Origin of the sequence: Baekduia sp., assembly GCF_035318805.1 — a bacterium.
Taxonomy (GTDB): Bacteria; Actinomycetota; Thermoleophilia; order Solirubrobacterales; family Solirubrobacteraceae; genus Baekduia.
In genome coordinates this window covers 1-56,341 of sequence record NZ_DATHDY010000097.1, presented here as the reverse complement: position 1 = coordinate 56,341, position 56,341 = coordinate 1, and the positions used below count along the sequence as shown (strand labels likewise).

The following is a 56,341-nucleotide window of genomic DNA, read 5'->3' as shown; positions in this document are numbered from 1 at the left end:
GTCGGCCGCGATGCCGTCCGCCCCCAGCGCGCGCCGGACGAAGCTGACGATCCTCGGCTCGTCGTCGATGACGAGGACACGACTCATGGACGCACCCTGCACCCCTCCCGGCACCGCGCGCATGGGTAGTTCACGCACACCTTCGTGCAGTCCTTCGCACAGGCCGGATGACAGCCGGATGACAGTTCGCTGACACATCTGCCATCGCCGGCCGCCGGCGGTCCGCGGCCCGCAATGAATAGCGGCGTTCGGCTGGCGCACTGAAGCGCGCTACGGAAAGACGGTCGAAGGGAACGTGATGACCGAGCTGGCGAGTGGATTCCGGGGAAGCGACGAGAAGGACGTCGCTCCGAGTGCCCGGAGGTCACGACCGCGTCGCCGCGCACTCCTCGCGGCGCTGGGGGTGACGGCGCTCGCGCTGCTCGTGCCGCCCGCCTATGCCGGCGCCGCGACCGTCACGGTCGCCGCCCGCGACGTGGCGTCCAACGCCGCCCTGCCCAACTTCACCTACATCGTCAACGCCGACAACGCTCGCGACCCGCGCGATCCCAACCCGCTGCTGCGGCCGAGCATGGCGCCGACGGAGAGCAACAGCCCGCTCGTCGCCCAGGGCGACCAGGACCGCCCGACGGTGGACCTGCCCGCCGGCCGGTACCTCGTCACCGTGCGCGCGCCCGACCACAAGATGTGGGGTCGACACATCACGCTCCCGCGCGACGCCGGAACGCTCACGGTCGCCCTCCGCGGCGGAGCGCTGCCCCTCGGCAAGTTGAAGGTGTTCGTCTACCAGGACGACCACTTCACCAACAGCCAGCCCGACGAGGGCGAGGAGGGCCTGGCCGGGTTCCACGTCACGCTGACCGAGAGCACCAACTCGCAGGTCAGCGTCGACTACAACAACGAACCGCTCTGCGGAGGCGACTGCGTGACCGACGCCGACGGCGCGGTGACGATCAGCAACCTGGCGCCCGCGACCTACACCGCGTACGTCACGCCGCCCGACGGCAGCGACTGGATCCAGACGTCCACGTTCTTCGGCGGCTTCGGCGTGACGGTCGGCGCCGAGGAGGGCGGTGCCGGCACCGGCGGTCCCGAGGGCCTGCCCGGGCTGCAGCTCTTCGTCCCGCCCAGCCAGCGGACGGGCAGCACGTTCGGCTTCGTCCATCCCAAGGAGTTCACCGGGAGCTCGACCGCGACGATCAGCGGCACGGCGCGCAACTGGGTCGGCTATCCGCCGTTCGACACGCTCGTCACGCGGGAACCGGTCGAGAACCCCTACGTCGCGCTGAGCGACACGGCCAGCGACGAGCAGGTCTACATGGCCCGCGGAGACTCCGACGGCAACTTCGCCATCCCCAACGTCCCGCCCGGCACCTACGTCGTGGCCATCTGGGACGAGCAGTTGACCTACATCATGCGGCTGCTGACCGTCACGGTCAGCGCCGGGCAGCAGGTCGACCTCGGCGACGTGGGCGTCGCCCGCTGGTTCGGCTGGCTGTCGGGCGACGTCTTCCGCGACGACAACGGCAACGGCGTGCGCGACGAAGGCGAGTCGGGCATCCCGAACACCGATCTCGACCAGCGCTGGCGCGACGGCTCGATCAAGGAGACCGTCTTCACCGACGCCTTCGGCCGCTACGAGTACCCGACCACCGAGGGCGGCAACGTCGGCAAGTTCTTCATCGGCGAGGTCGGCTTCGCGCGGTTCCAGACCAACGGCGCCTCGCTGCACGACGAGTACGACCCCAGTCACGTCGAACGGGTCCCGTCGGAGCTCGGCGGCGGGCTGCTGACCAACCAGTTCGTGGTCGAGGGCCATCGCTCGGAGGTCGACTGGGCCAAGGAGCCCTACCCGCAGGGCGTGCCGGGCCAGATCGTCGGCGTGACCTACTGGGGCACGACCCGCAACGAGTTCGACGCGCGCTTCCAGGCGCACGAGGACTACGAGCCGGGCGTCCCGGACGTGACCGTGCAGCTCGAGGGCCTCGGCGCGGACGGCAGGCCCAACACCGCAGACGACCCGATCCTCAACCGCTACTCGAGCGACAAGTGGACCGCGCCGACCGACTGCGACCTGCGCGACAGCCTCGGCGCACCCGTCACCGGCCTGAACCCGTTCATCGCGCCGCGCTGCCTGGAGATCCCCGCGCTGGCCAACGAGACCAAGGACGGTGGGTTCGACGGCGGCTACGCCTTCGCCGCCTACTGCCCCGAGTCGCGCGGCGGGTTCGACCACTTCGCCGCCAACGGCGACACCGTCTGCGGCGACGACGGCGACCCGCAGCCGCTGGTCCCCGGCCAGTACATCACCCACGTCCTGATGCCCGACGACGGCCACGGCCACGACCTGTACAAGATCGTCGCCGAGGAGGACGTCAACGTCGACCTCGGCGCACAGTACGAGCCGGCCATCCCGCCGCCCGCGTGCACCGGCGACGACCACGTGGTGCCCGCGGTGGACACCAACCCGCGCGGGCCCTACGGGGGGACGACCCGGCCCCTGTGCGACAAGCGCCTGGTGCAGCTCAACGCGCAGCAGAACGCCAACGCCGACTTCACCCTGATGACCAACCAGACGACCGGGACCGACGTCCAGATCCCCGGTCGCGTCATCGGCCTGGCCAGCAACAACCTCACCTTCGAGCGCGACGAGAAGGCGCTCTGGTACGGCGAGCCCGCGCCGGTCGGCCACGTCCCCGTCGGCATCCGCGACTACAAGCACCGGCTGCTGACGACGGTCGAGACCGACGAGAACGGCATCTACGAGGCGGTGCTGCCGTCGACCGAGACCCTCAACTGCCCGATCCCACAGGGGCCGTGCCCCGGCATGTACACGTTCGTGGTCAACGATCCGGGCGACCGGGACCATCCCAACCCGAGCTACGACCCCAACTTCCAGACCAACCGCATCGTCGACTCCATCTGGCCGGGACAGACGACGCAGCTCGACACCCCGGTGCTGCCGATCGCCGCCAACGGGTGCCAGCTGCCCACCGACACGCCCGAGCTGCTGGAGGTGTCCAAGCCGTACGTGCGGACCAGCGACTCGGGCACCGCCCGCCGGATCACCATCCAGGGCGACTTCCTCGGCGCCGCTGCCGGCGCGGTGCTGCTGGACAACACGACGCTGACGACCGGCAACGGCGGGATCGTCAGCTGGAGCAACCGGCAGATCGTGATCCAGGTCCCGGCCCTGCCGGCCGGCCCGCGGCAGCTGCTGATCCGCGGGGCCAACGGCATCGTGTCGCCCAACGGGATCACCTTCCACGTGCTCGGCAGCGGGTACAACCCGGCGGTCGTCACCGTCGCGCCGCCGAGCACGCCGCACGCGATCCAGCTCGCGATCGACGCGCCCTCGACGGCCGCCGGAAGCCTTCTGGTCCTCCAGCCCGGGGTCTACCGCGAGAACGTGATCCTGCACAAGCCGCTGAAGCTGCAGGGCCTCGGCCCCGGCGGCATCGTGGGTGACGCCGAGCCCGCCAACCGGCCGGCCGACGACCCTCGCTTCAACGTCAAGGGCACGGTCGTCGACGGCCGCTACTTCGAGGACGACCGCGCCTACTGGACCAGCCGCGTGGCGGCGCTGGCCCCGTTCGCCGGGGTCGACGCCGACCACCCGGTCCTCGAGGGCGCCGACATCACCGTCGTCGCGAAGACCAACACCTCCTACAGCGGCACCGGCAACAACGCGGCACGCATCGACGGCCTGGGCATCACGACCGGGCGCGGCCAGGGAGCCGGTGGCATCCAGCTGCAGGCCTTCGCCCGCAACGTGCAGATCACCAACGACGTCCTGGAGAGCGACGGTGGCGTGTTCGCCGGCGCGATCGCCGTCGGCCAGCCCTACTACGACGCCAACAACACCAACGTCACGATCGGTCGCGACCGGATCGTCGGCAGCGGCGGGCTCGCTCGCGCGGGCGGCATCGGGATCTTCACGGGCTCCAACAACTACGAGATCGCCAACAACGTCGTGTGCTCCAACTACGGCGTGGAGTACGGCGCCGGGATCTCGCACTGGGGCCTCAGCCCCAACGGGCGGATCCACGACAACCGCATCTACTACAACGAGGCGTTCGACTCCGGTGCGGGCATCACGATCTCCCAGGAGACGCCCCAGCCCGTCAACGGCCAGGACGTGCTCGGCGCCGGCACCGGCACGGTCGACGTCGACCGCAACCTCATCCAGGCCAACAACTCCGGTGACGACGGCGGCGGCCTCTTCGTCATGAACGCCCACGGCGCGCGGATCAACATCCGCAACAACATGATCACCGACAACCACGCCGCGGACTACGGCGGCGGCCTGGTGCTCGACGACTCGTCCAACGTGTCGATCGTCAACAACACGGTCGCCAACAACGTGACGTCGTCCTCGGTGCAGGGGACCGACGACGAGCCGCACGCGGCCGGGCTCGTGTCCCACAAGAACTCCGACCTCTGGCAGGCGACGCTGCCGGCCACCGCGAAGCGGTTCTCGGACCCGGTCGCCCTGTTCAACAACATCTTCTGGCAGAACGAGGCGTTCACGCTGAGCAGCCATGCGGTCGACGCGACGCTGGTCTCCCGTGGCTTCCTGGACTTCGGCGTCGCGGGCACCACGGGCAGCTTCTCGCCGCGGTACTCGCTGCTGACGGCCGGTGCCGCGGGGCAGGGCAACATCATCGGCCAGGACCCGCTGTTCATCACGCCGTTCGACCTGGTGCTGTCGGTCGTCAGCGCGCGCGCCGATCCGCAGATGGCCTCCGTGACGATCACCGGGTTCGAGCCGCCCGTCGGCCTCGGTGGCAACTACCACCTGCAGAACGGCTCGCCGGCGATCGACCGCGGGGCGGCGTACTCGAACTTCCCCGCGGTGCCCAACGGCAGCTCGGTGTTCGCGCCGACGATCGACTTCGACGGCCAGTCCCGGCCCCAATTCCGCAGCCTGCGGCTGCTCACACCGTTCGACATCGGCGCAGACGAGGTGCCGCGATGAGCCCGACGACCCGACGCGAGTTCCTGCAGGCCACCGGGCTGGGGGCGGCCGGTGTCGCCACGGGAGGGGCGCTGCTGGCCGCCACGCGCGGCGAGGCGCTGCCCAACCCGAAGGTCGACACCGCCCTGGGGGCGACCGACGGGCACATGATCCTGCCCAACCGCCCGGGCGACGCGCCGGTCTACATCTTCGGGTTCGTGCCGGTCCCGTTCAGCGCCTCGGTGAGCACGCTCACCAACACCTACAAGGGCAAGGCCCAGACGCCCGCGCCGATCCTGGCCTTCCGCCAGGACACCGACATCAGCCTGCGGCTCACCAACCTCGGGCTGGTCGGCCGGCCCGACCTGGCCGACTCCCACACCGTGCACTGGCATGGGTTCCGCACGCCGCCCGCGCTGACCGACGGCGTGCCGGAGGTGTCGGTGGCGGTGCCGCTGCAGCGGCAGTTCACCTACTTCTACCGCCCGCACGACGCCGGCACGTACATGTACCACTGCCACTTCGAGGACGTCGAGCACGTCCAGATGGGCATGCAGGGCATCGTCCTCGTGCGGCCGAGCATGGGCGACCGGTTCGCCTACAACCACGCCTCGACGGCGTTCGACCGCGAGTTCGCGATCCTCATCGACGAGATCTGGACCGCGCCGCACGACAACGGCGAGCAGATCCAGGAGACGATCTGGACCGACTACGACCCGGACTACTGGACCCTCAACGGGCGGGTCTATCCCCAGACGCTGCTGCCCAACGACGATCCGTCGCTCCCCAACCAGCCGATCTCGTCGCTGGTGCAGTGCAACGCCGGCGACAAGGTGCTGCTGCGGCTCGCAAACCTCGGCTACGAGCAGCACGCGCTGCAGCTGCCGGGGATCGGCATGAAGGTCATCGGCCAGGACGCCACGCTGCTGCGCAACGCCCTCAGCGGGGCAGACCTCTCCTACCGGACCAACACGCTGTACATCGGTCCCGGCGAGGCGCGCGACGTGCTGTTCACGGCGCCGGCCTACAGCTCCGACCGCCCGGGCGGCACCGGCTCGCGAGGCCCGTACAACACCTATCTCTTCAAGAATCGCGACGCCAAGAAGCTGACCAACGCCGGTGGCGCGGGCCTCGGTGGCATGGCGACCGAGGTGCGCGTCCACCAGAACGCGCTGCCCGCTCAGACGACGCCCAACGAGACCTATGCCTAGGACACAGACCATGTCGAGCAGACGGCCGCGAGCCCTGTTGCTGATCGCGTTGATCGCCGGCGCCTGCGCGCTGGGCGGCGCCGGCACCGCCGTCGCGGCACCGACCGGGATGGTCTGCCAGAACGGCACGAGCTTCGACCTGACCGCACGCAGCGGCTACGTCGAGACCCCCGACGGCAACAGCGTGTTCATGTGGGGCTACGCCCGGACGGGCGGGGCCTTCCAGATGCCCGGCCCCGTGCTGTGCGTCAACGAGGGCGACACCGTCACGGTCACGCTGCACAACGCGCTCGCCGAGCCGGTCTCGATCGTCTTCCCCGGGCAGCGGCCGGTGTCCACCGGTGGCGGCGATCCCGGCCTGCTCGCCCGCCAGGCGCCGCCCGGCGGCCAGGTGCAGTACTCGTTCACGGCCGACCGCCCCGGGACCTATCTGTACGAGAGCGGCACCGACCCGGCCAAGCAGGTCGAGATGGGCCTCGCCGGCGTGCTCGTCGTGCGGCCGTCCGGCCACCCCGACTGGGCCTACGGCAGCGCCGACACCGAGTTCAGCCCGCAGCGCGAGTACCTCATCATGATGTCGGAGATCGATCCCGACCTGCACAACGCGGTCGAAACCGGCGCCACGTACGACATCACCAAGCTGCACAACCGCTACTTCACGATCAACGGGCGGTCGTTCCCCGACACGATCCAGGACAACGGCGTGCCGTGGCTGCCTGCGCAGCCGTACGGCGCGCTCGTCCGGGTCAAGCCCTACGACGCGACCTCCAACCCGCGACCGGCGCTCATCCGCATGGTCAATGCCGGGCTGCTGAACCATCCGTTCCACCCCCACGGCAACCACCTGCGGATGATCGCCCAGGACGGCCGCCGCTTCCTCACCCCGAGCGGCGGCGACGCCTCCTCCGAGCACTTCGGGGAGACCGTGCCCGCGGGGTCCACGACCGACATGCTGTTCTCGTGGACCGACCAGGACAAGTACTCGCCGACCAACCCGCTGCCGGTCACGATCCCCGGCTACAACAACCTCGCGTTCAAGGACGGCGACACCTGGTACAGCGGGAGCCCGTACCTGGGGTACAAGGGCACGCTGCCGGCGACCGTGCGCTCCCAGAACGTCTGCGGCGAGCACTACTTCCCGTGGCACAGCCACGCGCTGAACGAGTTCACCAACTTCGACGCGGGCTTCGGCGGCCTCGCCACGCTGCTGCGGGTCGATCCGCCCGCGGGCTGCATGGCGGTGCCGGCGTCCACGAAGATCGTCACCGGAAGCCTGAAGGGCGGCACGTACGCCAGCCTGGCCACCGACGACAGCCCCGCGACGTACTACGAGGTCAACTCGACCACCGTGGCGCCACGCCGCACCGAGTGGTACGCGGGCTTCACCGGCGTGCCCGCGGGCTTCCAGAACCTGAAGGTGTCCTACAAGGGCAGGAGCTCGTCGAGCTGCACCCAGACCGTCGCCATCTGGCGGTGGGCGACCAGCGCCTGGGTCCAGCTCGACACGCGGGCGGTCGGCGCTTCGGACGTGTCGATCGCGAATCTCAGCCCGCCTGCCCCGCAATCGGACTTCCGCGGCACGGGAGCGAGTGCGGGGCAGGTCCGCGTCCGCATCGCCTGCTCGGGACCCGCCGTGAGCTTCAGCTCGAGCGGGACCTCCATGAACCTCGTCTACGACGCGCCATGAGCGGGTCGAAGGAGCCGACGATGCGAGCCTTGGCTGACCAGCGCACCCGCGGGATCGTCGTCCTCACGGCCGCGCTGACGATCGCGGCGATCGCCCTTCCGCGCTCAGCGCCGTCCGCGCCGACGGTCCAGTCGATCGACCTGTGCGCGAAGTCCGGCACGACGACCCTGCCCGGCGGGGCATCGGTCCCGATCTGGGGCTTCGCCCTCAAGCCCGACGGCGTCGCGTGCGGCGACGCGGCGGTGGTCGCCACGACGCCGGGGCCCCAGCTCACCGTCGGCGCGGGAGACACCGTGACGCTGCGCGTGACCAACGCGCTGCCCGGCGGACGGACGATCGCGCTCGAGGCCCCCGGCGTCGACTTCGACGCCGGTCCCACCGACGCGGCCCCCGGCGACACGGTGTCGCGCACGTTCACGGCGGTCCCCGGCACGTACCTGTACGCCAGCTCCGGCGGCGGCGGGCGCCAGCAGGCGATGGGCCTCGCCGGCGCGCTGGTCGTCCGCTCGGCGACGGCGGGGCAGGCCTACGACACCGCGGCCAGCGCCTTCGACGCCGAGCAGACGCTCGTGCTCAGCGAGATCGATCCGGCGCTCAACGGCAGCGCCAACCCCGACACCTACAACATGCTCCAGTGGCATCCGACCTACTGGCTCATCAACGGCAAGGCGCACCCGGACACTGACACGGTGGACGCGCGGGCCGGCCAGCGGCTGCTGCTGCGCTACGTCAACGCCGGCCTCGAGCACGTGACGATGACGATGCTCGGGCTCGACACGCGCCTGGTGGCGCGCGACGCCTACGCCTTGGACAGCCCGTTCTCGGTGGTCGCCGAGACCTTCGCGGCCGGCGCGACCGCGGACGGCATCGTCGCGATCCCGTCGGGGGCGTCGGCCGGCGACCGGTTCGCCGTCTACGACCGCCAGCTGCACCTCACCAACGGTGCGATCGGCGATCCCGCGCACGACCCGGGCGGCATGCTGACCTTCGTGCGGGTCGTGCCATGAGCGTCCCGGTGGCCCGGAACCGCCGTCGGCTGGCCGTCCGGGCCACCGGGGTCGCCGTCGGGGCGGCGGCCGCGGCCGGCGCGCTGCTGGCCTTCACGTCGGGAGACGGAGCCCACGGCGCGCAGGGCCATCCGCTGCCGATGGCCGTCACCGTGGAGGGGCTGGCGGACCGCAGCGGCGTCCGCGACGTGCGGGTCCACGTGACCGGCGGGGGAGGGCTGCTCGACGTGCGCTACGAGGTGGTCGACCCGGGCAAGGCGGCGCTCCTGCACGACGCAGGGACGCCCCCGGCCATCGTGTACGAGCCGACCGGCACGCCGATCGAGGGCCTGCTGATGGGCCACCTGCCGCACGGCTCGGCCAAGCCCGGCGTCAGCTCGTTCATGATCTTCGTCAACCCGGGCAACATCGTCCGTCCCGGTGACGAGGTCGGCGTCATCCTCGGTCCCGCGCGGCTGCCGCACGTCCGCGTGGAGTGACGGGCCTGCCCGATGGCACGGATGCCCCTCGCGCTCGCGGCGGCCCTGGTGGCGGTGCTTGCCGCGGCCACGTCACCCGCCGCCGCGCACCCGGTGCTCACGCACTCCGAGCCGGGCGACGGCACGTCGGTCGCCGACGCCCCCCGGCAGGTGCGCCTGGAGTTCAACGAGGCCATCTCGGAGCGCTTCCGCGTGGTGCATCTGCTCGACGGTCGCGGGCGCACCGTCCCCGGAACCGGGCTGCGCACGGGCGGCGACGCGCGGCGGCTCGTGCTCGACGTGCCTCGGCTGCGGCGCGGCACGTACGAAGTCACCTGGGAGGTCCTCGCCCAGGGCGACGGCCACATCACCGGCGGCGCGGCGGTCTTCGGGCTCGGACGGCCCGCGGGCGCCGCGCCGCGGCCCGCTCCGGGCGCCGGGCCGTCGACGGTGGAGGCTGTGCTGCGGTGGCTCGACTTCTCCTTGTACGCCCTCGTCATCGGCGCGATCGCCGTGGCGATGTCGCTGCAGGCGCAGCCGGCGGGCCGTGCCCTGGGCAAACCATCCCTTGCCACGGAGGGGCGCGTGCTCGCCGGCGCCGCGTGCAGCAGCGCATTGGCGCTCGGGCTCGGCGTGATCCTGCTCGTCCGCCAGGCCGACGGACTGACCTCGGCCCTGCCCGCCGGCGCCGGGCTGCACGACGCCGTCGCGCGTATGCTGCCGGCCCGCTGGGGCATCCTCTGGGGCGCGCGCGAGCTGCTGCTCGCCGCGCTCGTCGCGACGCTGGCCTGGCTCGTCGTCCGCGGCCGCGACTCACGGGCGCACGGGCGGCCGTGGGCGACGCTCGCGGTGGCCGGTGGGCTGGCCGTAGGGCTCGCCGTGGTCCGCGCGCTCGGCGGGCACGCGGCCGCGCTGCCGTCGCCGGCGCCGCACGTGGCCGCCGACGCGGTGCACGTCGTGGCGGCCGGGCTGTGGATCGGCGGGGTCCTGGTGCTTGGCGTCGCGCTCTGGCCCGCCGGCGGCCGATCGCGCGCGGACTCGCTCGCCCTGGCGCGCGCGACGATGCGCCGCTTCGGCTGGGTCGCCGGCGGCGCCGGCCTCGCGCTCGCGGTGACGGGCCTGTATGCCGCAGGCGCGCAGATCGCCTCGGTCGACGCGCTGCTGACCACCGGCTACGGGGAGACGCTGCTGGCCAAGGTGGGGCTCGTGCTCGCGACCGCCGCGCTCGGCGCCGCCAACGTGGTCCTGCTGCGCCGGAGCCGTGCCCGGCCGGTGCGTCTGCTGCTGGTCGAGGGCGCGGCCGGCCTCGGGGCGCTCATCGCCGCGGCCCAGCTCACCGCCTCGTCACCGCCGCGGGGCGCGGAGTTCGCGGCTCCGCGCCAGGTCGTGGCGCCCACGCTCGTCCGGCAGGTCGCCGACGTGCTCGTCACCGCCACGCCGCGGCCCAACCGTCCCGGGACCAACGTCGTGACCGTGGCGGCCGCCAGCTCGCGCCGCCCGCCGCGGGCGCCGATCGACGCGGTGGCGGTCGGCGTCCGCGGCGGGCGGGCGGTGGCCCTGCGCGAGATCGCTCCCGGGCGGTGGGCCGGCGGCGTTGATCTCCCGGCCGCCGGCCGCGCGCGGATGACCGTCCGGCTGCGCCGCGGTCCGGAGCGTCTACGGGCGGCGCTGCCGTGGACCGTCGAGCCGGCCGACCCGGCGCGGCCGGTGGTGGTCTCGGCCCGCCGGCTCGCGCCGCTGACCGAGCGGGCGGCGCTCCTGGTCGCGTCCACGGCCGTCCTCGCCGCCCTCACGCTCGCCGTCACCGGCGCGCGGCGACGCCCTCGTCCGCACCGGCGGTCCAGCCCGGTCTCCACCCTCGAAGAGAGAACGACATGATGCGCCGCACACGCCCCTGGACCCTCGCGCTCGCCGGGATCGCCACCGGCGTGGCCTTCGCCGCCGGCCAGCCCGCGGCCGCCTCCGCCGCACCGGGTGACGACGACGTCCTCGTGGTGCTCGAGCGACAGGCCGTGATGCCGGCCGCGCCCGGTGGCCGCCGCGGTCGCCGGGTGGCGGTCGAGCGCGCGCTGCGCGACCACGCCGACGCCGAGCAGCGGTCGATCCTCGCGCTGCTGGCCCGTCGCCGGGCGCAAGGGCTCGTGACGAGCGTCCGCCCGTTCTGGATCTTCAACGGCCTGCACGTGGTCGCGCGGCCCAGCGTCATCGCCGAGCTCGCGGCGCGGACCGACGTGGCGGCGATCCGTTCCAACGCCACCGTGCAGGCCCCGTACGCGGAGGCCGGCGGGCCGGTGCCGGAATGGAACGTCGCGCGCGTCAACGCCCCGGCGCTGTGGAGCATGGGCCAGCGCGGCCAGGGCGTGGTCGTGGCGGGCATGGACACCGGCGTCGATGCGACGCACCAGGATCTGTCTTCGCGCTGGCGCGGCGGCGCCAACAGCTGGTACGACCCCAGCGGCGAGCACCCGACGGTCCCGACCGACCGCAGCGGGCACGGCACGTGGACGATGGGCGCCATGGTCGGCGGCAGCGCGGGCGGCACGGCGATCGGCGTGGCGCCGGACGCGCGCTGGATCGCGGTCAAGCTCTTCAACGACCGCGGCACGACGACCACCGCGCGGATCCACGCGGGCTTTCAGTGGCTGCTGGACCCCGACGGCAACCCGGCGACCGCCGACGCTCCGGACGTCGTCAACAACTCCTGGACGCTCTCCAGCCCGGGCTGCAACCTCGAGTTCCAGCCCGATCTGCGCAGCCTGCGCGCGGCCGGCATCCTGCCGGTCTTCGCCGCCGGCAATGCTGGTCCGGCGAGCGCCACGAGCCTCAGCCCCGCCAACAACCCCGAGGCGCTCGCGGTCGGCGGCACCGACGCCGACGACGTCATCGATCCGGGGAGCAGTCGCGGCCCGTCGTCGTGCGGCCAGGGCACATATCCGAGCATCACGGCGCCCGGGGTGGGGGTGCGCACGACGGATCTCTTCGGGCTCTACGCCACCGAGAGCGGCACGTCGATGGCGGCCCCGCACGCGGCGGGCGCGCTCGCGCTGCTGCTCGGCGCCTTCCCCGACGCCGACGCCGACCGGCAGGAGGGCGCGCTGCGCAACGGTGCCGCCGACCTCGGCATCACCGGGCCCGACGACCTCTACGGCAGCGGCCGGCTCGACGTGCTCGCCGCCTACGGCTGGCTGTCGGCGGCGCCGGACTTCACGCTGACCGCCACGCCGGCCTCGGCGACGGTCCCCGCCGGCGGCACGGCGACCTACGCCGTCGACGTCGGGGCGATCAACGGCCTGAGCAGCGACGTCGCGCTGTCGGTCGGCGGCCTGCCGGCCGCCCAGGGCACCGCGTCGATCGCACCCGGCACGATCGCCGGCGGCTCGGGCTCGGCCACGCTGACCGTCACGACCGCCGCCTCGGCGGTGCCCGGCACGTATGCGCTGACCGTTCGCGCCGCGGCGGGCGCGACGGTGCACACGGCGTCCGTGGCGCTCGTGGTGCCGGCGCCGCCGGACTTCACGCTCTCGGCCACCCCGGCGACGGCCACCGTGCTCGCCGGCCAGGGTACGAGCTACACGGTGGCGGTCGGCAGCCAGGGCGGGTTCGCCGCCGACGTCGCGCTGAGCCTCAGCGGCCTGTCGGCCACGGAGGGCACGGCGACGTTCACGCCCGCCACGGTCGCGGGCGGCGCCGGGACGTCGCAGCTGACGGTGACCGCCGCCGGCTCGCTGGCGGCCGGCAGCCATCCGTTGACGATCACCGGCCAGAGCGGCTCGATCACGCACACGGCGACCGTGACGCTGGTCGTCGCGGCCGCGCCGGACTTCGCGCTGGCCGTCTCACCCTCGTCGCGCACCGTGGTGGCGGGGCAGAGCACGACCTACCAGGTCGGCGTGTCGTCGGCGGGCGGCTTCGCCGGGACGGTGGGCCTGTCGCTGAGCGGCCTGCCCGCCGCGGCGACGGCGAGCTTCTCGCCCGTGTCGCTCACCGCTCCCGGGACGGCGACGCTCACCGTCCGCACGCAGCGCCAGACGACCCGCGGCACGTTCACGCTGCGGGTCACCGGACGCAGCGGCACGCTCACGCGCCAGGCGACGGCGAGCCTGGTGGTGCGGCCCTAGTCGGATTTCCCGAGCAGGAAGTGGAAGGTGCTGCCCTCACCCGGCCGTGACTCCACCCAGATCCGTCCGCCGTGCTCCTCCACCACGCGCCGGCAGACGGCCAGCCCGATGCCGGTCCCGGGCGGCGACGCCCCGTTGGCCCGCTCGAAGAGCTCGAAGATCCGCTCGGTGTCCTGCGGAGCGATGCCCGATCCGCGGTCGGTGACGCGGAAGTGCCACGCCCAGTCCTCGGGCGCCGCGGAGACCGACACGTAGGGCTGCTCGCCGTCGCGGTGAAACCGGATGGCGTTGGACAGCAGGTTCTCGAAGAGCAGCGAGAGCCGTTCCGGGTCGCCGACGACGGTCGGCAGCGGGCGCACCGTCACGCGCGCGTGGTTGGCAGCGAGGCTGCTCTCGAGCTCGGCCAGGACCTCCCCGACGAGCTGGTCGCAATCGACCGGCTCATCCGGCGTCGGCCGCTCGTGCACCACCGCGTAGGAGAGCAGCCCGTGGATGCGGTCCTGCATCCGGTCCAGGGTCTCCCGCAGGAGGTCGAGCAGGCGGTGTGCGCGCGGGTCGAGCGCCTCGTGCTCGCGATGCTCGAGCGTCTCGGCGTACAGCGCCGCCGTGGCCAGCGGCTCGGACAGCTCGTGCGAGGCGACCTCGGCGAACTCCAGCAGCGCGGCGTTGGAGCGCTCCAGCTCGGCCTGCGCGCGCAGGAGGCGCTCCTCGGCGTGCTTGCGGTCGGTGATGTCGCGCAGCGCCGCCGCGAACCCGTCGCCGAGGTGCACCGCGCGGACGTCGAAGATGCGTGCGCCGCGACACTGCTCGGCGATCAGGGTCGTGCCCGTCTGCACGAGGCGCCGGTAGCGGTCGAGCGTGCCGTCGGCCTCGGCGTCGGGGAACGTCTCGCTCAGCGTCCGGCCCACGAGCCGCTCGCGCGAGGCGCCGACGAGTGTGCAGGCCGCATCGTTGACGTAGGTGCAGCGGAAGTCGACGATCGCACCGGCGTCGCCGCGCACGGCGATGTAGACGACGAAGGGATCCAGCATCGTGTTCAGCAGCGCGACGTTGCGTCGCGTCAGCGCAGCGAGATGGCGGGTGAGATGGCCGATGACGACCGCCAGCAGCGCGAACGTCGCGCCAAGCGAGAGGACCGCGTAGGGCAGCACCGGATCGTCAGGGTCGTCGGGCCAGAACCGGGCGATCAGCAAGGCGCCGAGCAGCCCGGCGGCCGCGGCGATGAACCACCTGCGGGCAGGCGGGCTGCGGACCCATTCGGCGTTCCGGCGTCGCGCGCGGGGCATGGTCGGTTGCCTTCCGAACCGAGCATCTCAATGCCCCGCAAGTCTTTGCAACACGACCTATACGGGAGTAGGCTGTCGCGCGAAAGGACGGCGTCGAATGCACATCCGCGTGCTGCTGGTGGACGACTTCCCACTGGTTCGCGAAGGAATTGCGGCGGCACTGGAAGCCGATCCGGCGATCGACGTCGTCGGGCAGGCCGACAGCGCCGCGGAGGGTCTCGAGCGGGCGCGCGAGCTGCGGCCCGACGTCATCGTGTTGGACATGCGGATGCCCGATGCGTGTGGACTCGTGCTGCTCGAGCAGCTCGCGAGCGAGCTCCCCGACATCAGGGTGCTCGTCATGACGGCCAGCGAGAAGGCCGACACCCTGCTGCAGGCGATCGCGGCCGGTGCGGCGGGGTACCTGACCAAGCGGGCGACCCGGCTGGAGCTCGTCGACGCCGTCATCACGATCCACGGCGGAGGCTCCGTCGTGGCTCCGCAGCTCGCCGCCGAGCTGCTGCGCGACTACCGGCGCGTCGCCCGGGGCGGCAGCACCACCGGACGCTCACTGCTCACCGCCCGCGAGCGGGAGATCGTCGGGCTCGTGAGCGAGGGGATGACCGACAAGGAGATCGCCGGCCGGCTGTTCATCTCGCCGCGGACCGTCCAGAACCAGCTCGGGCGGATCCGGGAGAAGACCGGCAGCGGGCGGCGCTCCGAGCTGGCGCGGTGGGCGGTCGAGCACCTCGCGACCTGACCGGCCGAGCCGCGCCGCGCCCGGGTTGCGGTCGCTTCAGCGGTAGCCGGTCGGGTCTGCCGGCCGCCCGGCGTCCTGGACGTCGACCAGGTAGCGCCAGCAGTCGGGTTGCGATCCGTCGAGATCGGTGAAGCCGTACTCGCGCGCGAGGCCGCCGGAGGAGAACGAGCCGCCGTTGCGCCGGTGGACGTGCGGGTCGGCGGCCAGGGCGGCGACCGCCCGTCCGACGAAGCGCGGCGTCTCGGAGATGGCGGCGAAGTGCGGGTTCTTGGCTCCGGCGTCGCGCCACGTCGCCTCGGTGACCCCGTAGTTGTCGAGCATCATCTCCGAGCGCATCCAGCCCGGCGTCAGCGCGACGGCGGTGCCGCCGTGCGGCGCCAGCTCCTTGCCCTGCGCGAACGCGAGCCGGAGGATCGAGGCCTTGGCCAGGTCGTAGAACGTCGAGAGCCGGTAGTTGATGGCGTTGTACTCCTGCGTGCCGTCGGTCATCTCGACCAGCAGGCCGCCCGGCCGGCGGATGAGCAGCGCCAGCGCGAAGTGGCTCGTGATCAGGTGCGTGTCGACGGCCAGGCGCAGCAGGCGCAGGCCGCGGTCGAGGTCGTGCTCCCACACGGGCGTGTTCCACTGGGCCAGCAGCTCGCCGCCCCAGATGTCGTTGACCAGCACGTCCACGCGGCCGCGCTCGGCGTCGATGCGCCGCACGAGCGCGTCGACCTCCGCCGGCTGCAGGTGGTCGACCGCGACCGCGATGCCCTCGCCGCCGGCGGCGACGACGAGCTCGGCGGTCTCCTCGATCGTCTCCGGCCGGTCGTACTCCGAACGGCGCGTCCGGGTCGAACGCCCGGTGCAGTAGACCGTCGCGCCAGCCTCGCCCAGCGCGACCGCCGTGCCCCGCCCGGCGCCGCGGGTCGCGCCCGCGACGAGCGCCACCTTCCCGGTCAGCGGACCCGCCATCGGAGGCATCCTATGCGGCGTCAGGCGGTCAGCTCCTCGGGCACGAGCGTGACGGTGCGCTCGTCGCCGGCGCGGAGCAGGGTCGCCTGCAGCGGCTTGCCGATGCGCTCGCCCACCATGAGGCGCTGGAGGTCGGTGGCGTCCTCGACGGCGACGCCGTCGACGGCGAGCAGCAGGTCACCGGGCTGCACGCCGGCGCGCGCCGCGGCGCCGTGCTCGATGACCTGGACGACCTCGATGCCGCGCCGGCGGCCCAGGCGGGCGGCGATCGGCGGGGCCAGAGGCCGCGGGGCGACGGCGACGCCGAGCTGCGCGCGGCGGACGCGGCCGTCGCGCATGAGCGCCGAGATGATGCTGCGCGTGGCCTGGTTGATGGGCACGGCCAGGCCCAGGCCGAACCCGGCGAGCGCGGTGTTGATGCCGACCACGCGGCGCGCGCTGTCGACCAGCGCGCCGCCCGAGTTGCCCGGGTTCAGCGCCGCGTCGGTCTGGATGACGTTCTCGACGAGCCGCTGCGGGCCGCCGCGCCGACCCACCGGCAGGGAGCGGCCGAGGCCGCTGACCACGCCGGCGGTGACCGAGCTCGAGAACCCCTGCGGGTTGCCGATGGCCACCACCAGCTGGCCGACGCGCAGCTCCTCGGCGTCGCCGAGCTGCGCGGGCTGCAGGTCGCCGGCGTCGGCGCGCAGCACCGCCAGGTCGGACAGGCTGTCGGAGCCGACCACGGAGATGCCGGTCTCGCGTCCGTCGCCGAAGCTGGCCGTGCCGGCCATGGAGCCCTCGACGACGTGCGCCGAGGTGAGCAGGTAGCCGTCGGGCGCGATGACCACCGCGCTGCCGGCGCCCAGCGCGTCACCGCGGCGCGTCCGGCGGGTGACCTGGAGGTTCGCGACGCTGGCGGCCAGCGCCTCGGCCACCTCGACGATCGTCTGCGAGTAGGCGTCCATGGCTCGGTGGTCAGGCGAAGCGCACCGCGAGCTGGTGGGGCTCGGCGCCGCGCAGCACGCTGACGTTCGCTTCGGTCTCGGCGCCGCGCACGGCGCGGTCGAGGTCCCCGATGCTGCGCACCGGCGACCCGTCGACCTCGACGACGAGGTCGCCTTGCGCGAGGCCCGCCTGGTCGGCCGCGCTGTCGCGCTTGACGCGCAGGATCAGGACGCCGGGGTCCTGGGAGAGGCCGACGGCGCGGCGCATCCGGGCCGCGACCGCCGACGGGGCGACCGCGACGCCGAGGCGTGGGGCCACGCGCTCGTCGGGCTCGAAGAAGGCCAGCCACGCGGGCACGTGCTCGGCCAGCGCGGCCTGCGCGTCGTCGGAGAGCGCCGCGATCAGCCGCTCGGAGCGCTCGTGGTAGGTCGGCAGCGCCGCCTGGACGAGCTTCAGGCCGCGCTCGGTCAGCGTGACCGTCACGCTGCGGCGGTTGTCGGGGTCGCGCTCACGCGTGAGGACCCCGGCGTGCTCGAGGCGGCCCAGCCGCACGCTCATCGTCCCCGACGTGCGCCGTACCTTGGCCACCAGCTCGCGCTGGTTGATCGTGTGGTCGGCGGCCTGCTCGAGCGCGGCCAGGACCAGGAAGCTCGCGCGGGTCAGCCGGTGCTCGGCCAGCGCCTCCTCGAGCTCGGACTCGAGGTGCGCCGCGACGCCGATCGTCGCGTCGATCAATCCCTCGGGGGCAGATTCCTTCGTCATATCGCTTCTCCTCAATTGCTTCGGTCGAAGCAATGTAGCGAAGCGTAGCGCGCGTGTCGCCCCGGGGCGCTCCGGGGAGACAGCGCGCGACGGCGGTGAGCGGGCGCCGCTAGCGGTCGCGCCCGCCGTCCTCACGCGCCCGCGGCGCGTCGAACGCGCTGGTCAGCGGCGCGGCCGCCGCGTCGCGGCTGCTCAGCGGCTCCAGGCCGTAGCGCTGCTCGATCGTCGAGAGCACGGAGGTCGTGTCGTGGGAGGTGTGGTCGACGGCGAAGTCGTGACGCAGCTGGGGCGCGAGGACCAGCGCCGGGATCCGCGTGCCGGGGCCCGACTGGTCGCTGGGGCCGTCGGGACCGCCGGCCTGGCCGGGCGGCGTGACGTGGTCCCACTGCCCGCCGAACTCGTCGTAGGTGACCACGATCATGGTGTCCTTGGCGCAGCGGCCGGAGCGGATCGCCTTCAGCAGGTCGACGAGGTGATCGGAGCCGCCCGCCTCGCTGGCGTAGCCGGGGTGCTCGTTCTCGGCGCCGATCGGCTTGATGAACGAGACCGCCTTCAGGCGGCACTCCCGCCGCGAGTCGCCGGCGAGCGCCAGGAACTCCTGCTCGTCGCGCAGGTGCTGCCGGCGCGCCTCCGTGCCGGCGGCGAAGCTCTTGAAGTAGGCCAGCGGCTGGTGATGGAACTGAAAGAGCTTGTCGGGGCAGTTGGGGAACGTGGCGTTGGCCAGCGTCGCGGGATCCGTGCAGGTCGGCCCGTGGCCGTTGGACCAGCCGGGCGCGCCCTCGTCGCCGTTCGCGTTGGACCAGCCGCCCGAGTACCAGGCCCAGTCGACGCCCGCGTCGCTGAGCCGGTCGCCGATCGTCGCGTTGGTCAGCGGCGGCAGGCGCCGGCTGTCGGCGGTGCCGGGCGCGAAGGGCTGATCCCACGGCTGGATCGTGTTGACCGCGTAGTCACCGCACAACAGATCGGGCGTGGGGAGGTCCGCGCACTGGGAGGTCAGCTGCGCGTCCTTGGTCGGCGCCGTCGGGGTGTAGTGGTCGGTCTTGGCCGCCATGCCGTTGCCGTCGACCCTGGAGTGCAGGTCGTCGGCACCGGCGTCCTGCACGGCGTTCGCGAAGACCGGCGTCGCGGCGGCGACCAGCCACTGGTGGTTGAGGAACGACCCGCCGAACGCCGCCTGGAAGAAGTTGTCGGCGATCGCGTAGGGCGGATGGCCGTGGGCGTGCAGGTAACGGTAGATGGGGAGGGAGCGGGTGTCGTAGTAGCCCTGGGTCAGGCCGTCGGCGTCGCTGCCGGTCGTGTAGCGATCCTGCCGGCCGCCGTCGAGCTGGTACTGCTCGGTGTAGAACCGGTGCACGAGGTCGCGGGTGCAGCCACCGACCTCACCGGTCCCCTTCTTGACGCCGTTGGCCGCGAAGACACCGGGCGCCGGGCACGTCGTGTCCGTCGGCTTGATGTAGTCGTCGATCTGGAACGGCTCGTTGGGGAAGTGGCTGACGAACGGCTTGGCCGTCGTGGCGTCGCTGCAGGTCGCCGGCAGCGGATCGGGCGACGTCAGGTTCACGTCGTTCTGCAGCAGGCAGTCGTACGGGGTGCCGTCCTGGGCGACCTGCTTGGAGTGGGCGGCGTCGGCGTCGTCGATGCCGTTGACGCCTTCCCAGCCTCCGTAGAGGTTGTCGAAGGAGTGGTTCTCCTGGTAGATGACCACGATGTGGCCGCGGTCGCGGTTCCCCCCGCGCTGATCCTGCGCAGCGGCGGATCCGGTCAAGGTCAGGGCCAGCATCGCGACGACCGCAGTCGGCGCCAGGCAACGAGCATGCATGTGGTCAGCTCCCGTGGACTCCCGCGGCCTCTGGGTCGCGGCGCGCAGTCGGATACCCGACTCGCCCGCCGGGCGAACCTCTTCGCGGCGTGCGCGGACGTCGCGGCGGTGCGCACGACCTGCAACGGACCAACCCCATGGCAATGGTCGTCGCGGTCGGGTTAAGTGCGGCGGACCGCCGATCCCGAAGGAGGGGCGCCATGCACCAGATGTCGCGCAGGTCCTTGCTCATCGGCTCGGGCGCTGCGCTCGGCTCGCTGACGCTCACCGGAGGCGCCGCGGGCGCGCGGGCCCCGCGGGGCGTTGACCATCGGGGCCGCGACGGCCTGCCGATCGTCATCGGTCACCGCGGCAGTCCGGCCTACCGCCCGGAGCACACGATCGCGTCCTACACGCTCGCGATCGAGATGGGCGCCGACTACATCGAGCCCGATCTGGAGTTCACCAAGGACGGCGAGCTCGTCGCCCGTCACGAGCCCGACATCGGGGCGACCACCGACGTCGCCGACCATCCCGAGTTCGCGAGCCGCAGGACGACGAGGACGATCGACGGCACGGTCTTCTCCAACACCTGGTTCACGGTCGACTTCACCCTCGACGAGCTCAAGACGCTGCGGGCCAAGGAGCGGCTGCCGCTCGTCCGCCCGCACAACACGGCGCTGAACGGGCTCTTCGAGGTGCCGACGTTCCAGGAGGTCATCGACCTGGCCAAGGCCAACGGCGTCGGGATCTATCCTGAGACCAAGCACCCGACGTTCTACCACTCGGTCGGCTTCTCCTTCGACGACCCGCTGCTCGACACGCTGCGCCGCAACGACCTCGACAGCGCCGACGCGAAGGTCTTCATCCAGTCCTTCGAGGTCGGCAACCTGAAGCGGCTGCGGGACCGGACGAAGCTGCCGCTGATCCAGCTCATCGACTCCGCGGGCGCCCCGGCCGACTTCGTCGCCGCCGGCGACGCGCGCACCTACGACGACCTCGTGACGCCGCGGGGCCTCGCCGAGATCGCCACGTACGCGGACGGGATCGGCCCGGACAAGGGCCGCATCGTGGCCGGCAACTCCGCGGGCAAGCCCCTCGGCGACCCGACCACGCTCGTGCGCGACGCGCATCGCGTCGGGCTGCTGGTCCATCCGTTCACGTTCCGGCCCGAGAACGAGTTCCTGGCGAGCGACTTCCGCGTGGGCGACTCCGGCAGCACGGAGTTCGGGCACGCGCGCGGCGACCAGCCCGCCGAGCTGGACCAGTACTACGGGCTCGGCATCGACGGCCTGTTCGCCGACAACCCCGACACGGCGGTGGCCGTGCGCAAGAAGACGTTCGGGCCCACGCCGGCGCGCGGGTGATCGACGGCCGGCGCCGCGGCCGCGGCCGCGGCCGCGGCTCAGCCGGCGGGCCGCGGGCCGTGCTGCGTCACCGACAGCCCCAGCGGGGCGGGCGTCGCGCCGGCGACGGACGGCATGGCCTGGAGGCGACCGTGGAACGCGCGGCCGACGCGCACCGCGTGGGCCTTGGCGGACTCCGCGCGCTCGCCGGCGAAGAGCTGGTCGACGGTCGCGCGCCACAGCGCGAGCCAGCGCTCGAAGTGGCCGGACCGCAGCGGCACCTGCGCGTGGAGCGCGGCGTGCGGGCCGAACGCGCTGCCGCTGTAGGACCGGGACCCGAGCAGCATCGTCTCCCAGAAGGACGCGATGACCGGGACGTGCTCCTCGAGGTCGAGCTTGGCGACGTCGACGAAGATGAACCCGATCATCGGGTCGACGAGCGCCCGGCCGTAGAAGGCGCGGACGAGTCGCTCGCAGTCGGAGCGGCTCTCGATGTCGCGGACGTCGCTGCGCGCGCTCATGCCATCAACGTACAAGCTGCGCGAGGACGCACCCGGCCGCCGAACGGGCGCCGGGCGGCTTCCGGGCCTTCGGCCAGGGCGTTCCGCGTGGTGGTGCCCGAGGTCACGCCGCGTCGCTGCGGGCCCCGGAGTTCCGGCCGGTGCCCGAGGACGTCTACGGCAGCGGGCGGCCGCAGGGCGAGACCGAGCTCACGCAGCTCACGCGGCGCGGCGCACGGGCCTCCGCGGTAGCCGTCGGGCAGCATCGCCTGCCAGGTCGTGGCCTGCCGCAGCGCTGGCGCACGGCGGTGGCTCACCGACGCACCGCCGACGCGGCGGGCACCCAGCCCGGGCGCGGTGCTGCCACGCGGCGTGGACCGTCGGCGATGACGAGGGCGAACGTGGGTCGCGGGCTCCGGCGCGCCCGGCCGTCCGCCAGCGTCCCGTGGGAACCCCCAGGACACCCAAGCGGTCCGGTGGCCCCGAGCAGCGCGGCTGCACCGCGCTAAACGGGCCCACCGCCGACGCGACAGCCCTCGGCGCCCCAAGCGGGCCCGAACACCGCGGGCACGGCGCGCCAAACAGGCCCACCCCCGGTGAGCGTCAGGTCAAGGTGCTTCGCTGAGTCCCGCTGCGCCGACGGGTGCCGTACCGCTCCCGCTCGCCGGGGCGTAGGCTCGCCGCAGCGACCCCGACCCCACAAGGAGCTGACATGGCCACCACCGAATCCCGGCCCACTGCCGTCTCGCCCGCCGTCGAGACCGTCTACGTCGACCGCTTCTGCGACGGCATCATCGGGCCGGGCGCCGAGGTGCTCGGCACCGTCTGCGATGGCGGCCACATCGTGGCCAACACGGCGCCCGGATGCTGGGGGCCGATGATCACCCCGGCCATCCAGGGCGGCCACGAGGTGACGCTGCCGGTGAACGTCGAGGGCGCCGAGGTGGGCGACGCGATCGTGATCCACATCCGCTCGATCGACGTGACGTCGTCGGCCACCGCGTCGGGCAACGACCGCACGATCGAGGGGCGGTTCAACGGCGACCCGTACTGCGCGAAGGTCTGCGCGAGCTGCGGCGCCGAGGACGAGGCCACGGTGGTGGAGGGCATCGGCCCCGACAGCGTGCGCTGCGCGGCGTGCGGCGCGCCCGCGGCGCCGTTCGCCTTCACCAACGGCTACACCATGGCCTTCGACGACGCGCGCGCCCTCGGGGTGACCGTCACGCCGCAGCAGGCCGAGTCCTTCGCGCGCGACGCAGCGCACGCCGCGGCGCTGCCGGCCAACTCGGTCCAGAACCCGATCCTCCTGTTCGCCCCGGCCGACCTGGTCGGCGTCGTGGCCCGGATGCGCCCGTTCCTCGGCCAGATCGGCACGATGCCGTCGCTCGACCTCCCCGACTCGCACAACGCCGGGGACTTCGGCGCGTTCCTGGTCGGCGCGCCGCACCGCCACGCGGTGACCGCCGAGCAGCTCGCGGGCCGCACCGACGGCCATCTCGACATCGACGCGGTCCGGGCCGGCGCCATCCTGGTCTGTCCCGTCAAGGTGCCCGGCGGCGGCGTGTACGTCGGTGACATGCACGCGATGCAGGGCGACGGCGAGATCGCCGGCCACACCGCCGACGTCGCCGGGACGGCGACCCTCCAGGTCTCGGTCCTCAAGGGACTCGACCTCGACGGACCGATCCTGTTCCCGGTGCTCGCAGACGTCCCGTTCCTGGCGCAGCCCCTGACCGCGGACGAGCGCAGCGCGGCCGAGGCGCTCGCCGCGCGCCGCGGCGGCGGGCCGGTGGAGCGGAGCCTGCCGGTGTCGTTCGTCGGGACCGGTCCGGACCTCAACTCCGCCGTCGACAACGGCCTCGCGCGCGCCGCGAAGGTCCTGGGCATGTCCGTGCCCGAGGTGATGAACCGCGCGACGATCAGCGGGGCGATCGAGATCGGCCGCGCGCCCGGCACGGTGCAGGTGACGTTCCGCGCGCCCGTCGAGGCGCTCGCGGCCCGCGGCCTGGACGGCCTGGCCCGCCAGCAGTACGGCGAACCTGCCTAGATCAGCCGCCGGCGATGGGGAGGACGAGCACGAGCGCCTCCCCGTCGTGCAGCGGCCGGTCGCGTCCGACCACGTCGCCGTCCACCGCGACGGCCACGCTCGCGAGGCGCTCCGGCGCGAGGCCGAGCGTGGGCGCGACGTCGGTGAGCAGGTCGGCCACCGTGGCGCCCGCTTGGAGGCGCACGCTGCGGTGCGAGGGACCGCTGCCCAGCCGCTGACCGAGGCGCACCCTCACCGTGATCGCGGCCTCGGGCCCGGCGGACATGCGACCGATCGTGAAGGAGCCCCCGCGTCCCGTCAACCGGCCGCCGCTCAGCGGTCGGCGTTGGCCGCGGCGTGGCGGCCCTCGGCGATCACCACGGTGACGGGCAGGCCGAGCGCCCTCACCCGCGTCGGCAGATCGCGGCGCAGCCAGTGCGAGACGCGTTCGGGCAGCGTCGAGATCATCACCTCGTCGAAGTCGCCGGAGCCGAGGGCGTCCTGTACGGCCACGAACGGATCGTGCGCGCCGATGCGCGCGTCGACGTGCCCGTCGCACGCCTGCTCCAGCAGCGGCAGCGCCAGCTCGACCACGGCGGCCGCCCGCTCCGTGTCGGCCTCCCAGTAGTCGGCGGGGACGAGCAGCGTGAAGGCGCACGGGCCCTCCTGCGCCCGTTGGCGCACTGCATCGATCAGCCGCGGCGTCGCCGCGGTGCGATGGGCCACGATGAGGACGTTGGCCCCGGGGCTGCCGTGGACCGGGTGCATCACGACGAGCGTACGCCGATGGACCCGGTGCGGGCAAGCGCCGCGCGGCTCGAATCGAGCTAGCTATCGAGTAGCCTAATGTGCTATCATCATAGTTATATGATTGAGTTTCACCTGGACTCGGGGTCCGGCATCTCGCCGTACCAGCAGCTGGTGCGGCAGGTACGGCAGGCGCTGCGGCTGGGCCTGCTGCGTGAGGGGGATCAGCTCCCGACGGTCAAGGACGTGGTCGCGCGGCTGGCGATCAACCCCAACACGGTGCTGAAGGCCTATCGCGAGCTCGAGCACGACGGGCTGGTGGCCGCTCGCCCGGGCGTCGGGACGTTCGTGACCCGCACGCTGACCGACGCGACGCTGGCGGCGCACGCGCCGCTGCGAAAGGACCTGCGGCGCTGGCTGACCAAGGCCAGGATGGCCGGGCTCGACGACGAGAGCATCGAGGCGCTCTTCATGACCACCTTTCGGACCGCCGCTCGAGAGGACGTAGCGTGAGCGCCATCCTGCGGGCCCGGGGTCTGGGCAAGAGCTACCGGCGTCGCTGGGCGTTGTCGGACTGCACGCTGGACGTGCCGGCCGGCCGGGTCGTCGGGCTGGTCGGCCCCAACGGGGCCGGCAAGAGCACGCTGCTGAACCTGGCCGTCGGCATGCTCGCGCCGACCGCCGGGACGATCGAGGTGCTCGGCGGCAGTCCTGCGTCCGGCCCGGCGCAACTCGCCAAGGTCGGCTTCGTCGCCCAGGACACCCCCACGTACGCCGGGCTGAGCGTCGAAGACCATCTGCGTCTTGGCGCCCGCCTCAACCCGGGCTGGGACGACGCCCTGGCCCGTGACCGGATCCGACGTCTCGGCCTGGACCTCGCTCAGCGGGCCGGGAAGCTGTCGGGCGGCCAGCGCGCCCAGCTGGCGCTCACGTTGGGCGTCGCCAAGCGCCCCCAGCTGCTGATCCTCGACGAACCGGTCGCCAGCCTCGACCCGCTCGCCCGGCGAGAGTTCCTGCAGGACCTCATGGAGGCCGTCGCCGAGCACGAGCTCAGCGTCGTGCTCTCCTCGCACCTGGTCTCCGACCTGGAACGCGTCTGCGATCACCTGATCGTGCTCGTCGCCTCCCGCGTGCAGCTCGCCGGCGACCTCGACACGCTGCTGGCCACCCATCACCGGCTCACCGGACCCCGCCGGGACCCCGCCACGCTGCCGGCCGACCAGCACGTGATCGCCGCCAGCCACACCGACCGGCAGACCAGCCTCCTGGTCCGCACCGAGTGCCCGATCCACGACCCCGCCTGGACCGTCGGCCAGCTCAGCCTGGAAGACCTCGTCCTGGCCTACATGGGCCAGACCGCGGCCAACCGCAACCACCGACCCGCGCTGGAGGCACTCCGATGATCTGGCTCACCTGGCGCCAGTCCCGCGCCCAGGCCGCGATGATGGCCGCCGCGCTTGCTGCGCTCGCCGCCATCCTGGCCCTGACCGGCCCGAACCTGGCCGACGACTACTCCACCGGGATCGCCGCCTGCACCACCGAGAGCGACGGCTGCTCGCAGTTCGTCCAGCGGTTCTTCCACGACCACCAGGGCTCCTTCCTCGCCGTCACCGCCGTCGTGCTGGTCCTGCCCGCCCTCATCGGGCTCTTCTGGGGAGCGCCGCTGATCACCCGTGAGCTCGAGGCCGGCACCCACCGGCTGGTGTGGAACCAGACCATCACCCGCACCCGCTGGCTGGCCGTCAAGCTCGGCCTCACCGGCCTGGCCGCCATGACCGCCGCGGGGCTCGGCAGCCTCGCGGTGACCTGGTGGTCGGGCCCGGTCGACAAGTCCGCCGCCCATGACTTCCCGCGGCTGGCGCCCCTGCTGTTCGACGCGCGCGGCATCGTCCCCATCGGCTACGCGGCCTTCGCCTTCGCGCTCGGCGTGACCGTCGGGATGCTCGTGCGCCGCACCCTCCCGGCCATGGCGATCACCCTGGCCGTCTTCGTCGCCGTCCAGATCGCGATGCCGCTGCTCGTGCGGCCCCACCTGATCCCGCCCAAGCATGCGACCATCGAGATCACCGTCGCGAACCTCGACGGACTCCGTGGACGCCCGGGCACCGGCCCCACGGAGGCGATCCTGAGGACACCCGACGCGGGCGCCTACGCGGGCGCCTGGGTCCTGTCCGGCCAGGCGGTCGACGCGTCCGGACACGCCATCGACACCATTCCCTTGTCCCGGACCGGAGCCTGTGCACCACCCGAGGGAGGGCCGGCGCCACCGCCTTCGGGCGCGAAGCCGGGCGACGCGCTCTCGGGGTGCTTCGCCGAACTCAAGCGGCTCGGCTACCGGCAACAGGTGACCTATCACCCCGCCAGCCGCTTCTGGCCCTTCCAGTGGTACGAGACCGCGATCTACCTCGCCCTCGCCCTCGGCCTCGCAGGGTTCTGCTTCTGGCGGCTCCGCCACCGCCTCTCCTGACGAGGTCCAAGCCCCCTCGTGACGGGGGTCGCCTCGTGATGGACCAGGAGACTGTGTCGCTATCGCGACTGGGGACCCACCTCCGGCGGCGACGGCCGGCCGTCGTGGGCCTCGGCCTCGCTGGCCGCCTACGGCACCCCTATCCGTCACGAAGCGACCCGGACCGACGAAGCGACCCGGACCGCTCGATTGTGGCATCCCGCAAACCGGAGGCCCGGAAGTCCTCCGATGCCCGCATTCCCCGCGGTGGGTCCACCGGCTTACGCTCGGTGCAACCCGATGGACGAAAGGGGCGGCATGGCCGGCAGGTACGCAGACGGCAACGCCGACGGCGCCGGACGGCGCGTTGCGCTGGTGACCGGTGCCGGGAGCGGCATCGGCCTGGCGATCGCGCACCGGCTGGCCGGCGAGGGGATGGACCTCGTGTGCGTCGACGTCCACGAGCCCGACGGCCTGCCCGGCGCGTTCCTTCACGCCGACCTGACCACGCGCGAGGGCAACCGCCACGCGATCGACTTCGCGATGGAGCGCTTCGGGCGCCTCGACGTCGTCGTCGCCAACGCGGGCGTGCAGCACGTGTCGCCGATCGAGGACTTCGACGAGGACGCCTGGGACCGGCTGCTCGCGCTCATGCTCACCAGCCCGTTCCTGCTGGCCCGCTACGGCTGGCCGGCGTTGCGGGAAGCCGGCGATGCGCGCTTCGTCGCGATGGCCAGCGTCCACGGCCTGGTCGCCTCGCCGTACAAGGCGGCCTACGTCACGGCCAAGCACGGCGTCCTCGGGCTGATCAAGACCCTGGCGCTGGAGGGCGCCGCCCACGGGATCCGCGCGACCGCCGTCTGCCCCGGGTTCGTGCGCACGCCGCTGGTGGAGGGGCAGCTCGCCGACCAGGCGCGCGCTCACGGCGTCTCGGTCACGGACGTGCTGGAGCGCGTGGTGCTCGAGCCGCAGGCGATCAAGGAGCTCATCGAGCCCGACGACGTGGCCGAGACGGTCGCCTTCCTCGTCGGCCGCGCCGGCCGCGCCTTCACGGGGGCGCCGGTCGTGCTCGACAACGGGTGGACCGCCGGCTGAGCGCGGCTCGGGCTCAGGCCCGGTGGCCGTCGAGCAGCAGGTCGCAATAGCCGTCGGCCACCTGCTGCGCCGACAGGCGGCCGCCCGGCCGGTACCACTGCGGCGTGTAGTTGACCATCGCCAGGAGGCCGAGCAGGGCCAACTGGCGGTCGGCGAAGCGCAGCGTGCCGGCCTGCTCGCCGCGCTCCAGGAGCTGCTCCAGCAGCCGCTCGAACGCCTTGCGCTTGCCGCGGACCAGGCGCCATTGGGGCTCCCGCTCGATCGTGTGGCGCTCCTGCTGGAAGACGAGCATGTGGTGACGGTGCTGCTCGACGTGCGCCACCCAGGCCCGGACGAGCGCGCGCAGCTGGACCTCCGGCGGCTCGTCGGTGGCGACGATCGCCTCGGCCTGCTCCAGCAGCGGGTCCATCAGCTCGTCGCAGATGCGGATCAGGAGCTGCTCCTTGCTCCCGATGTAGTGGTACAGCCCGCCGGCGGCCAGGCCCGTGGCCTCGGTGAGGTCGCCCACCGACGTGCGCTGGTAGCCGCGCTGCGCGAACAGCTGCGCGGCGGTGGCCAGGACCGTGCGCTGCTTGCGGTCGTAGCGCTCGCGCAGGGCGGGGCGGGTGGGCGGGACGGCCATTGCCACCAAGCGTAACGAAGTTCGAGCGATCGCTCGAACTTCGAGCGCTCATTCGGTATACATCGCCACATGCTGTTCGACCTCGACGACGACACCCAGCTGCTGCAGCGCACCGTCCGCGACTTCGCCGTGAGCGAGATCGCCCCGGTCGCGGCGGAGCTCGACCGCACCAAGGCGTTCCCCTACGAGCTCGTGTCGAAGATGGGCGAGCTGGGGTGGATGGGCATCCCGTTCCCCGAGGAGGTCGGAGGCGCCGGCGGCACGTCGCTGCAGTACGCGATCGCGGTCGAGGAGCTGACGCGGATCGACTCGTCGGTCGCGATCACGATGTGCGCGCACACGTCGCTGGGCACGCAGCCGATCTACTTGTTCGGCTCGCCTGAGCAGAAGGAGCGCCTGCTGCCCGACCTGACCGCGGGGCGCCGGCTGGGGGCGTTCGGGCTCACCGAGCCGGAGGCCGGCAGCGACGCGGGCAACGTCAAGACACGCGCGACGCTCGACGGCGGCGAGTGGGTCGTCGACGGCGCCAAGCAGTTCATCACCAACGCCGGCACCGACGTGTCGGGCCACGTCGCGATCACCGCCAGAACCGGAGACCCCGCCCACCCGAACGAGATCTCCAACATCATCGTCGAGAACGGGACGCCCGGCTACGAGCAGGGCACGCCGTACCGCAAGATGGGGTGGAACGCCTCCGACACGCGGCCGCTGACCTTCGACGGCGCGCGCGTCCCCGAGGAGAACCTGCTCGGCCCGCGCGGCGCCGGCTTCACGCAGTTCCTGCACATCCTCGACATCGGGCGGATCGGCGTCGCCTCGATGGGCGTCGGCCTGGCCCAGGGAGCGCTGGACGAGGCGCTGAAGTACGCCAAGGAGCGCAAGGCCTTCGGCCAGTCGATCAGCAAGTTCCAGACCATCCAGGCCAAGCTCGCCGACCTCGCGACCGAGATCGAAGCGGCGCGGCTGCTGACCTACAAGGCCGCGTGGCTGAAGGACCAGGGCCGGAACTTCTCGCTGACCGCCGCCCAGGCCAAGCTGAAGACCGGACGGCTGGCGGTGCGGGCCACCGAGGAGGCGGTGCAGATCCACGGCGGCTACGGCTACATCGAGGAGTACCCCGTCTGCCGCTTCTACCGCGACGCCAAGATCCTCACGATCGGCGAGGGCACCGACGAGGTCCAGCAGATGGTCATCGCCCGCGCCCTCGGCGCCTAGGCCATGAGCGCCTCCGGCCTGCCCGAGCGCGTGCGGATCCGCGAAGTTGGACTACGCGGATGACGGCCACGTCGCTCCCCCAGAGCGTGCGCATCCGCGAAGTCGGTCCTCGCGACGGCTTCCAGAACGAGCCCGAGGTCATCGCCACCGACGACAAGGTGCGGCTCGTCGACCTGCTGGCCCGCACCGGCGTGCCGCGGCTCGAGGTCACCTCGTTCGTGCGCGCCGACGTCATCCCGCAGCTGGCCGACGGCCCCGAGGTGCTGCGGCGCATGGACGTGCCCGGCGACGTCGACGTCACGGTCTTGATCCCCAACGAGCGCGGGTTCGACAACGCGCTGGCCCATCGCGATCGGTTCGGCGAGATCAACTGCTTCCTGAGCGCGAGCGAGTCCCATAACAAGGCCAACGTCAACCGCTCGATCGAGGAGTCGCTGACCGGGCTGGAGCGCGTGATCGGCCGCGCGGTGGGGGAGGGCCTGCGCGCCGAGGGCGTCATCAGCGTGAGCTTCGGATGTCCATACGAAGGCCACGTGCCGCCCGAACGCGTGTTCGCGATCGCGGACCGGCTGATCGCGGCGGGCGCCTCGGAGATCGGGTTCGGCGACACGACCGGCATGGCCAACCCGCGCCAGGTCCGCGCGTTCTTCGCCGCGGCGCGGGAAGCCCTCGGCCCCGAGGTCGAGCTGACCGCCCACTTCCACAACACCCGCGGCCAGGGGCTGGCCAACGTGCTGGCCGCGCTGGAGGCCGGCTGCACGAGCTTCGAGTCGAGCTTCGGCGAGCTGGGCGGCTGCCCGGTGCCCGCCGGCGCGACGGGGAACATCGCCACCGAGGATCTCGTCTCGATGCTGCACGAGATGGGCGTGCAGACCGGCATCGACCTGGACGCGATGCTCGCGGCGGCGCGCGCCGCCCGTGATGTCCTCGGCCGGCCGCTCGGCTCGCACACCCTGGTCGCGGGGCCCGTCGACTGGCACGACCGCCATGCATGAGCTGAGCCCCGTCCTGATCGCCAACCGCGGCGAGATCGCGATCCGGATCGCGCGCACCGTCCACGCGCTGGGGCTCGCGACCGTCGGCGTCGTCACCGAGGCCGACGTGCAGGCGCACGCCGCCCACGCCGACGCCTGCGACGTCACCGTCCCGATCGCGTCCTACCTCGATCCGGCCGAGCTGCTCCGCGCGGCGCGCGCCGCCGGCGCCCGCTCGGTGCATCCCGGCTACGGCTTCCTGAGCGAGAACGCCGCCTTCGCCCGCGCGGTCGCCGACGCCGGCCTGACCTGGATCGGCCCGCCCGCCTCGGCGATCGAGCTGATGGGCGACAAGGGCGCCGCCAAGGAGGCCGCCGCGGCCGCCGGGGTGCCCGTCGTCCCGCCCGGCGACGACGGCGGCGGGGCGGGCGGGTTCCCGCTCATCATCAAGGCCGTCGCCGGCGGCGGCGGCAAGGGCATGCGCGTCGTGCGCGCGCCGCACGAGCTGGAGGAGGCGACCAAGGCCGCCCAGCGCGAGGCGCGCGCCGCGTTCGGCGACGACCGCGTGCTCGTCGAGCGCTACCTCGAGCGCCCGCGCCACATCGAGGTGCAGGTGCTCGCCGACCGCCACGGCACCTGCGTGCACCTCGGCGAGCGCGAGTGCTCGCTGCAGCGCCGCCACCAGAAGGTCGTCGAGGAGGCGCCGTCGCCGGCCGTCGGTCCCGCGCTGCGCGCCCGCATGGGCGAGGCGGCGGTCGCGCTCGCCCAGGCCTGCGGCTACGAGGGCGCAGGCACGGTCGAGTTCATCACGACGGGGCCCGCCGACGAGTTCTTCTTCCTGGAGATGAACACCAGGTTGCAGGTCGAGCACCCGGTCACCGAGCTCGTCTACGGCGTCGACCTCGTCGAGCAGCAGCTGCGCGTGGCCGCGGGGGAGCGCCTGTCGCTCACCCAGGACGGGCTCCAACCTCACGGCCATGCCGTCGAGGCGCGCCTGTATGCCGAGGACCCGGCGGCCGGCTTCCTGCCCGCCACCGGCACCGTGCGCGCCTACCGCGAGCCGTCGGGCCCCGGCCTGCGCGTCGACTCCGGCATCCGCGCCGGATCGGAGGTCGGCACGTCGTACGACCCGATGCTCGCCAAGGTCGTCGCCCACGGGCCCGACCGCGCGACGGCCCTGCGGCGCCTGGACCGGGCGCTGGCCACGCTGGAGATCGTCGGCGTGACCACCAACGCCGCGTTCTCGCGGGCGCTGCTGGCCCGGGACGACGTGCGCGCCGGCGAGCAGGACACCGGCCTGCTGGAGCGCGTGCTCTCCGACCTCGCCACCCCCCCGCCCGAGGATCTCGTCCCCGCAGCGGTCCTCGCCGCCGCCGGCACCGCGCGACCGGCCGGCCCCTGGCGGCGCCCGCTCGACGGCCACCGCGAGGCACAAGTCGGCGCCGGCCGCGTCACCGTCGGCGAGCGCTCCTGGACCGCCGCGATCCGCTCGGCCCCCGACGGCTCGCTGCGCATCACCCTCGACGGCGTCGAGCGCCGCTATGCGGTCGCCGTCTCCGACGAGGCCGTGTGGATCGCCCGCGACGGCCACCACCTGGAGGTCCGCACCGAGCGCCGGGCCCGCGCGGGCTCCGGCGCGGCCGCCGGCTCGCTGGAGGCGCCGATGCCCGGCACCGTCCTGCTCGTCCATGTCGCCGACGGCGACACCGTCGCCGCGGGCGACGTCCTGCTCGTCCTGGAGTCGATGAAGATGGAGCTGTCGATCACCGCACCGCACGCGGGCACCGTCGCGGGCCTCGCGCTCGCGCCCGGCGACCGCGTCGCGCTCAAGCAGCCGCTGGTCGCCGTGGTCGCTCCGGCCGACCCCGAGGAGGCCGCTGCATGAGCACGACCGACGCCACCACCTACCGCGACGGCCACCTCGCGCTGATCGCCGACCTGCAGCAGCGCCTGGAGCGCGTGCGCGCCGGCGGGGGACAGCGGGCGCGGGAGCGTCACCTGTCGCGCGACAAGCTGCTGCCGCGCGACCGCGTCGAGCGCCTGTGCGATCCAGGCGCGCCGTTCCTGGAGCTGTCGGCGCTGGCGGCCGAGGAGCTCTACGACGGCGCGGCCCCCGGCGCGGGGATCGTCACCGGGATCGGCACCGTCTGCGGCCGCCACGTGGTCGTCGTGGCCAACGACGCGACGGTCAAGGGCGGCACGTACTACCCCATGACGGTCAAGAAGCACCTGCGCGCGCAGGAGATCGCGCTGCACAACCACCTGCCGTGCGTCTACCTCGTCGACTCCGGCGGCGCCTTCCTGCCGATGCAGGACGAGGTCTTCCCCGACCGCGAGCACTTCGGGCGCATCTTCTACAACCAGGCCCAGATGTCGGCGCGCGCGATTCCGCAGATCGCCTGCGTGATGGGCTCCTGCACCGCCGGCGGCGCGTACGTGCCCGCCATGAGCGACGAGACCGTCATCGTCCGCGAGCAGGGCACGATCTTCCTCGGGGGCCCGCCGCTGGTGAAGGCGGCCACCGGCGAGGTCGTCACCGCCGAGGAGCTGGGCGGCGGCGACGTGCACGCCCGCACCTCGGGCGTCGCCGACCACCTGGCCGACGACGACGAGCACGCGCTGGAGATCGTGCGGCGGATCGTCGACACGCTGCCGCCGCAGCCGGCGCCACCGTGGGACCGCCGGCCGTCGCGCCCGCCGCTCGAGGATCCCGAGACGATGCTCGACGTCGTGCCGACCGACAGCCGCACGCCCTACGACGTGCGCGAGATCATGCGCCGCCTGGTCGACGGCGGCGAGCTGCAGGAGTTTAAGGAGCTCTACGGCACGACGGTGGTCTGCGCCTTCGCGCACCTCGACGGCCACCCGGTCGGCCTCATCGGCAACAACGGCATCCTGTTCAGCGAGTCCTCGCTGAAGGCCGCCCACTTCGTCGAGCTCTGCGACCGCCGCGGCATCCCGCTGCTGTTCCTGCAGAACATCTCGGGCTTCATGGTCGGCAAGGACTACGAGGCCGGCGGCATCGCCAAGGACGGCGCGAAGCTCGTCACCGCCGTCTCGTGCGCCCGCGTTCCGAAGCTCACCGTCGTCGTCGGCGGCTCGTTCGGCGCGGGCAACTACGGCATGTGCGGCCGCGCGTACTCACCGCGCCTGCTGTTCATGTGGCCCAACGCGCGCATCAGCGTGATGGGCGGCGAGCAGGCCGCGACGGTCATGCGCGAGGTCGGCCAGGAGGAGGTCGGCGCCCAGCTCCGCGACCAGTACGAGGAGCAGGGACGCCCCGTCTACTCGACCGCCCGGATCTGGGACGACGGCATCATCGACCCGCGCGACACGCGCGCCGTGCTCGCCGAGGCGCTGGCGGCCTGCGCCAACGCCCCGCTGGGCGAGCTGGGGTACGGGATCTTCCGGATGTGAGCCGCGGCGGCTCAGGCCGCCTTGAGGTCCGGCAGGAGCGCCGGGCCGCACTGCGAGATCGCGTCGGCGAGCCGCATGGCCGTGACCTGCTCCCAGCGGCCGGTGTCGACCAGGCGACGGCAGAGCCGCTCGGCGTCCTCGAGGGCGTGGCGGGCCGCGCTGTCGGTCGTGAGGTCGCGGCTGAAGAGCAGGCTGTCGGCGGCGCTGCGGATCCGCTCCTGCTCCTCGCCGAGCAGCTTGCTCGGGCCGAGCTCGGTGATGGTCTGGAGGACTTGCTGGTAGGCGTTGGCGCGTTCAGGGGTCATGGCACCGGTCCCGGGGAGGTGGGTCGTCGACGTCCATGATGGCCCTGGCGCAGCCGGTTGGCTTTACGCGGGTGGCCAAAGATCGGCCCGTCCGATTGGCCGCGCGGGCGGGCGTGCGCAGACGCCAAGACGGCCACGGCGACCATCGCGCCTCCGCCTTACTTGGCCTCGAGCTCGGCGAGCTTGTCCCGCCCGCCCTTGGTCAGCGTGAGCCCGTTGGGGCCGCGCGTGACGAGCTTCTGCTTGTTGAGGTAGTTGGTGACGCCGGCGCTGACGGTGGACGGCGAGAGGCCGGTCTTCTCCGCGATCTCGGCCGGCTCGGTCGCCCCGTTTCGGATCGCGCGCAGGATCGCCGCCTGGTTGGCGCCGGGGGGCCTGCGCGGCTTGGTGCGCGGCGTGCTGCGGGCGCCCGCGGGCGCCGCGCCGAGCGCGACGAGGTCCTCCTCGATCTGCCGCAGCTCCTCGAGCGGCCCCTTGATCTGCTTCTGCAGCAACGCCCGGCGATCCCTCAGCTTCTTGATGGTCTCGCGCAGGATGGGACTGGCCAACGTGGGTCTCCGGAGGTCGTGCCCGCACGCGGACAGCAGGTGAACGGGGGATGGGGCGGGGGCAACGATTACAGCTACGGCCGCCGTGCGTGGGACGCTGCGCGGCATGGACGGCAGGATCGACGTGATCGATCGGGGACGGCGCATCGCGTTTTCGTTCGACGATGTCCTGAAGTACCACGGCGGCGGCTCGCCCGGCGGGGCGGCCATCGGCTTCAAGGTGATCGAGGGCGCGCTGCCGCTGCTCGCGCCCGGCGGTCCGTGCGAGCGGCGCGAGATCGTCGTCGCGACCGCGTTCGGCGGCCCCGGCGCACGCGACGCGTTCGAGCTGGTCACCCGGGCGGTCAGCGAGGACCGGTTCCGGCTCGATCCGACGCTGGCCCGGCCGGACCGCGGGCGCGTCCTGGAGCGCTTCGTGTTCCGGCTCGGCCACGGACCGCGGTCGGTGACGCTGCTGCTCCGCCACGGCTTCGTGACCGAGGAGTTCATCGACCTGGCCCGCGCCGAGACGCGCGACGACGAGCAGGACCGCCGCCTCACCACGCTCAAGCAAGAGCTTGCCGACCGCGTCATGGCGCGCCCGGCGGGCGAGGTCATCGAGGTTGCCGGGACGGCGTGAGGCGGCCTAAGCGACCCGGTTGCGCGCCTCCCACAGCGCCCGCTGCTCGCTGAGCGAGAGCAGGCGCCAGGTGTCGGTCGCGGGGTCGTGGACCGAGACGTGGACGTCCACGATGGAGCGGATGCCGCGCAGGAGGTGCAGCGTGGTGCGGGTGTCGGCGTGCTCGGCGAGCGTCTCGCGCGTCACGACGTCCACGACCTTGAACGCGCGGGGATGGCGCGGTGCCGGTTCGGGCTCCTTCTTCGGAGCCGGCGGCGGCGGCACGTACAGCTTGTCGCCCGACGGTTTCGCCGGCTTCTGCACGCGGTCGAGGGGCACGACGCTCGCGCCGGTGCCCTTGGTGGCGGTGTCGAGGATCCAGGTCTTTCCCACCCCTCGATTGTAGTTGCTTTCGCAATCAACACGATGCAGCACAGCGCGCGTCGGCGCGCAGCATTCAGGAGGGCCGTGAGCGGCTTTCCTTCAGGCGGAGGAGCGCCTGGAGGATGAACACCGCGCCGGCCGCCATGATGAGCCAGTCCCAGACGCTGAAGCCCTCGTCTACCCCTTCCGCGATGGTGAGGGCGATGATCAAGGTGAAGGCGGCGACCGTCCCCCAACTTCTAACGCGAGAATGCGACTCGGCCACGTCGTCCTTCCCTCTAGGTCGATCCGGTGAGAGGCACTTATAGCCCGCCAAACGGTCGGGGCGCAACCACGGTCGTTGCGCGAGAAGCGCGACGGCCTCCTCACCTGCATCAGCCTCCGCGGGGAGAGGGGCAAGCCCCCCTTGGCATGGTCGAGCGGACAGTTCGCGCCGGGGAGCGTGGACGGTGAACGTCGCTGACTAGAGCGCGCCGGGCGGCGCTGACGTGCCGTGCACGAGGCCCGACTCGTAGGCCAGGACGACCGCCTGGACGCGGTCGCGCAGGCCGAGCTTGGCGAGCAGGCGCGAGACGTGGGTCTTGACCGTGGTCTCCTCGACGACGAGCGCCGACGCGATCTCGGCGTTGGAGAGTCCCTGGGCCACGAGGCGCAGGACCTCCAGCTCGCGCGGCGTCAGCTCGTCGAGCTCCTGCGGTGGGCGCACCTGACGCCGGCCGGCCCGGACGAAGTCGTCGATCAACCGGCGGGTGACCGAGGGCGCCAGGAGGGCGTCGCCGCCGGCCACCGCGCGGATGCCCGCGGTGAGCTGCTCGGGCCCGACGTCCTTGAGCAGGAAGCCGCTGGCGCCCGCGGCCAGCGAGTCGTACACGTACTCGTCGAGGTCGAAGGTCGTCAGGACCAGGACCTTGGGCGGCTTCGCGGCGCCGCCGCTCACGATCTCGCGCGTCGCGGCGATCCCGTCGAGCTCGGGCATGCGCACGTCCATCAGCACGACGTCGGGGGCCAGCCGCGCGGCGCTGTGGACGGCCTGGCGCCCGTCGGCGGCCTCGCCGACGACCTCGAGGTCGGGCTCGGTGTCGAGGACCATGCGGAAGCCGGCTCGCACGAGCGCGTGGTCGTCGACGAGCAGGACGCGGATGCTCACGCCGGCAGCGGGATCCGCGCCCGCACGACGAACCCGCGGCCGTCGGCGGGGTGGGCTTCGAGCTCGCCGCCGTAGAGCCGCGCCCGCTCACGCATCCCGGCGAGGCCGTGACCGGGACGGGCGCCGTCGCGCACCGCGGGCCCCTCGTCGGCGATCTCGAGCCTCAGGTCCTCCGCCCCGTAGGAGACCGTGACCCGGGTCGGCACGAGTCCGGCGTGCTGCATCGTGTTGGTCAGCGCCTCCTGGACGATGCGATACGCCGAGCGGTCGAGGCCCTCGGCAAGCTCGCGCTCGACGCCCTGGACGTGCAGCTGCACGCTGAGGCCCGCCTGGCGCATCTCCGCGACCAGGCTGCCCAGGTCGTGCAACCGCGGCTGGGGCTTGAGCTCCGCGCGGCTGTGGTCCTCGCGCAGCAGCCCGAGCGACCGCCGCAACTCGGCCAGCGCCGTATGGCCGGTCTCCTCGATCGCGCGGAGCGCCTCGCGGGCGCGGTCGGGGTCCTGCTCCAGGATGCGGCGCGCGCCCTGCGCCTGCACGACCATCACCACCACGCCGTGCGCGACGGTGTCATGCAGCTCCCGCGCGATGCGCTGGCGCTCCTCGCCGGCGGCCATGCGGGCGCGCTGGTCGCGCTCGCGCCCCAGCAGGGCGCTGCGCAGGGCCCGCGCCCGGGCGGTGCGCCCGGCCAGCCATGGGCTGAGGGCGACGAGGCCGGCCGAGAACACGAAGCTCTGGAGATCGCGATGGGCGGAGACGAGCACGGTCGTCCACAGACCGAGGACGCCCGCGGCGAGGCCGAGCGTCGCCGCGCGCTCGCCCGCGTAGGCGCCGAGCGAGTAGAAGGCGACGCCGCCGGCGATCAGCGAGGCGATCAGCGGCGGCTCGCCCGCGAAGACGCCGCCGCCCAGCGCCTCCTGGACGGCGGCGATCGTCACGAAGGCGAGGACCACGGCGAGTGGCGCCCGTCGCCGCCAGGCGAGCGTGCCGGTGAGCGCCAGGCCGCCGATCACCGCGGCCGCAGACGCTCCCGGCTCGTCGCGCAGGACGAGCTGCACCTCCAGGGTCGTCGCCAGCGCCAGCGCCAGGAGCCCGTCGACGACGCGAGGGTCCAGCGTGCGCAGGCGATCGATCGCGCCCGCGACGGTCATGTCCGCAAGGTATCGCGGCGTGGGGCCGCCGCCGTCCTCCTCAGGGAGGATCTCTGGCTCCGCCGAAGGGCTACGACAACTCGTCCCAACGCCCGACGACAGGACGGCGCGGGCGCGTGATCGTGGTGACCGTGACCGACCACGTGATCGAGACCCGGGACCTCACCAAGCGCTACGGCGACGCGGTCGTCGCCGTCGACGGGCTCGAGCTGCGCGTGCAGCGCGGCGAGGTGTACGGGTTCCTGGGTCCCAACGGCGCGGGCAAGACGACGACGCTGCGGATGCTGCTCGGGCTCGTGCGGCCGACGTCGGGCCACGCGTCGGTGCTCGGTGCCGCGCCCGGCTCGTCGCATGCGCTGTCGCGCATCGGGGCGATGGTGGAGGCGCCGGCGTTCTACCCCTACCTGTCGGGGCGCGACAACCTGACGGTGCTCGCGCGCCACGGCGGGGTGGGCGAGGAGCGCATCGCGATCGTGCTCGCCGCCGTCGGGCTGAGCGATCGGGCGACCGATCGGATCGCGACCTACTCGATGGGCATGAAGCAGCGCCTCGGCGTCGCCGCCGCGCTGCTCAAGGACCCCGAGCTCCTGATCCTCGACGAGCCGACCAACGGGCTCGATCCGGCCGGGATGGCCGAGATGCGCGAGTTCATCCGGTCGCTGGCCCAGGGCGGGCGGACGGTCGTGCTCTCCAGCCATCTGATGGGCGAGATCGAGCAGGTGAGCGACCGCGTCGGGATCATCCGCGCCGGCTCGCTCGTCGCCGAGGGCACGGTCGAGGAGCTGCGGGGCCGGGCCGGGCTGCGGGTGCGGGCCGAGCCGCTGCCGGAGGCGGCCCGGCTGGTCGCGGCGCTGCCCGGCGTCGAGGCCGTGACCAGCGCCGGCGGCCTGCTCGACGTGACCGTCGACACCGCCCGCGCGCCCGCGATCAACCGCGTGCTCGTGGAGGCCGGCGTCGCCGTCTCCGAGCTCTATCTGCAGAAGACCTCGCTCGAGGACGTCTTCCTCGAGCTGACCGCGAACGGAGACCAGCCGCGATGACCAGGAACGTGACCGCCGAGCTGCTGGTCCTGCGCAAGCGGGCCGCCACCTGGATCCTGCTGGGCATCTGGACGCTGCTCGGGATCTTCTTCGCCTACGTGGTCCCGTACGCGCTGGACCCCGAGGACGCAACGGGCGGCGTCGCGCAGTTCTTCCCCGCGGCCCTGGCGGGGAACCTGATCGCCGGGTTCCCGTTCTTCGGCGGCGTCTTCGCGCTGATGCTCGGGGTGTTCGCGCTCGGCAGCGAGTACGGCTGGGACACGCTGAAGACGCTGTTCACCCAAGGGCCGGGGCGGCTGTCGGTGTTCGCCGCGAAGCTGATGGCGCTGGGCATCGTCCTCGTGCCGTTCGTCGGGGTGCTGTTCGTCGCGGGCGCGGTGGCCAGCTACGTGATCGCGCAGATCGAGGACGCTCCGGTGGACTGGCCGTCGGCCTGGCTGCTGCTGCGCGCGATGGCGGCGGGCTGGCTGATCCTGGCCGTGTGGGCGGCGCTCGGCGTGCTGCTCGGGGTCGTCACGCGCGGGACCTCGCTGGCGATCGGCGTCGGCATGCTGTACGCGCTGGTGATCGAGGGGCTCCTGAGCGCCTTCGCCGACAGCGTGAGCGTGCTCGAGCCGCTGACCCAGGTCTTCCTGCGCGCCAACGGCTACTCGATCGCCGCGGCGCTCGGGGCCTCGGTCGACTCGATCGAGTCCAGCGGGCCCGGGTCCTACAGCGGGCCACTGGTCGACAGCGTGCAGGCGCTGGCGGTGCTCGCGGCGTTCATCGTCGGCCTCGCCGGGGTGTCGGCGCTCGTGCTGCGCCGGCGCGACGTGGCCTAGAAGGCCCCTGAAAATCAGGCGGTCCGGTCAGATGTGGTCGTGGACCGAGCCAGGCGCCGCACGATTCCGCAGGCAAGGCTTCCGCCTTGTCAAGGGATCGGGTGGCGATCTGGCGATGTGTCCACGGCCACAGCTGGCCGCAGCGCCTTTTTCGGGGGTCTTCTAGCCTGGTATGCATGACCATCATCCTGATCTGCTGCCTGGTCTGCGTGATCTCCTTCCTCGCGAGCGCGTTCCTCTACCGGGACCAGTGAGCGCGGTGCGCTCGCTCAGCCGCGCATGTCCGCCGGCCGCTGCGGACGCGCTTCGCTGAGCGCGGTGCGCAGGTCGTCGGCCTTGAGCTCGGGGCCGGAGGAGGGCGTGCCGGACTGCTGACGCCAGGAGTCGGCCAGGCTGCCGGCGTCGACGGCGTCGAAGCCGAGCTCCTCCACCATGGCCATCACCTGGGACTTGGCCGAGGCGTCGTCGCCGGCGATCGGCAGCGCGATGCGCTCGGGGTCGTCCTCGGCGCGCGCGGCGTCGATGAGGTTGTGCGCGTACATATTGTTGAACGCCTTGATCACGGGGCGGCCGAGCTCCCGGCTGACCCATTCGCTCTCGGGCATGCCCTCCTCGATGTCGGCGATCCGGCCGTCGCGCTGCGGGTAGTAGTTGCCGGTGTCGACGATCGCCGCGCCGGGCGCGGCGGCCTCCAGGACCCCGTCCGGCAGGTCCGGGACGTTCTTGGTGGGGATGGCCACGATCACGACGTCGGCATCGCGCGCCGCGTCGGTCACCGCGACGGGCGTGGCGCCGGTCTCGGCGGCGAGGTCGCCCAGCGTCTCCGGGCCGCGCGAGTTGGCGACCGAGACCTGATGGCCGAGTCCGGTGAGGCGCCTGGTGAGGTTGCCGCCGATCTGGCCGGCGCCGATGATGCCGATCTTCATCGCTGCTCCAATGCGGGTTGCCAGCGGAGCCCTCCACGGTACCCCTCGCGCACCGCCCTTTTGCATCTCGTAACGGGGCCAGGCCCCGCAACGAGTTGGCCCTTTTGCAACGGGGCCAGGCCCCCGGGTGTGTGCGCCCGGCGCGGCCCACCGCTCCGGTTCCTGGTCGACACCACCGGCCCCCGTCCAGCATGATCCCGGCATGGAGACCGAGCACGTCGACGTGTTGATCGTTGGTGCGGGCCTGTCGGGGATCGGCGCGGGCGTCCACCTGCAGGCCAACTGCCCGGACAAGACCTACGCCATCCTCGAGGGGCGCGAGGCCAGCGGGGGAACGTGGGATTTGTTCCGGTACCCGGGCATCCGCTCGGACTCCGACATGTTCACGCTGGGGTACTCGTTCCGGCCGTGGAGGGAGGCCAAGGCCATCGCGGACGGCCCGTCGATCCTGCAGTACGTGCGCGAGACGGCGCGCGACCACGGCGTCGACCGCCACATCCGCTTCAACCACCGCGTCGTGCGCGCCGAGTGGCGCAGCAGCGACGCCCGCTGGACCGTCGAGGTCGACCGCGGCGACACGGGCGAGACGGTGCAGTTGACCTGCGGCTTCCTGTTCACGTGCAGCGGCTACTACCGCTACGACGAGGGCTACACGCCTGACTTCCCCGGCATCGAGCGCTTCGCCGGCCGCATCGTCCACCCCCAGCACTGGCCCGAGGACCTCGACTACGCCGGCCGGCGCGTCGTCGTGGTCGGCAGCGGCGCGACCGCGGTGACGCTCGTGCCCGCCATGGCCGAGCAGGCCGAGCACGTGACGATGCTGCAGCGCTCGCCCAGCTACGTGCTCGCGCTGCCCGGCAAGGACCCGATCGCCGACGTCCTGCGCCGCCTGCTGCCCGCCAGGGTCGCCTATCCGATCGTCCGCTGGAAGAACGTCGCGATCACCACCGCCTTCTTCCAGCTCAGCCGGCGGCTGCCGAAGGTCGCCAAGGCGCTGATCCGCAAGGGCGTCGAGAAGCAGCTGCCGCCCGGCTACGACATCGACACGCATTTCACGCCGCGCTACGACCCCTGGGACCAGCGGGTCTGCCTGGTGCCCGACGGCGACCTCTTCGCCGCGATCAGCCGCGGGAGCGCGTCGGTCGCCACCGACCGGATCGACACGTTCACCGAGACCGGGCTGCGGCTCGTCTCGGGCGCCGAGCTCGAGGCGGACGTCATCGTCACCGCCACCGGCCTGAACATGCTCGCGCTGGGCGGCATGCAGCTCGTCGTGGACGGCCGCGAGGTCGTGCTCCCCGAGACGCTGGGCTACAAGGGCATGATGTTGAGCGACGTGCCCAACTTCGCCGTCGCGCTCGGATACACCAACGCCTCGTGGACGCTCAAGTGCGACCTGACCTGCGAGTACGTCTGCCGGCTGCTGAACCACATGGACCGGCACGGGTTCCGGCAGGTCACGCCGCGCAACCACGAGCCGTCGCTGCCGACCGAGCCGTTCATCGACCTCAAGGCAGGCTACGTCCAGCGCTCGATCGACCAGTTCCCGCGCCAGGGCCTCAAGGCGCCCTGGCGCCTGCACCAGAAATACGCGCGCGACACCGCGGCGCTGCGGTTCGGCACGCTCGACGACGGCGCGCTGGAGTTCTCGGCCGGCGCGGCGCCGGCGATCGAGCCCGTGGAGCCGCTGGCGGCCTGAGCGGGCTCACCAGCCCAGGCGCAGCCGCAGGACCCTGGCACCGCACCCGCCGCGCTCAGCGGCGCGTCGCCGCCCCGAGCACCTCGCCGGCCAGCGCGACGGCCTCGAGGTCGTGGACCTCGGGCATGTTGACGATGAGGCCGTCCAGGCCCGCGTCGAGGTTGGCGACGATCTGCTCGCCGACCTCGTCGCGATCGCCCCACAGCACCACGGCGTCGAAGCGCTCGGCCATGGCGTCGCGCAGCGGGGCCACCTTCTTCTCCGCCGCCTCGTGGGTGTCGGCGATCACCAGCGTCCCGAGCTTGGTCTTGGTGATCTCCGCCGGGTCGCGCCCGACGTCCTCGCAGTGCTTGGCGAGCACGTCCATGAGGTGGCGGATGTGGTCGGGCTCGCCGAAGACGTTGGACGCGTCGGCGTACTGGGCGACCATCCGCAGCGTCTTGCGCTCGCCGCTGCCGCCGACGAGGATCGGGATGTCGCCGCGGATCGGCCTGGGGTTGTTGTAGGCCTGCTCGACGCTGTGGTGCTTGCCGTGGTAGGTCGCACGCTCCTGCGTGAACATCGCGCGGGAGATGTTCAGCGCGTCCTCCAGGCGCTCGAAGCGCTCGCCCAGCGGCGGGAAGTCGAAGCCGTAGGCACGGTGCTCGCCCTCGAACCACGCGGCGCCGAGGCTGTGGATCGCGCGACCGCCGGAGAGCACGTCGATGGTGGTGGTGATCTTGGCCGCCAGCGCCGGGTTGCGGTAGGTGACGGCGCCGACCATGAGGCCGAGGTGCGCGGTCTGGGTGCGCGCGGCCAGCGCGGCGAGCGCCGTGTTGCCCTCGAGCATCCAGTTCTCCTCGGGCCCGACGCCCCGGATCTGATGCAGGTGGTCCATCACGTAGACGGAGTCGAAGCCGGACGTCTCCGCGGTGCGCGCGATGCCGGTGAGGGCGTCGAGCAGGCCGGCGGGCTCCACACCCGGCAGGTTGAAGTTCGGGATCTGCAGGCCGGCGCGAATCGGTGCGGGAAGCATCGTTCCAGAGTAGAACGCCGGGCCCGGGTCAGCGGCGGCGGCCTGACCCGCGCGGCGCCCGCGGGTGGCGCCACGCGCCGATCCGGCCCGTCACGTAGGCCGCCAGCGCACCCACGCCCGCGACGCCCAGCGGCGCGAAGGAGAGCACCGTCTCCTCGACCGGGACGCCGGCGATGTGGGCGAGCGGCATCGGCCCTACCTCCGCCGCCGGCCGATCGCGACGCCGAGCACGAGCACCAGCAGCCCGACGACCCCGACGGTCTTCGGATCGCGCAGCCGCCCGGCGACGACCGACCCGATGATCTTGCCCACCGGCAGCGCGGCGTCGCCCGCCGGCTCGGACACCGCCGCCGCAGCACCGGCCGCCCCGGCGCTCACCGCCTCGGCGCCGGCCGCGACCTCGGGCGCCGCGGCGCTCGTCACTGCCGCGACGACCTCGGGCTCCGGCGCCGCGGCCTCGCCGGCCGCGCTCGCGGCTCGCCCGCCCGCGTCGATCAGGGCGGCGAGGTTCTGCGCGAACGTGTCGGTCAGCGAGGCCGCGACGTCCTTGATGACGCCCTGGCCCATCGCGGCGGCCTTGCCGCTCATCTGCATCTCGGTGGTGATCGACGCGGCGGTCCCGCCGTCCTGCTCGCGCAGCGCCATGCGGATGCTCGCCGAGGCGGTGCCCTGGCCGCGCGCCTCCTTGGCCTTGGCGCGCATCGTGGCCTGATGGGCGCCGGCGTCCTTGTCGAGGATCTCGACGTCGCCCTTGTAGTTCATGGTCATGGGTCCGAGCCTGACCTTGACCGCCACCTTGTAGGCGTCGTCGCCGGTCTGCTCGAGCACCGAGGCTCCAGGCATGCACGGCGCGATGCGCTCGACGTCGAGCAGCAGGTCCCACACCTCCTCGACGGGGGCCTGGACCTGGAACGTGTTCTCGAACTCCATGTCGTTCTGTCACCTCGTGGTCGTCATCGCCGCGCGCCGATCTCATCGATCGCCTCGGCCAGCGCCAGCAGGTTGTGGCCGCCGACGAACGCGTCGCAGGAGGGCAGCGCCGCCGCCATGCCGCCGGCGCTCGGCTGGAAGTCGCGGCCGGCCTTGCGCGGGTTGACCCAGACGATCCGGTGCGCGAGCCGGTGCAGCCGCTCCATCTCGCGGCGCACGAGCGCGGGATCGCCCGTCTCCCAGCCGTCGGAGACGATGACCACGACGGCGCCGCGCGCCATCCCGCGGCGGCCGTGGCGGTCGTTGAAGCGCTGCAGCGCCTCGCCGATGCGCGTGCCGCCCGACCAGTCGGGGGCCGCGGCGGCGGCGCGGCCGATCGCGACGTCGGGGTGCCGGCCGCGCAGCGCGCGCGTCAGGCGCGTCAGGCGCGTGGCGAAGACGAAGGCCTCGGCGTCCGCGCCGCCGACGGCGCCGTGCAGGAACGTCAGGAACGCGCGCGAGTAGGGCTCCATCGAGCCCGAGATGTCGCACAGCACGACGAGCGGGCGGTGGCGCGTGCGCCGGCGCCGGCGCACCTGCCGGACCGGGTCGCCGCCGGTGCGGTGGCTGGCGCGCAGCGTCGCGCGCACGTCGAGGTGGTCGCCCCGGCGGGCGCGCCGCGCACGCCGCGTCCGGCGCAGCGGCGTGGCCAGGGACAGGTCGGCCATCAGGCGCCGCAGCGCGATCAGCTCGCCGTCGTCCAGCTCTCCGAAGTCCTTGCGCGCCAGCTGCTCCTCGGCGCTGGCGACCGGCACGAGCACCTCGCGCTCGGCCGCATCGGGGTCGCGGTCGCCCGGCGCCGAGGCGGTGGCCGCCGACGAGCGCGGCGCGCCATCGGCGCTGGGCGCCTCGGCCGGCGGAGCACCCGGCGGCGGCGCCTGGTCGCCGCGCGCGACGTCGGGCACCGGCTGCGCGGCCTGGTCGCCGCGGTGGTCGGCCGGATCGACCACCGCGTCGAAGACGCTCGCGAAGACCGCGTCGAAGGACTCGACCTGGTCGTGTGCGGAGACGAACACGGTGCGGGCGGTCCAGTACAGCTGCGTGCGCGACGCCGGCCGGGTCAGCGCCAGGGCGCGCGCGAAGCGCACCGACCGCTCCGGCGAGCAGGGGATCCCGGCTCCGTGGACGGCGCGCCCGAACGCGGCGGCCAGCCCCGGGACGTCCACGCCCGCCAGCGGGTCAGTCGCCATCGTCGGCCCCCGCGGGCAGCAGGGCCGACAGGCCCTGCGCGCGCACCTGGTCCTGGTCCTCGCGGTACTTCAGGACCGCGCCGAGCGTGCGCCGCACCGCCGGCTCGTCGAGGCGCTGCACGCCGAGCACCCGCAGCGCCGCGACCCAGTCGATCGCCTCCGCGATCCCCGGCGGCTTCTGGATGTCCTGCGCCCGCAGGCGCCGCACGGCGCTCGCGACGTCGCCGGCCAGCTGCGGCGCGGCGTCGGGCACGCGGCGCCGGACGATGTCGGTCTCGCGCTCCGGGCTGGGGTAGTCGATCCAGTGGTAGAGGCAGCGACGCTTGAGCGCGTCGTGCAGGTCGCGCGTGCGGTTGGAGGTGAGCACCACTATCGGCGGGTGCGCGGCCTGGATCGTCCCGAGCTCGGGGATCGTCAGGCTCGCCTCGGCCAGCAGCTCGAGCAGGAACGCCTCGAAGTCGTCGTCGGCGCGGTCGAGCTCGTCGATCAGCAGCACCGCCGGGCGCGGGCCCGGATGCTCGATCGCGCGCAGCAGCGGCCGGCGCACGAGGTACTCGTCGGAGAACAGCTCGTTCTCCGACAGCTCCGCCGAGGAGGCCTCGGCCATCCGGATCCGAAGCAGCTGGCGCGGGTAGTTCCACTCATACAGCACTTCGGCCGAGTCGATGCCCTCGTAGCACTGCACGCGGATGAGCGGCGTGTCGAGGATCTGCGCCAGGGCCTTGGCCGCCTCGGTCTTGCCGACGCCCGCCTCGCCCTCGAGCAGGAGCGGCTGCGGGAGCGCGAGCGCCAGGTAGAGCGACGTGGCCAGCCCCTCGTCGGCGAGGTAGTCGACCGCCGCCAGGCGCTCGGCGAGCTCCTCGGGGCCGGGCACGAACGTGGCGAGGTCGTCGCTCACGCGGTCGCGCCCTCGGCCGCGAGGACCGCCGCGTAGTCCTCCCACGTGTCGACGTCCAGCGGCGCCGGGCCGGCGATCGGCACCTCGGCGACGCCGGCGGCGTCGCCGTCCAGCAGCTTCCACACTGCCTTGTCGCCGTGCAGCGCGGCGAGCTCGCCGAACGCCGCGCGGCCGAACGCGAACGGGTGGCCGCGGCCGTCGGCGTAGCGGCAGACCGCGAACGCCGAGTCGCCGCGGCCGGCCAGGAGCGTCGCCACCGTGGCGGCACGCACGCCAGGCTGGTCGCCCAGCAGCAGCACGAGCACGTCGGTGCGCGGGTCCACCGCCGCCAGCGCGACGGCGATCGAGGACGAGCAGCCGCTGCCGTAGTTGAGGTTCTCGACCACCTCGACGCCGGTGAGGTCGACCTGCTCCCGCACGTCGCCGGCGCCGCCGCCCAGCGCGCAGAGCAGCTGGTGAAACGCACACGTGCGGGCGGTGTCGAGCACCTGGTCCAGCAGCGTGCGCCCGCGGTAGGGCAGCAGCTGCTTGGGCCGGCCGAGGCGCCGCGAGCTGCCGGCGGCCAGCACGAGCCCCGCGGTCCGCGGGCCCTCAGTGCTCGCCATGGCCATGGCAGCACGCGCCGCCGCCGCCACCGGACGACGGCCCCGCCGGCACCGTCAGGGGCACGGTCGGCACCGGCGTGCCGCGCGGCGTGCCGGAGCGGCGCTCCTGCACGATCTCGGCGAGGATCGCCAGCGCGATCTCCGGCGGCGTGCGGGCGCCGATGTCCAGCCCGGCGGGCGTGCGCAGCCGCGAGCGCAGCGCGTCGTCGCAGTCCAGCGCCGCGCGCACCGCCTCGCCGCGCCGCGGGCTTGCGACCAGCGCGACGTAGGCGACGCCCTCCGTCAACGCCGCGGCCAGCGCCGGCTCCTCGTCGCGGCCGTGGGAGGCGACGACCAGCGCGAGGTCCTCACCGCTGAGCTGCACCACGTCTCCGGCCGGGCGGACGGCCTCCAGCCCCACGTGCGGGGCCAGGGCGCGCAGCGCCAGCGCGACCGGTGCGTCGCCGACCACGACGACGCGCGGCGGCGGCAGGCACGGGTCGAGGAAGATCTCGAGCGTCCCGCCGCTCAGGCAGGGGTTGTGGGTCGTGACCGCGCCGTCGACGACCGGCTCGTCCTCGCCCGACCCGGGGACGAGCCGCAGCAGCAGCGGCTCGCCCGTCTCCATCGCGCGCAGGCCGTGCAGGCGCACCGACGACTCGGCGCACGCGCCCCCGACGAACCCCTCGACCGTGCCGTCGGCGAGGACGAGCGCGACGTCGCCCGGGTGCGCGCTGGTCGGGCGCTGGGCCCGCACGACGGTGGCGGTGACGAACGCGGCGCGCTCGTCCTGCAGCCGTCGTGCGCGGTCGGCGAGGCCGGTGGCGATCACTGGGGCGGCACCGCCCTTCCCTGCATGGCCTCCCACACCCGCGAGGGCGTGCACGGCATGTCGATGTGGTCGACCCCGTGGGTCTCGTGCAGCGCGTCGATGATCGCGTTGACGATCGCCGGCGGCGACCCCACGGTCGGGGACTCGCCCACGCCCTTGGCGCCGATGGGGTGGTGCGGCGACGGCGTCACCGTCGCGCCCAGCTCCCAGTCGGGCACCTCGAGCGCCGTCGGGATCAGGTAGTCCATGAACGATCCGCCGAGGCAGTTGCCCTGCTCGTCGAAGGCGATGAGCTCCATGAGCGCGATGCCGACGCCCTCGGCGAGCCCGCCGTGGATCTGCCCGTCGACGATCATGGGGTTGATGCGCACGCCGCAGTCGTCGACGGCGATGAAGCGGCGGACCGAGACCTGCGCGGTGCCGGGGTCGACGTCGACGACGCAGATGTAGGCCCCGAACGGGAACGTCAGGTTCGGCGGGTTGTACACGCAGATGTCCTCCAGGACGCCCTCGACGCCCTCGGGCAGGTCGCCCGCTCCGTGCGCCGCCATGGCGATCTCCTGGATCGTCTTGCCGGACTCGGGGTCGCCCTTGACGAAGAAGCGGCCGCGCTCCCACTCGAGGTCGTCGGGCGACGCCTCGAGCATCCCCGCGGCGATCAGCCGGGCGCGCTCGCGGACCTTGCGGGCCACCAGCGCGGCGGCCGCGCCCGAGACCGGCGTCGAGCGGCTCCCGTAGGTGCCGAGGCCGTAGGGCGTGCGGTCGGTGTCGCCGTTGACGACCTCGATGTCGGCCGACGGGATGCCGAGCTCCTCGGAGACGATCTGCGCGAACGTCGTCTCGTGGCCCTGGCCCTGACTCATCGCGCTGATGCCGAGCACCGCCTTGCCGGTCGGGTGGACGCGCAGCTCCGCGCCGTCGTTCATCGCCAGGCCGAGGATGTCCATGTCCTTGCGCGGGCCGGCGCCGACCGTCTCGGTGAAGAACGAGATGCCGATGCCCATCAGCTCGCCGCGGGCGCGCTTCTCGGCCTGCTCGGCGCGCAGCTCGTCGTAGCCGGCCATCTCCATGGCCAGCCGCATCGCGGTCTCGTACTCGCCGGAGTCGTAGACCCAGCCGGTCTTGCACTGGTAGGGGAACTGGTCGGGTGCGATGAAGTTCTTCAGCCGCAGCTCCGCGGGGTCCATCTTCAGCTGCATCGCCAGGGCGTCGACCATGCGCTCCACCAGGTAGGTGGCCTCGGTGACCCGGAACGAGCAGCGGTAGGCCACGCCACCGGGCGCCTTGTTGGTGTACACGCCCGTGACGTTGCAGTGCGCGGCCTGCAGGTCGTAGGAGCCGCTGAAGATGTGGAAGAACCCGGCGGGGTACTTCGTCGGCTGCGCGGTGGCGTTGAACGCGCCGTGGTCGGCGGTGACGTCGACCCGCAGCCCCGTGATCTTCCCGTCGGCGGTCGCGGCGATCTCGCCGTGCATGATGTAGTCGCGCGCGAAGCCCGTCGACATGAGGTTCTCGGAGCGGTCCTCCTGCCACTTGACCGGCTTGCCCGTGAGGATCGAGCCGACGATCGCGCAGACGTAGCCGGGGTAGACCGGCACCTTGTTGCCGAAGCCGCCGCCGATGTCGCCCGGGACGATGCGGATCTTGTGCTCGGGCAGCCCCGCCACGAGCGCGTAGACCGTGCGGTGGGCGTGGGGCGCCTGCGTGGTCGTCCACAGCGTCAGCTGGCCCATCACCGGGTCCATCTGCGCGACCGCGCCGCAGGTCTCCAGCGGCGCCGGATGGCAGCGCGGGTAGATCATGTCGCGCGTGACCACCACGTCGGCGCCGGCGAAGACCGCGTCGGTCTCGGCCTTGTCGCCGGCCTGCCAGTCGAAGATGTGGTTGTCGGTCTTGCCCTCCTTGTCGTCGCGGATGACCGGTGCGTCCGGGTCGAGCGCGCGGCGCGCGTCGACGACGGGCGGCAGCTCGTCGTACTCGACCTCGATCAGCTCGAGCGCGTCGCGCGCGGCGTAGCGGTCCTCGGCGACCACGAAGGCGACCTCCTGGCCCTGGAAGCGCACCTTGTCGGTGGCCAGCACGGCCTGCGTGTCGGCCGACATCGTCGGCATCCACGCCAGGCCGAGGCCGGCGAGGTCGGCGCCGGTGATGACGGCGCGCACCTTGGGGTGCGCGGCGGCGGCGGAGGTGTCGATCGAGACGATGCGCGCGTGCGCCAGCGGGCTGCGCAGCACGGCGCCGTGCAGCATGCCGGGCAGCTTGAGGTCGTCGATGTAGCGGCCCTGGCCGCGCACGAAGCGCGGGTCCTCCTTGCGCTTCATCCGGCCGTAGCCGACGACGGGAGGCTCTTCGGTGGCGGCCATGCGGCTCAGCTCCCCGGGGTCGCGGCGGTGGCGTGGTCGGCGGCCCAGCGGACCGCCTTGACGATGTTCGTGTAGCCCGTGCAGCGGCAGATCTGGCCCGAGATGGCCTCGCGGATCTCCGCGTCGGTCGGGTTGGGGTTCGCGTCGAGCAGCGCCCGTGCGGTGATCAGCATGCCCGGCGTGCAGAAGCCGCACTGCAGCCCGTGCTGATCGATGAAGCCCTGCTGGATCGGATCGAGGACACCATCCTGCTCGAGACCCTCGACGGTGCCGATCTCGTGGCCGGCGGCGGTCGCGGCCAGCATCGTGCACGACTTGACGGGCACGCCGTCGACGAGCACGACGCAGGCGCCGCAGTTCGACGTGTCGCAGCCCCAGTGCGTGCCGGTCAGGTCGAGGTCGTCGCGGATGAAGTGCACCAGCAACGTGCGCGGCTCGACGTCGGCGCTGCGCTCCTCGCCGTTGATGGTCAGCGTGACCTGCATCAGATCTCCTCTCGCAGCGCGCGGGCGGTGGCGGAGCGCAGCGCGCGCAGCGTCAGCTCGTGGGCCAGATGGCGCTTGTACTCGGCCGACCCGCGCTGGTCGGTCGTCGGTGAGCAGTCCTCCGCGGCGAGGGTCGCCGCGGCGGCGAAGGCGTCCTCGGTCGGCGGCCGGCCGACGAGCGAGGCCTGCGCGCGCTCGGACATGACGTCCCCGCCCACGGCGGTCAGCGCGACCCCGGCGTCGGCGATCGTGCCGCCCTCCAGGCGCACGGCCGCGCCCGCGGCGGCGATCGCCCAGTCGCCGACGCGCCGCTTGACCTTCTCGTAGGCGCTGCCGCCGCCCATGTGCAGCGGCACGCGGATCTCGACGAGCATCTCGGCGTCGCCGATCGTGGTCTCGTACGGACCGCGGTGCAGCTCCTGCATGGTGAGCGTCCGCTCGCCGTCGAGCCCCCGGACGACGAGGCGCGCCCTGAGCACGGCGCAGACCGCGGAGAGGTCCTCGGCCGGGTCGGCCTGGCACAGGGCGCCGCCGATCGTGCCGCGGTTGCGGACGACCGGGTCGGCGATGAGCTTCTCGGCGTCGGTGAAGATCGTCAGGCGCGCGGCGACGAGTCCCGACTCGAGGATGTCGCGGTGGCGGGTCATCGCGCCGATGCGCACCTCGTCTCCCTCCTCGCGGACGTAGCCCAGCTCGCCGGCCAGCGCGTCGATGTCGACGAGGGCCTCCGGTGCGGCGAGGCGCAGCTTCATCATCGGCAGCAGCGAGTGGCCGCCGGCCAGCAGCCGGGCTTCGGGACCTCGGGCGTGCAGCAGCTCGAGGGCGTGCTCGACGCTCGTGGCGCGTTCGTACTCGAACGCCGCGGGGATCTGCATGACCCGGTACTCCTCCTTCACCGACGGGGACAGACGGCTTCGCAGGCGAACGTCGCAGGCGTAGGGTTGATCAGGCAAGCGGCGATGAACCGATCGCTTAATCCATGACGCTGCGCCAGCTCGCCACCTTCGCGACGGTCGCCCGGCTCGGGTCGGTCAAGGCCGCTGCGCGCGAGCTGGCGATCAGCGAGCCGGCGGTCTCGGCGGCCGTCGGCGTCCTGCGCAAGGAGCTCGGCGACGACCTCTACCACCGGGAGGGACACGGGCTCGTGCTCACCGCCCAAGGCGAGCGGCTGGCGTCGCTGGCGACGGAGATCGGCGCGCTGGCGCGGCGCGCGCACGGCAGTCTGGGCGAGGACGGGCGGGTCGATCGCCTCCTGCACATCGCCGTGACCGGGACGGTGGAGGAACACGTCGTCGGTCCGCTGCTCGCGGCGTTCACCGAGCGCACGCCGGACGTGCGCGCGACGGTGGAGGTCCAGCCCGCGATGCGCTTCGCCGGCCTCCTGAACCGCCGGCGCGCCGACATCGTGCTCGGTCCGCGTCCCGGCATCGCGGAGGCGCCGGGACTGGTGGTCGTGCCGTTCCTGCGCTACCGCATGGTGATCGTCGCGCCCCCGGGCCATCGACTCGCCGGCCGTCAGGACGTCGCGCCGGCCGAGCTGGCGACCGACCGCTGGCTCGTCGGCGCCGACGGCGTGGAGCGCGGGTCTCCGACCGCCCTGTACCTGCGGCGCGCGAAGATCGCGCCGCCCGACGTGCGGGCGTTCCCCAGCGATGCGGCCGCGCTGTCGGCGGTCGCGGCCGGCGAGGGCGTGATGCTCGCCCTCTGGCACTTCACCGCGGCCGCGTTGCGGCGGGGCACCGTGATCCGGCTGGCGGTGCGCGGGACGCCGGTGGTCGACCTCTGGCACGCCAGCACGCTGCCCGACGAGCACTGCCTGACCGGCGCGAGCGCGCTGCGGCGCTTCACGACGACGGCCGACGCGACGCAGGCGATGGCCGCGCCGCGTCACGGGGTGCCCGCCGGCATCGTGCGCGCGCCGGTCCACGCGACGCTCTGGCACTCCGTGCCGCGGCCGGCGCCCGACGGCGCGGGCCCCGTGGAACTCCGGATCGAAGGGCGCGCTCACCGCACGAGCGGCGGACCCAGCGAATAGGCCTTGCCGCCCGTCGCGACCGACGCAGCGCTGAGGAACAGGTAGATCCCGAGCGGTTTCGCCCTCGACCTCGGTGTCCGGCGACGCTAGTGTGGTTTGTCACCACTTGCCAGAAGCCCGCCGTCTTCCCGCAGTGCTGGAGCCAGGCGTTCGGATCGGGGGCGCGCGACCGGGTCGGTGGCAGCCCAATGTTCGAGCGGGCGCGGCGCGCGTCGAGGAGGTGGACCCGGATGAGCCAACCTTGGGCACCTGGTGCCAAGGAGCGACGTCCGGTGCCCCAGAGCCCGTGGGTCGCCGTCGACGCGGCGACGATCCCGGCGAAGCTGGCCCGGGAGCTCCGCGACGCCTGGGAGGACTTCGTCGACGGGCGAACGCCCGGCGACGCCGACGACCCGGGCAGAGCGCAGATCCGCGTGCCGATCGTCGACTCCTGGCTGCGCTCGCGCGATGCCGGCGTCGACCCGCACGGCCGCCAGTCGGCGCCCACGCTGGTCGAGCACGACGGCGCGCATTCGATGTGGAACACGCACCCGCTCGCGATCGCCCTGCCCCTGATCGACGAGTGCATGGCCGTCGCGTCGGTCGAGGCCGACCACCTGCTCGTCGTCAGCGACGCCGACGGGATGCTGCTGAGCATCCGCGGCGACGTGCAGTTGCGCAACCGCGCGGCGGACGAGATGAACTTCGTCGAGGGTGCGCTGTGGAGCGAGGCGGGCGCGGGCACCAACGCCGTCGGCACTGCGCTGGCGGCCTCGCACGCCGTGCAGGTCTTCGCCGCGGAGCACTTCACCGAGCCCGTGCAGCGCTGGACCTGCGCCGCGGCGCCGATCAACGACCCCGACACCGGCCGGCTCCTCGGCGTCATCGACCTGACCGGCGACATGAGCAGCGTGCACCCCCACAGCCTCTCGGTCGTGGTGGCGACGGCGCGCGCGGTCGAGGAACTGCTGCGCGCCAGGGTGCGCGAGCGCGACGATCGCCTCCGCGCCCGCTACGGCACCCTGCTCGGGCCGGCGTCCGCGGGCGCGGCCCTGGTGACCGGCACCGGCCGCGTGCTCCTGGATCCGCGCGGATCGCTGCCCGAGGTCGCCGCGATCCCCTCCGGGGGCGGGATGCTGGTACTGCCCTCCGGCGTCCCGGCGTTCGCCGAGCCCGTCGAGGACAGCGACGTCTACGTCGTCCGCGCGCTCCGGCCGCGGTCGGGCACCGCGCGGCGCGTGCTGGAGCTGCGGCTGCTCGGCGAGGAGCCCGCGGAGATCCGCCTCGACGGCGCGCCGCTGCGCCTGCGCCCGCGCCATGTCGAGCTGCTGACGCTGCTCACGCTGCACCGCGGCCGGGTCAGCTCCGAGGTCCTGTGCGCCGAGCTGTACGGCGACGGCGGCCATCCGGCGAGCGTCCGCGTCGAGATGTCGCGGCTGCGCAAGCTGCTGGACGGCGTGATCGACCTCGAGGGCTACCACCTGACCTGCGAGGTCGACAGCGACCTCCGGCACGTCCGCGCGCTGCTCGGGCGCAGCGCCGTGCGCGAGGCCGCGGCGGCCTATCCGGGGCCGCTGCTGCCCGAGTCCAACGCGCCCGGCATCGAGCGCGCGCGCGACGAGCTCGACGGCTGGCTGCGCCAGGCCGTCATCACCGCCGAGGACGCCGACGCGCTGTGGGCGTGGGTGCGCTCGCCGTCGGGTGACGGCGACCTCGTGGCCTGGCGGCGGCTGCTCGCCGCGCTGGAGTACACCGACCCGCGTCGCAGCCTGGCGGCCGCGCGGACGGCGGCGCTGCGGCGCGCGCGCGACGATGTAGCGGCCATGTAACACCGCGGTGGTGCACTGCGCCTTGCCGGACTGGTCCGACAGCCGGCGGGTCAGTCCCGGAACCCGTCCGGGCGGTTCTCTTGGAAGAGAGGAGCGGGTCATAGCCGAGAGCCTTCCGACCGTCGCCCTCCCGGGCCCCGGGACGCGCGGAGTGCGCACCGCACGGGCCGTCCTGCGCCTGCTCTCGCACATGGCCCGCGGCCAACAGGGCGGGCCTCGCATCCCCGCGCTGGGCGCCCGCATGTCGGCGCGCTGCTTCGAGCGCGAGGTTCTTGAGCGGCCTGCCGGGCCGAGCCTGCAGTCACCCATCGTCCACACCGCCGTCTCCACAGGAGAGGAAGTCTCACCATGAGCAGAGCCAGCATCACCAAGGCTCACAACAAGATCCAGGAGCTGTCTTGGGATCCCTCGTTCGTCGAACCGATCGAGAAGTACCCGACCGACTACACCTTCGAGAAGGCTCCCAAGAAGGATCCGCTCAAGCAGGTCCTGCGTTCCTACTTCCCGATGGAGGAGGAGAAGGACAACCGGGTGTTCGGTGCGATGGACGGCGCGATCCGGGGCAACATGTTCCGGCAGGTCCAGGAGCGCTGGATGGAGTGGCAGAAGCTGTTCTTGTCCATCATCCCGTTCCCGGAGATCTCGGCCGCACGGGCGATGCCGCTGGCCATCAACGCGGTGCCCAATCCCGAGGTTCACAACGGCTTGGCGATCCAGATGATCGACGAGGTGCGCCACTCGACGATCCAGATGAACCTCAAGCGCCTGTACATGAACCACTACATCGATCCCGCCGGGTTCGACATCTCCGAGAAGGCGTTCTCGAACTGCTACGCGGGGACGATCGGGCGGCAGTTCGGTGAGGGGTTCATCACCGGTGACGCGATCACCGCGGCCAACGTGTACCTGACGATCGTCGCCGAGACGGCGTTCACCAACGTGTTGTTCGTGGCGATGCCGGGCGAGGCGGCGGCCAACGGCGACTACCTGCTGCCGACGGTGTTCCACTCGGTGCAGTCGGATGAGTCGCGTCACATCTCCAACGGCTATTCGATCATCCTGATGGCGCTGGCCGACGAGCGCAACCGCGAGCTGCTGGAGCGCGATCTGCGGTACGCCTGGTGGAACAACCACTGCGTCGTGGACGCGGCGATCGGGACGTTCATCGAGTACGGCACCAAGGACCGCCGCAAGGACCGCGACAGCTACGCCGAGATGTGGCGCCGCTGGATCTACGACGACTACTACCGCAGC

51 protein-coding genes and 1 pseudogene (1 of these 52 cut by a window edge) are annotated in these 56,341 nt (G+C 72.9%); 25 read left to right on the top strand and 27 right to left on the bottom strand.

Annotated features, from left to right (window positions below; all coding sequences use genetic code 11):
- Positions 1-87, bottom strand: partial view of a response regulator transcription factor gene (locus tag VK501_RS20275; protein ID WP_324340599.1) — the start only. It extends 576 nt beyond the left edge of the window; the window shows 87 of its 663 coding nt (coding positions 1-87); it begins with the start codon at positions 85-87; the stop codon falls past the left edge of the window.
- A 211-nt stretch (positions 88-298) separates the two neighbouring features.
- Here VK501_RS20275 and VK501_RS20270 point away from each other — a divergent pair, with 211 nt between their 5' ends.
- Genes VK501_RS20270 through VK501_RS20240 form a run of 7 tightly spaced genes read left to right on the top strand, consistent with a single transcriptional unit; the run spans position 299 to position 13,438 of the window.
- A complete protein-coding gene (locus VK501_RS20270) occupies positions 299-4,978 on the top strand; it encodes a hypothetical protein (protein WP_324340597.1) in 4,680 nt (1,559 codons plus the stop codon).
- The gene (locus VK501_RS20265) at positions 4,975-6,168 is read left to right on the top strand and encodes a multicopper oxidase domain-containing protein (RefSeq protein WP_324340596.1); all 1,194 of its coding nucleotides are present in this window, start codon (positions 4,975-4,977) and stop codon (positions 6,166-6,168) included. Before VK501_RS20270 ends, VK501_RS20265 begins: the two co-directional genes overlap by 4 nt.
- Positions 6,169-6,178: 10 nt before the next feature.
- The gene (locus tag VK501_RS20260; RefSeq protein WP_324340594.1) at positions 6,179-7,855 is read left to right on the top strand and encodes a multicopper oxidase domain-containing protein; all 1,677 of its coding nucleotides are present in this window, start codon (positions 6,179-6,181) and stop codon (positions 7,853-7,855) included.
- Between the two features lie 29 nt (positions 7,856-7,884).
- Entirely contained in the window at positions 7,885-8,862 is a 978-nt protein-coding gene (locus tag VK501_RS20255) for a multicopper oxidase domain-containing protein (RefSeq protein WP_324340592.1), read from the top strand.
- Positions 8,859-9,341, top strand: a complete 483-nt coding sequence (locus tag VK501_RS20250; RefSeq protein WP_324340590.1) for a hypothetical protein — start codon at positions 8,859-8,861, stop codon at positions 9,339-9,341. Before VK501_RS20255 ends, VK501_RS20250 begins: the two co-directional genes overlap by 4 nt.
- A 12-nt stretch (positions 9,342-9,353) precedes the next feature.
- A complete protein-coding gene (locus tag VK501_RS20245; RefSeq protein ID WP_324340588.1) occupies positions 9,354-11,198 on the top strand; it encodes a copper resistance protein CopC in 1,845 nt (614 codons plus the stop codon).
- A complete protein-coding gene (locus tag VK501_RS20240; protein ID WP_324340586.1) occupies positions 11,198-13,438 on the top strand; it encodes a S8 family serine peptidase in 2,241 nt (746 codons plus the stop codon). The genes VK501_RS20245 and VK501_RS20240 overlap by 1 nt, the downstream gene beginning before the upstream one ends.
- Here VK501_RS20240 and VK501_RS20235 read toward each other — a convergent pair.
- Positions 13,435-14,724: a sensor histidine kinase gene (locus VK501_RS20235; protein ID WP_324340584.1), complete on the bottom strand. Its 1,290-nt coding sequence runs from the start codon at positions 14,722-14,724 to the stop codon at positions 13,435-13,437. The two genes, VK501_RS20240 and VK501_RS20235, sit on opposite strands and share 4 nt — an antisense overlap.
- Before the next feature lie 97 nt (positions 14,725-14,821).
- On the opposite strand from VK501_RS20235, the gene VK501_RS20230 reads away from it, so the two are divergent.
- Positions 14,822-15,463, top strand: a complete 642-nt coding sequence (locus VK501_RS20230) for a response regulator transcription factor (RefSeq protein ID WP_324340582.1) — start codon at positions 14,822-14,824, stop codon at positions 15,461-15,463.
- A gap of 36 nt (positions 15,464-15,499) precedes the next feature.
- Here VK501_RS20230 and VK501_RS20225 read toward each other — a convergent pair whose 3' ends face one another.
- The 4 genes from VK501_RS20225 to VK501_RS20210 form a co-directional block, all read right to left on the bottom strand.
- Positions 15,500-16,417 (bottom strand): SDR family oxidoreductase, encoded by a 918-nt coding sequence (locus VK501_RS20225; protein ID WP_324340580.1) that lies wholly within the window; start codon positions 16,415-16,417, stop codon positions 15,500-15,502.
- Between the two features lie 20 nt (positions 16,418-16,437).
- Positions 16,438-17,364, bottom strand: a complete 927-nt coding sequence (locus VK501_RS20220) for a S1C family serine protease (RefSeq protein ID WP_324340579.1) — start codon at positions 17,362-17,364, stop codon at positions 16,438-16,440.
- Between the two features lie 10 nt (positions 17,365-17,374).
- Entirely contained in the window at positions 17,375-18,106 is a 732-nt protein-coding gene (locus tag VK501_RS20215) for a MarR family transcriptional regulator (protein ID WP_324340578.1), read from the bottom strand.
- Between the two features lie 109 nt (positions 18,107-18,215).
- Positions 18,216-19,925, bottom strand: a complete 1,710-nt coding sequence (locus tag VK501_RS20210) for an alkaline phosphatase family protein (RefSeq protein ID WP_324340576.1) — start codon at positions 19,923-19,925, stop codon at positions 18,216-18,218.
- Between the two features lie 209 nt (positions 19,926-20,134).
- On the opposite strand from VK501_RS20210, the gene VK501_RS20205 reads away from it, so the two are divergent.
- Complete coding sequence (locus tag VK501_RS20205; RefSeq protein WP_324340574.1) at positions 20,135-21,271, top strand: glycerophosphodiester phosphodiesterase; 1,137 nt, start codon at positions 20,135-20,137, stop codon at positions 21,269-21,271.
- 38 nt (positions 21,272-21,309) lie between these two features.
- On the opposite strand, the gene VK501_RS20200 is transcribed toward VK501_RS20205, so the two are convergent.
- Positions 21,310-21,771 (bottom strand): group III truncated hemoglobin, encoded by a 462-nt coding sequence (locus VK501_RS20200; protein WP_324340572.1) that lies wholly within the window; start codon positions 21,769-21,771, stop codon positions 21,310-21,312.
- Between the two features lie 691 nt (positions 21,772-22,462).
- On the opposite strand from VK501_RS20200, the gene VK501_RS20195 reads away from it, so the two are divergent.
- Entirely contained in the window at positions 22,463-23,797 is a 1,335-nt protein-coding gene (locus VK501_RS20195; RefSeq protein ID WP_324340570.1) for an acetamidase/formamidase family protein, read from the top strand.
- 1 nt (position 23,798) lies between these two features.
- Here the strand turns inward: VK501_RS20195 and VK501_RS20190 are convergent, their stop codons facing one another.
- Both VK501_RS20190 and VK501_RS20185 read right to left on the bottom strand, forming a co-directional pair.
- Positions 23,799-24,062 (bottom strand): MoaD/ThiS family protein, encoded by a 264-nt coding sequence (locus VK501_RS20190; protein WP_324340568.1) that lies wholly within the window; start codon positions 24,060-24,062, stop codon positions 23,799-23,801.
- Positions 24,063-24,109: 47 nt separating this feature from the next.
- Positions 24,110-24,544: a hypothetical protein gene (locus VK501_RS20185; protein WP_324340566.1), complete on the bottom strand. Its 435-nt coding sequence runs from the start codon at positions 24,542-24,544 to the stop codon at positions 24,110-24,112.
- Positions 24,545-24,643: 99 nt separating this feature from the next.
- On the opposite strand from VK501_RS20185, the gene VK501_RS20180 reads away from it, so the two are divergent.
- The 4 genes from VK501_RS20180 (at position 24,644) to VK501_RS20165 (ending at position 28,064) form a co-directional block, all read left to right on the top strand.
- Positions 24,644-25,036, top strand: a complete 393-nt coding sequence (locus tag VK501_RS20180; protein ID WP_324340564.1) for a GntR family transcriptional regulator — start codon at positions 24,644-24,646, stop codon at positions 25,034-25,036.
- Positions 25,033-25,926, top strand: a complete 894-nt coding sequence (locus VK501_RS20175) for an ABC transporter ATP-binding protein (protein WP_324340562.1) — start codon at positions 25,033-25,035, stop codon at positions 25,924-25,926. Before VK501_RS20180 ends, VK501_RS20175 begins: the two co-directional genes overlap by 4 nt.
- Entirely contained in the window at positions 25,923-26,990 is a 1,068-nt protein-coding gene (locus tag VK501_RS20170) for an ABC transporter permease subunit (RefSeq protein WP_324340561.1), read from the top strand. Before VK501_RS20175 ends, VK501_RS20170 begins: the two co-directional genes overlap by 4 nt.
- A gap of 297 nt (positions 26,991-27,287) precedes the next feature.
- Entirely contained in the window at positions 27,288-28,064 is a 777-nt protein-coding gene (locus tag VK501_RS20165; RefSeq protein WP_324340559.1) for a 3-hydroxybutyrate dehydrogenase, read from the top strand.
- Between the two features lie 13 nt (positions 28,065-28,077).
- Here the strand turns inward: VK501_RS20165 and VK501_RS20160 are convergent, their stop codons facing one another.
- Positions 28,078-28,686 (bottom strand): TetR/AcrR family transcriptional regulator, encoded by a 609-nt coding sequence (locus VK501_RS20160; RefSeq protein WP_324340557.1) that lies wholly within the window; start codon positions 28,684-28,686, stop codon positions 28,078-28,080.
- 69 nt (positions 28,687-28,755) lie between these two features.
- On the opposite strand from VK501_RS20160, the gene VK501_RS20155 reads away from it, so the two are divergent.
- The 4 genes from VK501_RS20155 to VK501_RS20140 are packed head-to-tail and all read left to right on the top strand — an operon-like array spanning position 28,756 to position 34,292.
- Positions 28,756-29,901 carry an acyl-CoA dehydrogenase family protein gene (locus tag VK501_RS20155; protein ID WP_324340555.1) on the top strand — a complete coding sequence of 382 codons (1,146 nt, stop codon included), beginning with the start codon at positions 28,756-28,758 and terminating at the stop codon, positions 29,899-29,901.
- A gap of 59 nt (positions 29,902-29,960) precedes the next feature.
- A complete protein-coding gene (locus VK501_RS20150; protein WP_324340553.1) occupies positions 29,961-30,896 on the top strand; it encodes a hydroxymethylglutaryl-CoA lyase in 936 nt (311 codons plus the stop codon).
- Positions 30,889-32,760, top strand: a complete 1,872-nt coding sequence (locus VK501_RS20145) for an acetyl/propionyl/methylcrotonyl-CoA carboxylase subunit alpha (protein ID WP_324340551.1) — start codon at positions 30,889-30,891, stop codon at positions 32,758-32,760. Before VK501_RS20150 ends, VK501_RS20145 begins: the two co-directional genes overlap by 8 nt.
- The gene (locus tag VK501_RS20140) at positions 32,757-34,292 is read left to right on the top strand and encodes an acyl-CoA carboxylase subunit beta (RefSeq protein ID WP_324340549.1); all 1,536 of its coding nucleotides are present in this window, start codon (positions 32,757-32,759) and stop codon (positions 34,290-34,292) included. Before VK501_RS20145 ends, VK501_RS20140 begins: the two co-directional genes overlap by 4 nt.
- Positions 34,293-34,303: 11 nt before the next feature.
- Here VK501_RS20140 and VK501_RS20135 read toward each other — a convergent pair whose 3' ends face one another.
- Together VK501_RS20135 and VK501_RS20130 are read right to left on the bottom strand one after the other, a co-directional pair.
- Positions 34,304-34,597, bottom strand: a complete 294-nt coding sequence (locus VK501_RS20135; protein ID WP_324340547.1) for a hypothetical protein — start codon at positions 34,595-34,597, stop codon at positions 34,304-34,306.
- 158 nt (positions 34,598-34,755) lie between these two features.
- Positions 34,756-35,145 carry a hypothetical protein gene (locus VK501_RS20130; RefSeq protein ID WP_324340545.1) on the bottom strand — a complete coding sequence of 130 codons (390 nt, stop codon included), beginning with the start codon at positions 35,143-35,145 and terminating at the stop codon, positions 34,756-34,758.
- A 106-nt stretch (positions 35,146-35,251) separates the two neighbouring features.
- Between VK501_RS20130 and VK501_RS20125 the strand changes: the two genes are divergently transcribed.
- Positions 35,252-35,764, top strand: coding sequence for a hypothetical protein (locus tag VK501_RS20125; protein ID WP_324340543.1), 513 nt, complete (start codon positions 35,252-35,254; stop codon positions 35,762-35,764).
- A gap of 6 nt (positions 35,765-35,770) precedes the next feature.
- Here the strand turns inward: VK501_RS20125 and VK501_RS20120 are convergent, their stop codons facing one another.
- The 4 genes from VK501_RS20120 to VK501_RS20105 form a co-directional block, all read right to left on the bottom strand.
- On the bottom strand, positions 35,771-36,136 hold the full coding sequence (locus tag VK501_RS20120) for a hypothetical protein (protein ID WP_324340541.1): 366 nt from the start codon (positions 36,134-36,136) through the stop codon (positions 35,771-35,773).
- Positions 36,137-36,200: 64 nt separating this feature from the next.
- Positions 36,201-36,392 carry a hypothetical protein gene (locus VK501_RS20115; RefSeq protein ID WP_324340539.1) on the bottom strand — a complete coding sequence of 64 codons (192 nt, stop codon included), beginning with the start codon at positions 36,390-36,392 and terminating at the stop codon, positions 36,201-36,203.
- A gap of 198 nt (positions 36,393-36,590) precedes the next feature.
- On the bottom strand, positions 36,591-37,274 hold the full coding sequence (locus VK501_RS20110) for a response regulator transcription factor (RefSeq protein WP_324340538.1): 684 nt from the start codon (positions 37,272-37,274) through the stop codon (positions 36,591-36,593).
- Positions 37,271-38,422, bottom strand: a complete 1,152-nt coding sequence (locus VK501_RS20105; protein ID WP_324340537.1) for a sensor histidine kinase — start codon at positions 38,420-38,422, stop codon at positions 37,271-37,273. The genes VK501_RS20110 and VK501_RS20105 overlap by 4 nt, the downstream gene beginning before the upstream one ends.
- A gap of 131 nt (positions 38,423-38,553) precedes the next feature.
- Between VK501_RS20105 and VK501_RS20100 the strand changes: the two genes are divergently transcribed.
- Both VK501_RS20100 and VK501_RS20095 read left to right on the top strand, forming a co-directional pair.
- Positions 38,554-39,462: an ABC transporter ATP-binding protein gene (locus VK501_RS20100; RefSeq protein WP_324340535.1), complete on the top strand. Its 909-nt coding sequence runs from the start codon at positions 38,554-38,556 to the stop codon at positions 39,460-39,462.
- Complete coding sequence (locus VK501_RS20095; protein ID WP_324340534.1) at positions 39,459-40,283, top strand: ABC transporter permease; 825 nt, start codon at positions 39,459-39,461, stop codon at positions 40,281-40,283. Before VK501_RS20100 ends, VK501_RS20095 begins: the two co-directional genes overlap by 4 nt.
- A gap of 269 nt (positions 40,284-40,552) precedes the next feature.
- Here the strand turns inward: VK501_RS20095 and VK501_RS20090 are convergent, their stop codons facing one another.
- A complete protein-coding gene (locus tag VK501_RS20090; RefSeq protein ID WP_324340532.1) occupies positions 40,553-41,209 on the bottom strand; it encodes an NADPH-dependent F420 reductase in 657 nt (218 codons plus the stop codon).
- A 202-nt stretch (positions 41,210-41,411) separates the two neighbouring features.
- Between VK501_RS20090 and VK501_RS20085 the strand changes: the two genes are divergently transcribed.
- The gene (locus tag VK501_RS20085; RefSeq protein WP_324340530.1) at positions 41,412-42,908 is read left to right on the top strand and encodes an NAD(P)/FAD-dependent oxidoreductase; all 1,497 of its coding nucleotides are present in this window, start codon (positions 41,412-41,414) and stop codon (positions 42,906-42,908) included.
- Between the two features lie 55 nt (positions 42,909-42,963).
- Here the strand turns inward: VK501_RS20085 and VK501_RS20080 are convergent, their stop codons facing one another.
- From VK501_RS20080 to VK501_RS20035, 10 genes are read right to left on the bottom strand one after another with little or no spacing between them, the layout of a single operon-like run.
- Complete coding sequence (locus tag VK501_RS20080; protein ID WP_324340528.1) at positions 42,964-43,923, bottom strand: TIGR03560 family F420-dependent LLM class oxidoreductase; 960 nt, start codon at positions 43,921-43,923, stop codon at positions 42,964-42,966.
- Positions 43,924-43,951: 28 nt separating this feature from the next.
- Positions 43,952-44,113, bottom strand: a complete 162-nt coding sequence (locus VK501_RS20075; RefSeq protein ID WP_324340526.1) for a hypothetical protein — start codon at positions 44,111-44,113, stop codon at positions 43,952-43,954.
- A 5-nt stretch (positions 44,114-44,118) separates the two neighbouring features.
- Positions 44,119-44,853 carry an SRPBCC family protein gene (locus VK501_RS20070; protein WP_324340524.1) on the bottom strand — a complete coding sequence of 245 codons (735 nt, stop codon included), beginning with the start codon at positions 44,851-44,853 and terminating at the stop codon, positions 44,119-44,121.
- A gap of 23 nt (positions 44,854-44,876) precedes the next feature.
- Entirely contained in the window at positions 44,877-46,082 is a 1,206-nt protein-coding gene (locus VK501_RS20065; RefSeq protein WP_324340522.1) for a vWA domain-containing protein, read from the bottom strand.
- The gene (locus tag VK501_RS20060) at positions 46,072-46,980 is read right to left on the bottom strand and encodes an AAA family ATPase (protein WP_324340520.1); all 909 of its coding nucleotides are present in this window, start codon (positions 46,978-46,980) and stop codon (positions 46,072-46,074) included. Before VK501_RS20060 ends, VK501_RS20065 begins: the two co-directional genes overlap by 11 nt.
- On the bottom strand, positions 46,977-47,591 hold the full coding sequence (locus tag VK501_RS20055) for a nucleotidyltransferase family protein (protein ID WP_349261046.1): 615 nt from the start codon (positions 47,589-47,591) through the stop codon (positions 46,977-46,979). Before VK501_RS20055 ends, VK501_RS20060 begins: the two co-directional genes overlap by 4 nt.
- On the bottom strand, positions 47,572-48,396 hold the full coding sequence (locus VK501_RS20050) for an XdhC family protein (RefSeq protein WP_324340516.1): 825 nt from the start codon (positions 48,394-48,396) through the stop codon (positions 47,572-47,574). Before VK501_RS20050 ends, VK501_RS20055 begins: the two co-directional genes overlap by 20 nt.
- The gene (locus tag VK501_RS20045; protein ID WP_324340514.1) at positions 48,393-50,759 is read right to left on the bottom strand and encodes an aerobic carbon-monoxide dehydrogenase large subunit; all 2,367 of its coding nucleotides are present in this window, start codon (positions 50,757-50,759) and stop codon (positions 48,393-48,395) included. The genes VK501_RS20050 and VK501_RS20045 overlap by 4 nt, the downstream gene beginning before the upstream one ends.
- Before the next feature lie 5 nt (positions 50,760-50,764).
- Complete coding sequence (locus VK501_RS20040; protein ID WP_324340513.1) at positions 50,765-51,244, bottom strand: (2Fe-2S)-binding protein; 480 nt, start codon at positions 51,242-51,244, stop codon at positions 50,765-50,767.
- The gene (locus VK501_RS20035; RefSeq protein WP_349261047.1) at positions 51,244-52,119 is read right to left on the bottom strand and encodes a xanthine dehydrogenase family protein subunit M; all 876 of its coding nucleotides are present in this window, start codon (positions 52,117-52,119) and stop codon (positions 51,244-51,246) included. Before VK501_RS20035 ends, VK501_RS20040 begins: the two co-directional genes overlap by 1 nt.
- Before the next feature lie 104 nt (positions 52,120-52,223).
- Between VK501_RS20035 and VK501_RS20030 the strand changes: the two genes are divergently transcribed.
- From VK501_RS20030 to VK501_RS20020, 3 genes and pseudogenes are all read left to right on the top strand, one after another.
- Positions 52,224-53,279, top strand: coding sequence for a LysR family transcriptional regulator (locus tag VK501_RS20030; protein ID WP_324340509.1), 1,056 nt, complete (start codon positions 52,224-52,226; stop codon positions 53,277-53,279).
- A gap of 272 nt (positions 53,280-53,551) precedes the next feature.
- Positions 53,552-55,087, top strand: coding sequence for a GAF domain-containing protein (locus VK501_RS20025; protein WP_324340507.1), 1,536 nt, complete (start codon positions 53,552-53,554; stop codon positions 55,085-55,087).
- Between the two features lie 348 nt (positions 55,088-55,435).
- Positions 55,436-56,341 (top strand): annotated as a pseudogene (locus tag VK501_RS20020) (methane monooxygenase); the annotation flags it as partial.

Coding starts and splice junctions, on each gene's coding strand:
- VK501_RS20270 (WP_324340597.1), top strand. CDS start 299: ATGACCGAGCTGGCGAGTGGATTCCGGGGAAGCGACGAGAAGGACGTC.
- VK501_RS20265 (WP_324340596.1), top strand. CDS start 4,975: ATGAGCCCGACGACCCGACGCGAGTTCCTGCAGGCCACCGGGCTGGGG.
- VK501_RS20260 (WP_324340594.1), top strand. CDS start 6,179: ATGTCGAGCAGACGGCCGCGAGCCCTGTTGCTGATCGCGTTGATCGCC.
- VK501_RS20250 (WP_324340590.1), top strand. CDS start 8,859: ATGAGCGTCCCGGTGGCCCGGAACCGCCGTCGGCTGGCCGTCCGGGCC.
- VK501_RS20245 (WP_324340588.1), top strand. CDS start 9,354: ATGGCACGGATGCCCCTCGCGCTCGCGGCGGCCCTGGTGGCGGTGCTT.
- VK501_RS20240 (WP_324340586.1), top strand. CDS start 11,198: ATGCGCCGCACACGCCCCTGGACCCTCGCGCTCGCCGGGATCGCCACC.
- VK501_RS20235 (WP_324340584.1), bottom strand. CDS start 14,724: ATGCCCCGCGCGCGACGCCGGAACGCCGAATGGGTCCGCAGCCCGCCT.
- VK501_RS20230 (WP_324340582.1), top strand. CDS start 14,822: ATGCACATCCGCGTGCTGCTGGTGGACGACTTCCCACTGGTTCGCGAA.
- VK501_RS20225 (WP_324340580.1), bottom strand. CDS start 16,417: ATGGCGGGTCCGCTGACCGGGAAGGTGGCGCTCGTCGCGGGCGCGACC.
- VK501_RS20220 (WP_324340579.1), bottom strand. CDS start 17,364: ATGGACGCCTACTCGCAGACGATCGTCGAGGTGGCCGAGGCGCTGGCC.
- VK501_RS20215 (WP_324340578.1), bottom strand. CDS start 18,106: ATGACGAAGGAATCTGCCCCCGAGGGATTGATCGACGCGACGATCGGC.
- VK501_RS20210 (WP_324340576.1), bottom strand. CDS start 19,925: ATGCATGCTCGTTGCCTGGCGCCGACTGCGGTCGTCGCGATGCTGGCC.
- VK501_RS20205 (WP_324340574.1), top strand. CDS start 20,135: ATGTCGCGCAGGTCCTTGCTCATCGGCTCGGGCGCTGCGCTCGGCTCG.
- VK501_RS20200 (WP_324340572.1), bottom strand. CDS start 21,771: ATGAGCGCGCGCAGCGACGTCCGCGACATCGAGAGCCGCTCCGACTGC.
- VK501_RS20195 (WP_324340570.1), top strand. CDS start 22,463: ATGGCCACCACCGAATCCCGGCCCACTGCCGTCTCGCCCGCCGTCGAG.
- VK501_RS20190 (WP_324340568.1), bottom strand. CDS start 24,062: ATGTCCGCCGGGCCCGAGGCCGCGATCACGGTGAGGGTGCGCCTCGGT.
- VK501_RS20185 (WP_324340566.1), bottom strand. CDS start 24,544: ATGCACCCGGTCCACGGCAGCCCCGGGGCCAACGTCCTCATCGTGGCC.
- VK501_RS20180 (WP_324340564.1), top strand. CDS start 24,644: ATGATTGAGTTTCACCTGGACTCGGGGTCCGGCATCTCGCCGTACCAG.
- VK501_RS20170 (WP_324340561.1), top strand. CDS start 25,923: ATGATCTGGCTCACCTGGCGCCAGTCCCGCGCCCAGGCCGCGATGATG.
- VK501_RS20165 (WP_324340559.1), top strand. CDS start 27,288: ATGGCCGGCAGGTACGCAGACGGCAACGCCGACGGCGCCGGACGGCGC.
- VK501_RS20160 (WP_324340557.1), bottom strand. CDS start 28,686: ATGGCCGTCCCGCCCACCCGCCCCGCCCTGCGCGAGCGCTACGACCGC.
- VK501_RS20155 (WP_324340555.1), top strand. CDS start 28,756: ATGCTGTTCGACCTCGACGACGACACCCAGCTGCTGCAGCGCACCGTC.
- VK501_RS20150 (WP_324340553.1), top strand. CDS start 29,961: ATGACGGCCACGTCGCTCCCCCAGAGCGTGCGCATCCGCGAAGTCGGT.
- VK501_RS20145 (WP_324340551.1), top strand. CDS start 30,889: ATGCATGAGCTGAGCCCCGTCCTGATCGCCAACCGCGGCGAGATCGCG.
- VK501_RS20140 (WP_324340549.1), top strand. CDS start 32,757: ATGAGCACGACCGACGCCACCACCTACCGCGACGGCCACCTCGCGCTG.
- VK501_RS20135 (WP_324340547.1), bottom strand. CDS start 34,597: ATGACCCCTGAACGCGCCAACGCCTACCAGCAAGTCCTCCAGACCATC.
- VK501_RS20125 (WP_324340543.1), top strand. CDS start 35,252: ATGGACGGCAGGATCGACGTGATCGATCGGGGACGGCGCATCGCGTTT.
- VK501_RS20105 (WP_324340537.1), bottom strand. CDS start 38,422: ATGACCGTCGCGGGCGCGATCGATCGCCTGCGCACGCTGGACCCTCGC.
- VK501_RS20095 (WP_324340534.1), top strand. CDS start 39,459: ATGACCAGGAACGTGACCGCCGAGCTGCTGGTCCTGCGCAAGCGGGCC.
- VK501_RS20090 (WP_324340532.1), bottom strand. CDS start 41,209: ATGAAGATCGGCATCATCGGCGCCGGCCAGATCGGCGGCAACCTCACC.
- VK501_RS20085 (WP_324340530.1), top strand. CDS start 41,412: ATGGAGACCGAGCACGTCGACGTGTTGATCGTTGGTGCGGGCCTGTCG.
- VK501_RS20080 (WP_324340528.1), bottom strand. CDS start 43,923: ATGCTTCCCGCACCGATTCGCGCCGGCCTGCAGATCCCGAACTTCAAC.
- VK501_RS20075 (WP_324340526.1), bottom strand. CDS start 44,113: ATGCCGCTCGCCCACATCGCCGGCGTCCCGGTCGAGGAGACGGTGCTC.
- VK501_RS20070 (WP_324340524.1), bottom strand. CDS start 44,853: ATGGAGTTCGAGAACACGTTCCAGGTCCAGGCCCCCGTCGAGGAGGTG.
- VK501_RS20065 (WP_324340522.1), bottom strand. CDS start 46,082: ATGGCGACTGACCCGCTGGCGGGCGTGGACGTCCCGGGGCTGGCCGCC.
- VK501_RS20055 (WP_349261046.1), bottom strand. CDS start 47,591: ATGGCCATGGCGAGCACTGAGGGCCCGCGGACCGCGGGGCTCGTGCTG.
- VK501_RS20045 (WP_324340514.1), bottom strand. CDS start 50,759: ATGGCCGCCACCGAAGAGCCTCCCGTCGTCGGCTACGGCCGGATGAAG.
- VK501_RS20040 (WP_324340513.1), bottom strand. CDS start 51,244: ATGCAGGTCACGCTGACCATCAACGGCGAGGAGCGCAGCGCCGACGTC.
- VK501_RS20035 (WP_349261047.1), bottom strand. CDS start 52,119: ATGCAGATCCCCGCGGCGTTCGAGTACGAACGCGCCACGAGCGTCGAG.
- VK501_RS20030 (WP_324340509.1), top strand. CDS start 52,224: ATGACGCTGCGCCAGCTCGCCACCTTCGCGACGGTCGCCCGGCTCGGG.